This window comes from Aeromonas piscicola (assembly GCF_000820005.1).
GTDB classification, from domain to species: domain Bacteria; phylum Pseudomonadota; class Gammaproteobacteria; order Enterobacterales; family Aeromonadaceae; genus Aeromonas; species Aeromonas piscicola.
The window spans coordinates 55,821-113,491 of record NZ_CDBL01000090.1 but is presented as its reverse complement, the minus strand read 5'-3'; the positions used below and the strand labels follow the sequence as shown (position 1 = coordinate 113,491).

The 57,671-nt window shown below is 58.1% G+C and carries 46 protein-coding genes, 4 tRNA genes and 1 riboswitch (2 of these 51 cut by a window edge); of the genes, 29 read left to right on the top strand and 21 right to left on the bottom strand.

Annotation, left to right across the window (positions count from 1 at the left end; all coding sequences use genetic code 11):
* From BN1128_RS23890 to BN1128_RS23875, 4 genes are all read right to left on the bottom strand, one after another.
* On the bottom strand, positions 1-1,705 hold the 5' portion of the coding sequence (locus tag BN1128_RS23890; protein WP_042873618.1) for a TonB-dependent receptor domain-containing protein. It extends 131 nt beyond the left edge of the window; the window shows 1,705 of its 1,836 coding nt (coding positions 1-1,705); its start codon is at positions 1,703-1,705; the stop codon falls past the left edge of the window.
* 52 nt (positions 1,706-1,757) lie between these two features.
* A riboswitch (cobalamin riboswitch) is annotated at positions 1,758-1,935 on the bottom strand.
* A gap of 112 nt (positions 1,936-2,047) precedes the next feature.
* Positions 2,048-3,238 (bottom strand): L-lactate MFS transporter, encoded by a 1,191-nt coding sequence (locus BN1128_RS23885; RefSeq protein WP_042873615.1) that lies wholly within the window; start codon positions 3,236-3,238, stop codon positions 2,048-2,050.
* Between the two features lie 109 nt (positions 3,239-3,347).
* Positions 3,348-4,079 carry a LytR/AlgR family response regulator transcription factor gene (locus BN1128_RS23880; RefSeq protein WP_042873613.1) on the bottom strand — a complete coding sequence of 244 codons (732 nt, stop codon included), beginning with the start codon at positions 4,077-4,079 and terminating at the stop codon, positions 3,348-3,350.
* Positions 4,073-5,746 (bottom strand): sensor histidine kinase, encoded by a 1,674-nt coding sequence (locus BN1128_RS23875; RefSeq protein WP_005321693.1) that lies wholly within the window; start codon positions 5,744-5,746, stop codon positions 4,073-4,075. Before BN1128_RS23875 ends, BN1128_RS23880 begins: the two co-directional genes overlap by 7 nt.
* Positions 5,747-5,878: 132 nt before the next feature.
* On the opposite strand from BN1128_RS23875, the gene BN1128_RS23870 reads away from it, so the two are divergent.
* A complete protein-coding gene (locus BN1128_RS23870) occupies positions 5,879-6,289 on the top strand; it encodes a hypothetical protein (protein WP_042873611.1) in 411 nt (136 codons plus the stop codon).
* Positions 6,290-6,323: 34 nt separating this feature from the next.
* Here BN1128_RS23870 and BN1128_RS23865 read toward each other — a convergent pair whose 3' ends face one another.
* Both BN1128_RS23865 and BN1128_RS23860 read right to left on the bottom strand, forming a co-directional pair.
* Entirely contained in the window at positions 6,324-9,791 is a 3,468-nt protein-coding gene (locus BN1128_RS23865) for an ATP-binding protein (RefSeq protein ID WP_167335832.1), read from the bottom strand.
* 116 nt (positions 9,792-9,907) lie between these two features.
* Entirely contained in the window at positions 9,908-10,531 is a 624-nt protein-coding gene (locus BN1128_RS23860; RefSeq protein WP_042873606.1) for a response regulator transcription factor, read from the bottom strand.
* 570 nt (positions 10,532-11,101) lie between these two features.
* Here BN1128_RS23860 and ecpA point away from each other — a divergent pair.
* The 5 genes from ecpA to BN1128_RS23835 are packed head-to-tail and all read left to right on the top strand — an operon-like array spanning position 11,102 to position 17,198.
* Positions 11,102-11,674 carry a common pilus major fimbrillin subunit EcpA gene (ecpA, locus tag BN1128_RS23855; protein ID WP_042873604.1) on the top strand — a complete coding sequence of 191 codons (573 nt, stop codon included), beginning with the start codon at positions 11,102-11,104 and terminating at the stop codon, positions 11,672-11,674.
* 57 nt (positions 11,675-11,731) lie between these two features.
* Positions 11,732-12,391: an EcpB family pilus assembly chaperone gene (locus BN1128_RS23850; RefSeq protein WP_042873602.1), complete on the top strand. Its 660-nt coding sequence runs from the start codon at positions 11,732-11,734 to the stop codon at positions 12,389-12,391.
* Positions 12,392-12,427: 36 nt separating this feature from the next.
* Entirely contained in the window at positions 12,428-14,875 is a 2,448-nt protein-coding gene (locus tag BN1128_RS23845; protein ID WP_042873600.1) for a fimbrial biogenesis outer membrane usher protein, read from the top strand.
* Positions 14,876-14,896: 21 nt separating this feature from the next.
* Positions 14,897-16,516 (top strand): hypothetical protein, encoded by a 1,620-nt coding sequence (locus BN1128_RS23840; protein ID WP_156140685.1) that lies wholly within the window; start codon positions 14,897-14,899, stop codon positions 16,514-16,516.
* A 4-nt stretch (positions 16,517-16,520) separates the two neighbouring features.
* The gene (locus BN1128_RS23835; RefSeq protein ID WP_156140683.1) at positions 16,521-17,198 is read left to right on the top strand and encodes a fimbria/pilus periplasmic chaperone; all 678 of its coding nucleotides are present in this window, start codon (positions 16,521-16,523) and stop codon (positions 17,196-17,198) included.
* Positions 17,199-17,249: 51 nt separating this feature from the next.
* Here the strand turns inward: BN1128_RS23835 and BN1128_RS23830 are convergent, their stop codons facing one another.
* The 4 genes from BN1128_RS23830 to ftnA all read right to left on the bottom strand — a co-directional run bounded on the left by BN1128_RS23830 (position 17,250) and on the right by ftnA (position 20,581).
* Entirely contained in the window at positions 17,250-17,858 is a 609-nt protein-coding gene (locus BN1128_RS23830; protein WP_042873596.1) for a LysM peptidoglycan-binding domain-containing protein, read from the bottom strand.
* A gap of 129 nt (positions 17,859-17,987) precedes the next feature.
* Positions 17,988-18,626 carry a leucine efflux protein LeuE gene (leuE, locus tag BN1128_RS23825; protein ID WP_042873593.1) on the bottom strand — a complete coding sequence of 213 codons (639 nt, stop codon included), beginning with the start codon at positions 18,624-18,626 and terminating at the stop codon, positions 17,988-17,990.
* Between the two features lie 85 nt (positions 18,627-18,711).
* Positions 18,712-19,896: a BaiN/RdsA family NAD(P)/FAD-dependent oxidoreductase gene (locus BN1128_RS23820; RefSeq protein WP_042873635.1), complete on the bottom strand. Its 1,185-nt coding sequence runs from the start codon at positions 19,894-19,896 to the stop codon at positions 18,712-18,714.
* A gap of 160 nt (positions 19,897-20,056) precedes the next feature.
* Positions 20,057-20,581 carry a non-heme ferritin gene (gene ftnA / locus BN1128_RS23815; protein WP_042873592.1) on the bottom strand — a complete coding sequence of 175 codons (525 nt, stop codon included), beginning with the start codon at positions 20,579-20,581 and terminating at the stop codon, positions 20,057-20,059.
* Between the two features lie 209 nt (positions 20,582-20,790).
* Between ftnA and BN1128_RS23810 the strand changes: the two genes are divergently transcribed.
* Positions 20,791-22,572, top strand: a complete 1,782-nt coding sequence (locus BN1128_RS23810) for a diguanylate cyclase domain-containing protein (RefSeq protein ID WP_042873590.1) — start codon at positions 20,791-20,793, stop codon at positions 22,570-22,572.
* A 61-nt stretch (positions 22,573-22,633) separates the two neighbouring features.
* On the opposite strand, the gene fabV is transcribed toward BN1128_RS23810, so the two are convergent.
* Positions 22,634-23,821, bottom strand: a complete 1,188-nt coding sequence (gene fabV / locus BN1128_RS23805) for an enoyl-ACP reductase FabV (protein ID WP_042873588.1) — start codon at positions 23,819-23,821, stop codon at positions 22,634-22,636.
* 377 nt (positions 23,822-24,198) lie between these two features.
* Between fabV and BN1128_RS23800 the strand changes: the two genes are divergently transcribed.
* Both BN1128_RS23800 and trpS read left to right on the top strand, forming a co-directional pair.
* A complete protein-coding gene (locus tag BN1128_RS23800; RefSeq protein ID WP_042873586.1) occupies positions 24,199-24,633 on the top strand; it encodes a universal stress protein in 435 nt (144 codons plus the stop codon).
* A gap of 192 nt (positions 24,634-24,825) precedes the next feature.
* Entirely contained in the window at positions 24,826-25,839 is a 1,014-nt protein-coding gene (gene trpS, locus BN1128_RS23795; RefSeq protein ID WP_042873583.1) for a tryptophan--tRNA ligase, read from the top strand.
* On the opposite strand, the gene BN1128_RS23790 is transcribed toward trpS, so the two are convergent.
* On the bottom strand, positions 25,818-26,792 hold the full coding sequence (locus BN1128_RS23790) for a LysR family transcriptional regulator (RefSeq protein ID WP_042873581.1): 975 nt from the start codon (positions 26,790-26,792) through the stop codon (positions 25,818-25,820). The two genes, trpS and BN1128_RS23790, sit on opposite strands and share 22 nt — an antisense overlap.
* A gap of 91 nt (positions 26,793-26,883) precedes the next feature.
* Between BN1128_RS23790 and BN1128_RS23785 the strand changes: the two genes are divergently transcribed.
* Together BN1128_RS23785 and BN1128_RS25790 are read left to right on the top strand one after the other, a co-directional pair.
* Positions 26,884-27,783, top strand: a complete 900-nt coding sequence (locus tag BN1128_RS23785; protein WP_042873580.1) for a DMT family transporter — start codon at positions 26,884-26,886, stop codon at positions 27,781-27,783.
* On the top strand, positions 27,768-27,929 hold the full coding sequence (locus tag BN1128_RS25790) for a hypothetical protein (RefSeq protein WP_098981153.1): 162 nt from the start codon (positions 27,768-27,770) through the stop codon (positions 27,927-27,929). Before BN1128_RS23785 ends, BN1128_RS25790 begins: the two co-directional genes overlap by 16 nt.
* Positions 27,930-28,086: 157 nt before the next feature.
* Here BN1128_RS25790 and BN1128_RS23780 read toward each other — a convergent pair whose 3' ends face one another.
* Positions 28,087-28,545 carry a DUF6314 family protein gene (locus BN1128_RS23780; protein ID WP_042873633.1) on the bottom strand — a complete coding sequence of 153 codons (459 nt, stop codon included), beginning with the start codon at positions 28,543-28,545 and terminating at the stop codon, positions 28,087-28,089.
* A gap of 42 nt (positions 28,546-28,587) precedes the next feature.
* Here BN1128_RS23780 and BN1128_RS23775 point away from each other — a divergent pair, with 42 nt between their 5' ends.
* Complete coding sequence (locus BN1128_RS23775; protein ID WP_042873578.1) at positions 28,588-29,442, top strand: carboxylate/amino acid/amine transporter; 855 nt, start codon at positions 28,588-28,590, stop codon at positions 29,440-29,442.
* Here the strand turns inward: BN1128_RS23775 and BN1128_RS23770 are convergent.
* Both BN1128_RS23770 and BN1128_RS23765 read right to left on the bottom strand, forming a co-directional pair.
* Positions 29,439-30,302 carry a GGDEF domain-containing protein gene (locus BN1128_RS23770; protein WP_042873575.1) on the bottom strand — a complete coding sequence of 288 codons (864 nt, stop codon included), beginning with the start codon at positions 30,300-30,302 and terminating at the stop codon, positions 29,439-29,441. The genes BN1128_RS23775 and BN1128_RS23770 overlap by 4 nt on opposite strands.
* A 70-nt stretch (positions 30,303-30,372) precedes the next feature.
* Entirely contained in the window at positions 30,373-31,086 is a 714-nt protein-coding gene (locus tag BN1128_RS23765) for a 3-deoxy-D-manno-octulosonic acid kinase (RefSeq protein WP_042873573.1), read from the bottom strand.
* A gap of 173 nt (positions 31,087-31,259) precedes the next feature.
* Here BN1128_RS23765 and BN1128_RS23760 point away from each other — a divergent pair, with 173 nt between their 5' ends.
* From BN1128_RS23760 to BN1128_RS23730, 7 genes are all read left to right on the top strand, one after another.
* Positions 31,260-32,327 (top strand): glycosyltransferase family 9 protein, encoded by a 1,068-nt coding sequence (locus BN1128_RS23760; protein WP_209428618.1) that lies wholly within the window; start codon positions 31,260-31,262, stop codon positions 32,325-32,327.
* 299 nt (positions 32,328-32,626) lie between these two features.
* Positions 32,627-33,253 carry a guanylate kinase gene (gene gmk / locus BN1128_RS23755; RefSeq protein ID WP_042873572.1) on the top strand — a complete coding sequence of 209 codons (627 nt, stop codon included), beginning with the start codon at positions 32,627-32,629 and terminating at the stop codon, positions 33,251-33,253.
* 79 nt (positions 33,254-33,332) lie between these two features.
* On the top strand, positions 33,333-33,608 hold the full coding sequence (rpoZ, locus tag BN1128_RS23750; protein ID WP_005307060.1) for a DNA-directed RNA polymerase subunit omega: 276 nt from the start codon (positions 33,333-33,335) through the stop codon (positions 33,606-33,608).
* Between the two features lie 134 nt (positions 33,609-33,742).
* The gene (spoT, locus tag BN1128_RS23745) at positions 33,743-35,857 is read left to right on the top strand and encodes a bifunctional GTP diphosphokinase/guanosine-3',5'-bis pyrophosphate 3'-pyrophosphohydrolase (protein ID WP_042873570.1); all 2,115 of its coding nucleotides are present in this window, start codon (positions 33,743-33,745) and stop codon (positions 35,855-35,857) included.
* A gap of 268 nt (positions 35,858-36,125) precedes the next feature.
* Positions 36,126-36,869, top strand: a complete 744-nt coding sequence (gene trmH / locus BN1128_RS23740; RefSeq protein ID WP_042873568.1) for a tRNA (guanosine(18)-2'-O)-methyltransferase TrmH — start codon at positions 36,126-36,128, stop codon at positions 36,867-36,869.
* Positions 36,859-37,899: an alpha/beta fold hydrolase gene (locus BN1128_RS23735; protein ID WP_042873567.1), complete on the top strand. Its 1,041-nt coding sequence runs from the start codon at positions 36,859-36,861 to the stop codon at positions 37,897-37,899. The genes trmH and BN1128_RS23735 overlap by 11 nt, the downstream gene beginning before the upstream one ends.
* 90 nt (positions 37,900-37,989) lie before the next feature.
* Positions 37,990-38,802 carry a Cof-type HAD-IIB family hydrolase gene (locus BN1128_RS23730; protein WP_042873627.1) on the top strand — a complete coding sequence of 271 codons (813 nt, stop codon included), beginning with the start codon at positions 37,990-37,992 and terminating at the stop codon, positions 38,800-38,802.
* Positions 38,803-38,921: 119 nt separating this feature from the next.
* Here the strand turns inward: BN1128_RS23730 and BN1128_RS23725 are convergent, their stop codons facing one another.
* The 5 genes from BN1128_RS23725 to BN1128_RS23705 form a co-directional block, all read right to left on the bottom strand.
* A complete protein-coding gene (locus BN1128_RS23725; RefSeq protein ID WP_042873565.1) occupies positions 38,922-39,434 on the bottom strand; it encodes an RICIN domain-containing protein in 513 nt (170 codons plus the stop codon).
* A 186-nt stretch (positions 39,435-39,620) separates the two neighbouring features.
* Positions 39,621-39,697: transfer RNA gene (locus tag BN1128_RS23720), tRNA-Pro, on the bottom strand.
* 73 nt (positions 39,698-39,770) lie between these two features.
* A tRNA-Leu gene (locus BN1128_RS23715) sits at positions 39,771-39,856 on the bottom strand.
* A gap of 20 nt (positions 39,857-39,876) precedes the next feature.
* Positions 39,877-39,952: transfer RNA gene (locus BN1128_RS23710), tRNA-His, on the bottom strand.
* Between the two features lie 51 nt (positions 39,953-40,003).
* Positions 40,004-40,080, bottom strand: a tRNA-Arg gene (locus BN1128_RS23705).
* Positions 40,081-40,337: 257 nt separating this feature from the next.
* Here BN1128_RS23705 and BN1128_RS23700 point away from each other — a divergent pair.
* The 10 genes from BN1128_RS23700 (at position 40,338) to BN1128_RS23655 (ending at position 56,825) form a co-directional block, all read left to right on the top strand.
* Positions 40,338-40,928 (top strand): TetR/AcrR family transcriptional regulator, encoded by a 591-nt coding sequence (locus tag BN1128_RS23700; protein WP_042873563.1) that lies wholly within the window; start codon positions 40,338-40,340, stop codon positions 40,926-40,928.
* On the top strand, positions 40,925-42,031 hold the full coding sequence (locus BN1128_RS23695) for an efflux RND transporter periplasmic adaptor subunit (protein WP_042873561.1): 1,107 nt from the start codon (positions 40,925-40,927) through the stop codon (positions 42,029-42,031). The genes BN1128_RS23700 and BN1128_RS23695 overlap by 4 nt, the downstream gene beginning before the upstream one ends.
* 15 nt (positions 42,032-42,046) lie before the next feature.
* Positions 42,047-45,127: a multidrug efflux RND transporter permease subunit gene (locus BN1128_RS23690; RefSeq protein ID WP_042873558.1), complete on the top strand. Its 3,081-nt coding sequence runs from the start codon at positions 42,047-42,049 to the stop codon at positions 45,125-45,127.
* Positions 45,128-45,248: 121 nt separating this feature from the next.
* A complete protein-coding gene (locus BN1128_RS23685) occupies positions 45,249-47,216 on the top strand; it encodes an ATP-binding protein (protein WP_209428617.1) in 1,968 nt (655 codons plus the stop codon).
* Between the two features lie 76 nt (positions 47,217-47,292).
* A complete protein-coding gene (gene gorA / locus BN1128_RS23680) occupies positions 47,293-48,642 on the top strand; it encodes a glutathione-disulfide reductase (protein ID WP_042873553.1) in 1,350 nt (449 codons plus the stop codon).
* Between the two features lie 313 nt (positions 48,643-48,955).
* Positions 48,956-50,638 carry a potassium-transporting ATPase subunit KdpA gene (gene kdpA / locus BN1128_RS23675; protein WP_042873551.1) on the top strand — a complete coding sequence of 561 codons (1,683 nt, stop codon included), beginning with the start codon at positions 48,956-48,958 and terminating at the stop codon, positions 50,636-50,638.
* A gap of 67 nt (positions 50,639-50,705) precedes the next feature.
* Positions 50,706-52,763, top strand: a complete 2,058-nt coding sequence (gene kdpB / locus BN1128_RS23670) for a potassium-transporting ATPase subunit KdpB (RefSeq protein WP_042873548.1) — start codon at positions 50,706-50,708, stop codon at positions 52,761-52,763.
* 60 nt (positions 52,764-52,823) lie between these two features.
* Positions 52,824-53,339: a potassium-transporting ATPase subunit C gene (locus BN1128_RS23665; protein WP_042873546.1), complete on the top strand. Its 516-nt coding sequence runs from the start codon at positions 52,824-52,826 to the stop codon at positions 53,337-53,339.
* A gap of 127 nt (positions 53,340-53,466) precedes the next feature.
* Entirely contained in the window at positions 53,467-56,055 is a 2,589-nt protein-coding gene (locus BN1128_RS23660) for a sensor histidine kinase (protein WP_042873544.1), read from the top strand.
* An 86-nt stretch (positions 56,056-56,141) separates the two neighbouring features.
* Positions 56,142-56,825 carry a response regulator gene (locus BN1128_RS23655; protein WP_042873541.1) on the top strand — a complete coding sequence of 228 codons (684 nt, stop codon included), beginning with the start codon at positions 56,142-56,144 and terminating at the stop codon, positions 56,823-56,825.
* Between the two features lie 4 nt (positions 56,826-56,829).
* Here the strand turns inward: BN1128_RS23655 and BN1128_RS23650 are convergent, their stop codons facing one another.
* Positions 56,830-57,671 carry the 3' portion of a multidrug effflux MFS transporter gene (locus BN1128_RS23650; protein ID WP_042873540.1) on the bottom strand. The gene runs 286 nt beyond the window's last position, so only the last 842 of its 1,128 coding nucleotides appear in the window; its start codon lies beyond the right edge, outside the window — the gene reads right to left on this strand; it ends in the stop codon at positions 56,830-56,832.

Sequence of the window (57,671 nt, the reverse complement as noted above, 5' to 3'; positions counted from 1 at the left end):
TGGCCCCCAGATTGATCAGGGTGTAGGAACCCAGTTCCACCCGCTCTGCCGGGAAGCTGCTGAAGTTCTTGTCATCCCGCTTGCCCACATAGAGCAGTTCGGTTGAGAGATCGACCTGGCCCAACTGCACCTGGGTCAGCCAGCTGGCCTTCTGCTTGGCACGACGCAGCAGTTGCTGGTCACCATCGTTCTTGTCTTCGGTCTTGGTGTAATCGAAGCTCAGGTCATGATGGAGCGGTCCGGTTTCCAGACCCAGCGCCACTTCCACGCCGCGGATCTCGGCATCCGTGTTGTCCGGTTTGCAGGTGGAGAACGCACTCTGGCAGGCGATCAGGTTCTGGATCTGGTTGCGATACAGATTCAACGACCAGTCCCAACCGGTATAACGACCTGTGAAGCCCAGCTCCAGGTTCTTGCTCTCTTCCGGTTTCAGATCCGGATTCTCATAACCGGGATAGTAGAGGTCGAGGAAGGTCGGCGCCTTGAAGCCTGTGCCATAGCTCAACCGCACATTGTGGTTGTCATCTATGTCCAGCCCGCTGGCGGCGGACCAGGTGTTGTGACGGCCATACTGCTCGTTGTCATCGGTGCGACCCGAAAGCTCCCACAGCAGGGCCTGCCAGCGATAGCTGCCCACCGCGAACAGACCCGTGTTGTCGCGATCGGGGGCATTGAACGCCTGACCAGAGCTACGCGAGTCGGATTTCAACTGCTCCTGCTGCCAGTCGGCGCCACCGGTCAGGTTGAGCCCCTCGACGCCGCTCCAGCTGTTGATCCAGGAGAATCGGGTCAAGCCGGTGTGGATCGGCTGGGCGCTGGATTCTCCCTTGCTCTCCAGCCAGCTCTTCAACTTGTTCTCGCCATAGCTGGCTTCCAGTCGGCTGGTCAGCGTCTCGCTCTGGAACTTGAGACCGCCATCATACTGGAAGGCCTGTACCCGGCTCTGATCGGCCGACTGATAGGCATCATCCATCTCGGTCTGGTTGTCATAACCCTGGGCGTTGAAGTCCGCACTCCAGGCATCATTGAAGGCATGATTCAGCCCGATCTGGCCGTTCAGACTGTCGAAGCCATCCCGATCCGGCTGCTGGGCATTGGCCACCACATCGAAACCATCGGTGCGCTCGTAGCCGATCATCATATTCATGTCGGTCTGCTGACCCAGGGCCTGCACGGTACGCACCTGACCCTGGCCGTAACCATTGCTGCCCACACCACCCTTCAGATGGGTCTCGCTGCCATTCTTGGCGGAGGTTTTGGTGATGAGGTTGATGACGCCGCCGATGGCATCCGCGCCATAGACAGCAGCGCGCGGACCACGGATGTACTCGATGCGCTCTATGTTGCCCAGCGGAATTTGGCTGAGGTCTGGTGTGCCGGCCACCATGGCGGCGATGGGGCGCCCATTCATCAGCACCAGCGAATGGTTGGAGTTGGTACCGCGGATGAACAGGCTGCTCATGTGCCCTCGCCCACCCAGCGTGGTGATCTGCACACCTGGCAGCGTCTTCAACAATGCTGGCAGGCTCTGCACCTGACGGGATTCGATCTCGGCGCGATCGATCACCACAACGGGTGCCAGAACTGTGCTGATGGGTTGTTCCACCCGGTTGGCGGTGATCACCAGAGTAGGATTGACGGGGATGGTCGTCTGGGCGAAAGCCGCCGTTGGCAACAGGGCAGCCACCAATAATTTCTTGGACATGAGAGATCCTTAAGTTCGCGTAAGCATCTACTTCGTGGCCGGTTTCTCTCGGCCCGAAATACGAACTTTGGCAGGTCTTCGGGCTGGGGGGCTGATGGCCTACGGCGACGGCTTCCCACCTGACGGCAGTGCCCTGATGTCGCTTCGTTCCCCCTTACCGCTGCGCGCCAGCTCCGGATTTTCACCGGATTCCCTATTAAGCATGATGCGCCAAAGCGGGGGGATTATAGGAAAGGGCGGCACAAGAGTATAGATATTTAGCCATCTATACGTCTTTTGATGAAAGAAAAACCTGAGCCCACCGGGCTCAGGTTTCATGTCGTCATCGAGCGAGGAAAACCCTCAATCGGTGCAGAGCGGCTTGGGAGCCGGCAGACGTATGGTGAGGGAGAGCACCAGCGCCACCACCATCAGCACCAGGATCAGGTTGAAGGTCGCCATGAAGCCGCCAAACAGGGAGGCCACGATGGAGCCAATGATACTGCCCAGACCGAAGCCCAAGTAGATGACGCCGTAGTTCTTGGTCAGGTTGTTGAGACCGAAGAAGTCACTCACCAGCGAGGGGTAGACGGTGATGGTGCCACCGAAGCTGAAGGCCACACAGGCCACCGCCACGAAGAAGAGGTTGGCATTGAGCGGCACGAACAGCAGCAATCCCATGCCACCGAGCGTGATCAGCTGGGCTATGGTGATGACCCGGATGCGGGACATCTTGTCAGACAGAATACCCAATACCAGTCGACCACCCAGGTTGGCCATGGCGATGATGGCGACCGCATTAGCGGCAACCGCAGTCGACAGACCCACCATGTTCTCGCCTATATCCTTGGCCACGCCGATGACGTAGAGGCCGCTCATGCAGGCGGTGAGGAACATCAGCGCCAGCATCCAGTACTGCGGTTTGCGCATCGCCTCGGCCAGGGTGAAATCACGGCTCTCGGTCTGCTGCGCCGAAGCGGCCTGCTTGGGTGCATCCTTCATCAGCATGCCACCCACCAGCACCATGGACATGGCGATCAATCCCCACAGCTGGAAGGTCGCTTCCAGGCCGTTGTTGGAGAGCAGCAGCAGGTTGATGTACTTGAAGCCGAGGCTGCCCAGGCCATAGGCACCGATGGAGCAGGCGGAGATGAGCCCCTTTCGCTCCGGGAACCACTTCACGCAGTTGGAGAGCGTCATCAGGTAGCCGGTACCGTCGGCAAACCCCACCAGAATACCGGCGCAGAGGTAGAGCATGGCCAGATTGCTGGCGTGGGCGGTGAGGAAGAAGCCGATGCCGAGCAGCACGCCGGCGCCCAGGGTGACATTGCGCACCCCGAACCGCTCCTGCAGCTTGCCCGCCATGGAAGAGGCGACCGCCAGCGACAGGCTGAGCAGACCGAAGGCAAACGCCACCTGGCTGACCGGCTCGTCCAGCTTGTCGGAGAGCTGGGCGTTGAACAGGCTCCAGGTGTAGACGGAACCCAGCGCAAACTGGGTAATGATGGTACCTATCAGGGTCAGATAGCGGGTGCGATTCATCTCTTTGGTCATGATGCGTCTCGGTCGATGGCCTTAAGGAAATTGAGGCCACTATAGGCAAGACGCAACTCGTGCCAGCCGATTAAGGCATGAAATGCAGATCGGCAGGAATGAATGACAATCAGAGCCGCATCAGCTGACGGAACGCCTTGATGTTGCTGCGACTGACCGGCACCTCGAACGGCAGATCATGGAGCCGGATGAGATAGGTGCTGTTGAACCAGGGCACTATCTCGCGGATCTTGTTGATGTTGACGCAGTAGGATCTGTGGCAACGGAAGAAGCCCTCCGCAGGCAGCCGGCTGACAAACTCGCTGATGGTCATGGTCATCACGTAACGATCGGTGCGGGTGTAGACATAGGTCAGCTTTTCGTCCGCTTCCGCATAGTAAATCTGCTCGCAGGGGGTGACTATGATGCGCTCCCCCTTCACCAGATTGACGGTGCGATTCTGCGGGCTGCTCCCCTCGCCCCCCTGCACCGGCGGAGACTTGCCCGCCAGCTCGAGCTTTTGCAGCAGATTGATGATGCGCGGCTCGTTGTAGGGCTTGAGGATATAGTCGAACGCCTCCAGCTCGAACGCTTCCACCGCAAACTCCTTGTAGGCGGTGACGAAGACGATGTGGGGCGGATGGCTCGACTTGTGCAGGTTCTTGGCCAGCAGCAGGCCATCAATGGAGGGGATCTGGATATCCAGAAACACCACGTCCACCTCGTGATCCTGCAAGTATTTGAACGCCTCCAGTCCGTCCTCGAAACTCGCCACTATCTCGATCTGGCTATGCTGGCCCACCAGATAGGCCAACTCCTCCCGGGCCAGATATTCATCTTCGACAATAATGGCTTTCAACATGGCATCGCCTCCTGATCCGGCAGATAGAAACAGACTTCAGTACCCGGTTCCAGCCGCCTTAGCTGCAGGCCGTCACCGTACAACAGCTTGACCCGCTGATGAACGTTCATCAGGCCTATGCTGCGGCTCTCCACCCGACCGGCGGCCACGCCGTCGATCACAGCCTGACTGATGCCGTAACCTGTATCGCGCACAGCCACCCGAATCCCCCCCGCCAGCTGTTTCACCTCGATGGTGACCCGGCCCGGGGCGCTGCGGGGCTGGATGCCGTGCAGAATGGCGTTTTCCACCAGCGGCTGCAACAGCAGGCTCGGCACCTGGATGTGGACGTCATCCACCTCGAACACCACCTCCAGTTTGTCGCCGAAGCGGGCCTGCTCTATGGCGATGTAATCGCGCACCTGCTGCAGCTCCTCCTGAATGTCGATGAGCTCGTCCCCCTTGTTGAGGTTGTAGCGCAGATAGTCCGCCAGATTGGCAATGAGCTGGCGCGCCTGCTGGGGGCGTATGCGGATCAAGGATGAGATGGCGTTGAGGGCATTGAACAGGAAGTGCGGGTTGATCTTGCTCTGCAGGGCGGTGAACTCCGCCTTGCGGGTCATCTCTTTCAACTGCTCAATGCGCGACACCTCCATCTGGGTGGAGATGAGCTGGGAGAGGCCCACCGCCATCTCTCGCAGAGAACTGGTAATGCTGTGAGTGCGGCGATAGTAGATCTTGAGGGTGCCGCTGACGGCGCCGTTTTCCCGCAGCGGAATAATGATGACAGAGTGAAAATCGGAGAGGTGATACTGGCGCAGATCGTTGTTGATGATGATCTGGTCCAGCAACACGGCCCGCTGGGTCATGTCGCTGATGGCGTGGTGCTCGTCCAGCTCGTAGTAATCCTTGCCCACCCCCACATAGGCCAGTACGTCGCGGGTATCTGTGATGGCCACCGCATCGGCATGGATCTCGTTACAGATGACGCCGCACACCTGGCCAAGGGAGTGGCGATCGACCTTCTGGAAGAAGGGCAGCGTCTTGTTGGCGATATCCAGCGCCAGCTTGGCCTGCTTGGCGGCAATCAGCTCCTTCTCGTCATCCAGATCCTGCACCAGCTTGATGATGAGCCCGATGCAGAGCGCCCCGGCGATCATCGGATAGGCGATGTGGCTGACGATCTCCACCCCCACCTCATGAGGTTCGGTCAGCAGCCATATCAGCAACATGGTCAGCCCCTCGCACAACATGCCCGCCAGTATGCCGTAGAGCCAGAGTCGCGACTTGCGGCAGCGCAGGTGCAACCAGGTGGCGAGCAGACCGGCAATGATGCTGGCAATGAGACAGGGGATCGAGGTGTGACCATCCATGTCGATGAGGTAGCGGTGCAGGCCCGAGATGACCCCGGCCGGAATGCCGACCCAGGGGCCGAACAGGATACCGCCCGAGATGATGGCGATGATCCGCACGTTGATCAGCGCCCCCTCCACCGGAATGCCGGTATAGGTACTGAACACGGCGAACAGGCCGAAGATGGAGGCGACCAGCACCAGCTCGGCCGGGGTGTGATCACGCTTCTGGAACAACCGCTGGAACGGTCTTGTACGGGTCAGAAAGAACAAGGTCATCAGCATCAGCGCCGCCCGTTCAAACACCGCCAACAACATCATCTGATTTTCGAGCAACACCCGCACCTCTCTTGCATACAAAAAACCAAAGCTGTGCATTGTGCCACTCAAGGTCGGTCTAAGCTTTTTCTAATGCGCGCCGATAGAGAAATTGATCCCATTCGGGGCCCAAACAAGAGAGGGTAAATCATGAAAACACACATTTTTCTGCTTGTGCTTCCTGCACTACTCATCCCTGTCGCCCCCCATGCCCAGACGGTGGGCAAGACAGTGAGTTGGCAGGCGAGCGCCAGCAAATACAGCCAATCATCAGTCAGCTTGCAGCATCCGGGACAACAAGTAATCTCCACCGCCAATCCAGCAGAACAGGTATTGGCCGCCAAACTAACCGTATCGGATTCAGGGCTCATGCTGAAAGCCAGAGCGATTAACGTGGCAGCCGGAACCCCTGATGTCATCCTCAACGGCAAGACCCTAACTAGTCATTATCAAATGCTGCCAATCACTGAACACTATTACCTTGGCTATCACCAACATGCCCAACAAACAGAGAGCGTCATCGAAAGCGGGTACGAACTGATTACCTACTGGCGTTCATGACTTGAGCTGAATGGAGGGGGCGCAAATCCCCCCTTCACGTCATTTTCTCCCAATAGCGAATCCCCTCCTGAAGCTGTTGGTACATATGCTGCACCTGTCGAAGGGCACTTGGCATACACAGAGGTAATCGGGAAGATTGTTCCCAGGCAATGCAGCACGCGACCAATCCATCTGCACCTATGATACGGGCACCGCCCTTGAGACGGTGTAAATTGGCTAGAAAAGCCTGGTTGTCCCCTGTCTGGCTGGCCTTTGCGAGGGCGGCCAGGTCATCATCCGCAGCCCGCAGAAACTCCATCAACAAAGGCGCTGCGATTTCAGGCTTACCTGCCGTCAATGGCCCCAGTCTTTGATTGATATTATTAGCAATTTCAGCAGGTAGTGTATCAACATAGCCCGTTGTGTGGATCGAGATGCATTGCCTCAACTCATCCAGACTGACTGGCTTGAACAAGCAGTCGTCCATACCTGCCTCCATCGCCCTCTGGATCTGCTCCTGGCGGGCATCGGCCGTCAAACCGATGATAATGGCACGTTCACGGCGTTCATCATGCTCCTGTTGGCGATAACGGGTTGTGAATTCCAGCCCGTCAATATCAGGCATATTGAAGTCGGTGATGATGATATCTGTGCTCTGTGTCATTAAATGCTGCAGCGCCGCTCTACCTGAATCAACTGCCTGCACCTCATGTCCAAGAAAAGCCAGCTGTTGAGTGACCAATAGACGGTTGGTGGGATGATCATCGACAATTAAAACCTGATACCCCTGAACTTCAGATGGCTCTTCGCTCACATGCTTGCTCTCATTGCCGGACATTGGCAAGACATTCACAAATGGTAGCTTGAGGTGCACAGATACCGTTGTTCCTTGCCCAATTTCGCTGTCAATGTACAACTCCCCTCCCATCATCTGGCAAAGCGTTCGGCTGATCATCAACCCGAGGCCGGTGCCGGACTTCTGTATATCCGTGGGCTGACTTGCCTGGGTGAAGGGCTGAAAAAGCAGCTTCAGATCCTGTTTGCTAATACCGATACCACTGTCCGTTACCCTCACCCTCACATCGCACCATGAACCTGCTACGTCACACTCCACAGCCAGATCAACGCCTCCCTTTCGGGTAAATTTAATGGCGTTGCTAACCAGATTGGAAAGGATTTGCTTATACCGGATAGGATCCACCAACACTGTCACATCACCTTGACAGGTCAGGGTCAAGGTCAAACCTTTCTGGCGAGCAACTGCAGAAAAAACATTGATGACTGCTCTACCCAACTCACTAATTCGATGAGGGGATGGCGACAACTCAAGCTTGCCAGATTCTATTTTGGAGAGATCAAGAATATCACCAATTAGCCCCAACAAGTCATTGGACGATTGATAGACTACCTGAATAGCGCCCCTATCGTCGTCATTCAGTCCGCCTTTACGTAGGGTCAATTCAAGCAAACCGATAATGGCATTCATGGGAGTTCGAATCTCATGGCTCATTGTCGCCAAGAATGTCGACTTGGCACGACTGGCCTCAGCCAACTCGTGAAGCAGTGACATTCGCTCGCTAATGTCGATCCAACCACCGACAACACCCTGTATCTCTCCCGATAAATCACGGTATACCTGCAGCCAATGATATATATCAATCTCACCATGCGGCAAGGTCAATCGATAATCACCATCTCGTGGAAGCCCATAATCAAGTGTTTTTAAGAAGATATCGTTCAGTAATTTAATAGCAGGACAAATATCTTCAATGTCTGACAAGGTAGAACCCATCAAATCACTTTTGCTAATATTTAAGAAATTTGCGTAACTATCATTGCATAGAATTATTCTGCCATCCCGCCCTCTGGCATATATTGGATGAGGAGTACTTTCAACCAGCTCTTCAACAAATTTAAGCTGTGTTCCCAAAGCGACTTCCGCGGCCTGACGCTGCTTTACCTCACGACGCAGCAATAACCCCCAAAATAAGCCACCTAAGAAGATGACTATCACCACCAGAAAGATCACTCCATACTCACGAATTACTCCTTGCCACGTGATATTTTCATTTCTGGCATTGACACGCCACATTGTAGCCAACCCCTCCAACTCATCTGGCGGGATATGAGCCAATACCTTGTCTAGAACGGCCACCAATTCTGACTGTGAGGGTAGAGCTGCAAAGCTAGCTCCGATTGGTTTCGAATCGAACAACTCCCCTGCAATATGTAGTGAATCTGAAAACTGAGAATTAATGAAAAACTTGGCACCACGAAGTGGCAAGACGATGACATCACATCTTTTTCTTGCCACGCATGCCAAAGCATCATCAATTCTATCAAAAAAAACATCATCTCTCGCCTTAAGTTTTCGCCTGACCTCTATTGACGCAATGAATCCATTTACCCAAGCAACTCTGGATAATCTAAGTAATGCCTCAGGATCAACACCTTTATTATCCTCATGAGTAATATAGACCAATGGGTCCAGAGCAAAAGCACGAGTGAAAATGAATTTCTCTAAGCGTTCTACATTAGGTGTCATGATCATCAGGTCGGCATTTCCTGATTCAACCATGGCTACCTGCTCCAGTGTTGTCGACACCGGCAGTATATTTACTTGTATACCAAGCTTTGCTCTTATCACCTGTGATATATCTGCAACCACTCCGTGCAAATTACCCTTTTCATCCACAAAACTCAGTGGTGGTGTGCGAGTGTTCACAGCAATACTAATCCCATCTCTCTTATTGACCATTTGCCACTGTTCTTTGGTCAATGGTATCGCATCAGAATGGATAGATAAGCCACCACCACTCCAGCGCTTCAGGATGGAGCTTACATGCATGTCAGAAATAGATAACAGTGAAGTGTTTAATATTTTCTTTAAAACTTCATTACCTTGCCTAATACCAAAGGAAAAGCCTGATGTATCTGCATAAATTGGTCTAACCAATTGGATGCTATCTTGATGAAATTTATTTACAATAAAATTCCCTGAAATCATATCTATCAGAACGGCGTCAGCTTTCCCGTATGCAACCGACGCTACTGCCGCATACCTGGAAGAGTATAGGTCGACCTTGACCCCTGGTAGATACCTCAACAACTCAGAGAAAGGCAAATAAGATTCCGCAACAGCAACACGTTTTATCTCTTCATCACCAATACCAAACCGCTTATATATGGCTGGCTCGTCCATAATATAGGGTTTTGTTAAATCCAGTCTCTCGCCAGCCTCATAGCTGTTAGATGACCCAATAAAATCTGCGTCACCTGTTCTAACAGCCTCTATAGCAACATCTCGTGATGGATACAGTTTTGCAACTATATCCACCTTCAATACGCCAGATAATATTCCAATGATATCAGCAGTCACTCCTTCATATATCTTTGCTCGCTGAGTGATATCCATCGGTGGATTGTCAGGAATAGGTACGGCCAATATCAGTTTTTTTTTCTTGTTTAGCCACGTTGACTCTGATTCAGTTAAGGACACATTTAGCTTATGGTAATCTGGCAATGACTCCCTTGAGAATACTGACATTGTATCAGTGGAATAAGCAACATGAGTAGATAACAATGTCACTATGCAACACAAAAATAAAGGCCACGCTCTGCATGTCATTGCCTTTCCCCTCAAATAACCATGTATCGTTTCGCAAATTCGATAAGTTCTACCATATTATTTACTTGCAGTTTTCGCATAACGCGACTTTTATAGGTGCTGATTGTCTTTTCACTCAGCAACATATTGTTTGCAATTTCTTTGTTACTGCACCCCTTGCATAGGGAAAGAAAAACGCTCATCTCTCTGTCGGACAATGATAACAATGCATCATCACTGTTGACATTTGAAATTCGGTTACCTTCAGATGTTATTTCGTCAGGAAAGTAACGTTTCCCAACAAGACACGATCTGATCGCTGAACACAGCAGTGTTAAGTCATCCATCTTTGATATAAATCCATCAGCTCCCGCCTGGAAACAGCGAGACATGATGTGATTGCCATCTTGGGCGGATAATACAACAATGAGTGACTGACTATTACTCTTCTTGATTCTATTAATGACGTCGATCCCATCAAGCTTGGGAATCCCTATGTCCAGCACAACAATATCTGGCATTGAAGCCCTCACAACTTGAAGCGCGTCAATTCCATTGTCAACTTCACCGCATATATGAAAACCCTCTGCCAACAACAATATCTTGACAGCCATTCTTATAGCTGGATGATCATCAACAATTAGCACTGTTTTCATATAAACCACCTACTCACATACTGTTATATATAAATTTAAAATTCTCTTCTAGAGAAAGATAACATTTTAAAAAATACACGTTTTCCATTAATCACCACCATATGTCGACTCAGTAACGACCAATGTAAGGTGCCTACACTACCGCCCCCACACATACATGGAGAGCAGAACCTCATTACATATGCCCATAAACAGATAGTGAATGTAACGGTTACTCCTACACGGAAAAAATGTAGCTAAATTGTTGCAATCAAATTGATTGGCGTCATTTGCTGCCAGTGTTTGTACATAATCATCACCATTCCATGTGCATACATAATACAAAAAGCCACCAGCAAGTCTGAACTCTAACTATATCATCCTACAAGTTAAGAATTTTCTTACAGAGACTCTTATGGTCATCCTGATGCTCAAACTTTATGCTTAATAACGTTAGCTGCTTAACATCCTCAACGACAGCTAATCCATGCAAAGCACGAGGGTATGGGAAGGGATAGCACGTCATTTCTGGTAAATGGATGACCCTATATCCCTACTACATTCGATATATGTAATAGATCGGGTATAAAAATGAAAAAAGCACTTATCGCAGTGGTCCTCGCCAGTTCAGGGATCTCCTTCGCACACGCAGCCACTGTAGCTCCCACAGCTACCGCAACTTGGAAGGCAACAGCCAAGAAAGATACCACCTCAATGCTTGTGGTAACGCCACTCAGCAGTCTGGCATTCCAGTACGCAGAAGGCATCAAGGGGTTCAATACCGTTGATGGCCTGTTTGACGTCTCCATCAAGGGAGATGCCAGTGCCACCGACTTTACCCTGAAAGCCAAAAAGCTGAGCGGCACTCTCAACCACCTGAGCGGTGGATCGACAGTCGATGTGGGCGTCATGTGGCAGGGAGCACCAGTTGGCACCAGTGCCTACACCACCTTGATTGACAGCGCAGCCGGCATTACAGGAGGCAACCTCGCTCCGCTGGCGGCCGGTTTCAAGGATGACACCCAGAGTACCACTGCACAGGGTGCTTTCAGCTTCAATATCGAGAAAGCCACTGTGAATGGTGCTGATGCCGCTTTCGACATCCTGCCCGACGGTCAGTGGAATGGCGAAGTCAGCGTTGAATTCATCGCCAGCTGGTCCTGATCCAGCCTTGCTGCATAAAGGGGCCTTTGGGCCCCTTTTCTATCCAGGATGATGCACATGCTTACCAGAATGCTATTTATCCCGCTATTTATTTATCCTCTTGCAAGTCACGCAGTCAATGTAGGAAGCATCACCACCTTTATTGATGTCGGTGTGCAGGAAGTATCCAAAGAGATTGAAAACAATAGCGATCAGGCCCGCCTGGTCACCGTCTCCGTCTCCCGCATCTCCTCGCCTGAAGAGAACGGTGTAGCGGTTCCGATGGAGGATGGCGAACTGCTGCTCTCACCGGCACGCATGATGTTGCCCGCCAGAGCAAAAAATAACGGGCGCTTTTTCTATAAAGGACCGGCAGACGACAAGGAGCGCTACTACCGCATCACATGGCACGATACGGCCTTGTCCATGGATGAGCTGCGCAATGAACGTCGCCAGGCCGTTGCCACCACATCTGCCATCGTTGGCACCATTCTGGTGGTCACCCCACGTCGCAGCCATTTTGATTACGCATTACAGAACGGTGAGCTTATCAATCGGGGCAATGCCTCGTACCGGGTCGTCGCGTATGGCGTGTGCCGCGACAAACCAAGTGAGCAGTGCAAAGAGACCTATTACGACCTGCCGGGCAAACACCGGGCCTTCAAGCGTGTCAACATCCATCACGACAAGAGCCACCTTGGCCTCTGGCTCGGACCTGAATTCGTGGTCGTCAAGTAACGCTCATTCTTTTGAGCTTTGGATTGTGGAACCCATATGTCCCCTCCGATCGCCGCCTCCGGCCTGCTTGTGGTGCTCTGTTTTCTCGCAATGTCGGCTCGCGCCGACACTGCGACACCACTGCGCATTGCCAATGTTCTCATTCCTGCCAGCTTTGCCCAGGCACTGCAGGACGGTCTTGCTGTGCCCGTCCGCCTTCAATATGCAGATGCCGGCCATCAGATTGATACGCTGACCGATGAGGCCATCGGCAATGCCACCTTGCTGCTGCAGGGCGGCAAGCTGCATCTACTGAACATTGATTTCAGTGTCGGCCAACAACAGGCCCTGCTGAACGACAAGCTGACCGCCATGCTAGCCAGTGAGCAGATGCGCACCTTTTCTACGGACGGTACCTTGCTGATCGATGACAATGCCAGCATGCAGCTTGACCTGGTTGCCATGTTATTGACCATAAGAGTATCCCGATCAGCATTCGGCCGGGCACAGCAGCAAGACGATCGCATCACCTTGACTCCAACTGTCGATACGCTGACAGGGGTGCATCGCTACAACCTGGGTTACTCATTTGCCCGCAACAGGAACGGCGGCCACAGCGATTCCAACTTCCTGCAGCTGGACAGCATGGTCGGGGCAGGATCACATCACCTAGCCATGAATGCCTCGCTTTATAACCTCGGTGAACCAGAGCAGAGCGGGGATATCTATCGTGCCATGTATGAACGGGATTTCGATGATCGTCGCGTCGCAGCCGGCATGGTGTCGACGTGGGATTTGCAAACATTGGGCGTGGTGACAGGTTTGACCACTGGCCGTATTTATGGTGCCTCTTATGGTAACCAGGCCCAATCTCGCAAGCAGAACGCCAACCAGTCCACCACCCCGATACAAGTCTTTATGCCAGCCAACGGCGAAGTCCGTGTCTATCGGGATGGACGCCTGATTGGCCTGCAAAACTTAGCGATCGGCAACCAGAACATAGATACCTCATCCTTCCCCAGCGGGGTCTATAACGTTACCGTCGAGGTCTATGTAGACGGACGCCTGACCGACACCAGCACCCAGCGTGTCACCAAACTGGGCAGCAGGATGGGATTCACCCAGGAGTGGGGATGGCAATGGTGGGGGGGGGTGATGGAAGACTCTCATGACGGTGGCGATTCTCCCCTGCTTGGCCTCTCGCTGGCCCGCACACTGGAGACGCTCGAACTGGCCACCACCGCCTATGGCTTCAAGGACGCAGCCGTCGGAGAGGCCAGTACAAGCTGGCAGGCAACCGATCGAATCACTGCCCAGCTGCAAAGCATGCTGGCCACCGATCATTCATGGCGCCTTGCTTCCAGCCTCTCGCTACAAGCCCATGACAACGCCTCGCTCTGGGTCAGCCAGGAGAAACTGAAAACTGGCAACGCCTTGACGGTCGGCGAGAGCGAGCTTTATTCCGCAGGCATCACGCTCAACCTGGGGGGATGGGTCACTGGCTTGGGTCAGCTGACATTCAATACCACTCACGACAGTCAGATGAGCCGTGATCGCAGTTATATGGATTACTACCAGCACCTCTATGCGGGTCGGTTCGGCAATTTGTCGCTGCGTGCCAGTCTGCAAAGCGACGGCAGCCTGTTCAATGACTTCAATAACAAGAGCATCACGCTGGACTACTCGATCCCGTTCGACAACCTGTTCAGCTTGGGCATGAGCAGCAATGAGCAAGGTCAGACGACGGCAAACCTCAACTACCAAAAACGTATGGATGGCGTCATCAACTTGGCATCGTTTAACGCATCGAGAATGATGCATGGCAGCGATGACCGCGATATGGCGCTCTCTGGCACATTGGGTTTCGAGCACAGAGTGATAGGCGGCACCATGACCTTGGGGCGTGGAGAGAGCGGTGATGTCAACGGCAACCTCATTGCTCGTGGTGCACTGATCACTGCGGATGGATCGCTCCTCGCCTCCCATCAAAGTACCGCAGGTTCAGGCATCGTCGTCCAGACCGGGCTCGGCCAAGACGGGCAGATGCTGGCCAAAGTCAATGGCCAGGATTACCCCTTACTGGGGGAACAGACCTTTCTGGCCCTGCAGCCCTATCAGGAGTATGAAATCGAACTCCTTAACAGCAAGACGGGCAGAGACAGCTATGACATCAATACCGGCAAACAGCGTTACGTCCTGTTTCCCGGCAATGTGGCCACCCTGGATGCAAGCAGCACCATCAAAGAGATGGTCACCGTTTTTGGCGTAATGCGGGCCGAGGATGGCAGCCCGCTGGCCAACGCTCGCATCGACAACCATATCGGCACCGCCATGACGAATGCCGCCGGTGAATTTTCTTTGGATGTTGATAAAAATCATCCAACACTAACGTTTAAACATGGCGATAAATTTTGCGAAGCGGATATGGATCTTTCAAGTCACACAGGAGCAGCCTGGGTGGGTGATGTTCTGTGCAAAGGGCTGGAAAGTTACGTAATGAGATGATTACTTTACACAGGTATCAAGATGACAATAAAGCGACCAAGCCTATTTCTTTTTTTTATATTTTTAATCTCGCCGACTGTGCATGCGGTCAATGTCACTATTCTGCCACCTGCGCAAAGCAAATTTATTACCGTGGAGGATAGAGATAATATTTATATTGGTGCACTATCAAATGGAGCTAGAATCACAGGTTCAAGTAACTTTACAACTCATCCTGATCACGGGGGCCTGTCATATCTTTCTGATGGTGAAGATAGAACCATCCCGGGTGCACCATGGGGTTTTATGTACAACATAGAGGTATGGGAAGACAACCCTGTGGTGAATTCCCCTTACTTAGGCTTGCATTGCTGGAAATATCAGAGCAGCTGCCAGTCATCTATCTTTGAGGCAGGCAACACCTTAATTAGAACGGACGGATTCCGTCTAAACACAAAGGATAGGGATGCGCGCCTGATAAACCCAAGAATAAGCCAAGGGTACATGAACTACCTTAATAAAATGCCAGTAGGGAATAAATTCACCACCAATATAAATTACTGTTGGGCAGTGACTTTCTTAAGCGGCGCCAACTGCACAACAGTCAGTAATATTGAAGCCAACAACAACCGCTGGCATAAAAAAAGCGTCACCTTTATTAAGGAAGGTCATCTTCGTCTGTATAACAGCATGGTGTCCGTTGACATCATGATTTCAAATAGCGGTGAATTTTATGTTTTACCCGGTTCCCGTGACTGTGAATCATCGGTGATCGCGGGTAACCAAGGTGTTGCATGCCGCTTCCTGACCCATGAACTGACTCTGGCCTCAGCTATAAATATCGATATGCTGTCGCTCACACCCAGTATTAAAGACAGTAGATTGGCCTCTCTCTCACAGAGTGACTTTCAAATAAGCACCGATAAGAACACTTGGTATAAGCAGGGCTCCAAGATGCCTTTTAGCCAATTAAACAAGTCAAATGCTGTTTATATCTTCATGTCAAAGAATGTGATAAAAGAGATTTCTAAGATCCCCCCCCCTCGACGCCTGGTCAACATGTTCAGCTTGATTGTAAGCAATGAGCTTCATCCGGGCAGCGGCTTCTATGAGATAAAAGGCTCCACCGATGTCAATTTTACCAGCAGACAGATGTCAGTAGCCATCAGAGAAAAAAATGGGCTAACCCACCCGGTTAAAAGCGGCACAGTGGGCCGCGACAAACTCGAATTCGAATATCTGATCACTGAGTCAGCCAGTGTTCCCTCTGAATCACTGGAAGTATCTGTTAGGCAAGATATGGGCTCACCATTCAATAAAAACTGTACTTTCTATCCACCCAACAATGTCACTCAGAGCATGGCTGTTGAAGTTCCGGCTAAAATACAATTCACTGACCGAATTGGCTCATTCAAGAATATTTTTGCTCAAGTTTATTGTGATGGCACACCATTGGACCTAAGGAAATTAGGCATAGTTGAAACTCGCTCATCCATCCCATGGGCAGAATCCGATAGTGTTGCGGGGGCTATCCGCTTCTATGACATCAGTCTGCTATTTGACCTCAGACCCAAGAGTGTCACTCAGACTGTTGGGGGGGAGCAGTGGGAAGGGGAAGTGTATCAGAGTGGTACCATCAGTGTGAAAAGCGTATGGAAGTGAAAATATGATGCGAAAACTACTCAACGCGCTGATACTAATAGCTTTTTCTTGGCCAACTTTTGCCATAGATATAGGGTCTGCCACCACCATAATGGAACCCTCAATTGACTTTTTGACCAAGACAGTCACCAACAACAATGAGACAACGAAGATATATGAAGTACAGGTTAAAAAAATTACCAATCCAACGGTAAATGGTCTGCCGATAGACATGCCGGCAGGGGAGCTTTTATATTCACCAAAGCGGTTTGTGCTACGAGACGGACAGCAGCAGAATGTCAAAGTCTTCTACAAAGGAGAGCCAGACCATCAGGAGCGATATTATTGGCTGACCTTCATTGAATCACCCGCAGCACAGTTGGCGACGAAGGAAGAAACTGCAGCCACTGGGACCCAAGAGATGAAACTGGCCCTACAGTCCATTCTGGTGGTTCGCCCACGCCAGGTCCATTTTCAATACCAGCTCAATCAGACAGAAGGGAATATCATCAACACCGGCAATACCTACTTCGAGTTTATGGTCAAACAAGGCTGTGAGCAGTCTGACATTGAAGCCGACAGCAAGTACCTGCTGCCCGGCGAGACCTATCGCAACACCAAGATCAGCCAGTCTGGCAACCAGAAGCTGATCGTCTATCAGTCACGCTTCATCGCAGTTGGCAAGGACTGCTGGCCAGATTAACCCTTGCTCTCGACTAAAGAACTGCGGTCAAGAGAACACCTTCTCCCGTACCTACCTGACCGTCTCTTTGAATATCCGGCTGGCATGCTCTGGCTCTATATGGGCAACAAGTGCGGGATCGGGGCAATAGAGTCTGCGACTGCGCAAGCGGTGGATATCCTCGCCGGCAAAAGCCCGTTTATTGGTAACAAAAATGGCGTAAACGTTCTGGTAGATACTGGCTCGATTGCGTTTGGCAAGCTCGGTTGCCACTCGCCACAAGGTATTCCCACCTGTGTCGATCAGACATTTACCCTGCTTTTCATATACCAGAACCGGTGGGAGTGGCGGTGGCGCCGAAGGTGCAGTCACGCAGGACTGGGCAGGAATGGTTGCACTGAGCAGCGGTCGACCCGGTAAAGACCAATAGAGAATGCTGCCGTCTGTCAGCCATTGGCAGGGCAGCGCCACCCGCAAAGTGAAAAGCCGTTCCAGTACTATGTTGTTCAGAGGCTCAAACTGTTCACCACGGCGCAGCAGCAATTCCCCATCCAGACTCGGACTTATCAATGTCATGCGCAGTACGCCCTGCTGGTAACTCTGGAACGAGAAGGTTTCAGTGGCCACTGAAAAGGGAGTCGTGGTCAACATGACCAGCAGCAGTAGAGATTGACGCACCATGGGTGAAACGGGATCCAAAAACCCCTATTGGATCAGGTCGTCAGTCCCCTAACAAGGGTGGCCAGCCAGTTTCAGAATGGCCTTACGCGGCGGGTCCCCGGCATCATCAGGTAGAGCTATCGAAAAAGCTCAGGACGACAGGGTCGCCAGCCTCACCGCAAATCCCATGAAGAAGAGGCCGATGAGGCCATTGCCGAGGCGGGCAGCGGTTTGTCTCTGGCGGAAGAAGCGGGCCATCAGGGTGCCACCGAAGATCAGCAGGGTCAGATAGACGAAGCTCATGGCCTCCAGCATGCCCGCCAGCACCAGATAGGAGAGCCAGGTGTGGGCATAGTTGAAATCGATGAACTGCACGAAGAAAGAGACGTAAAACAGGATCGCCTTGGGATTGGTGAGGCTCAGGGTCAGCGCCTTGGTGAAGTAACGCTCGCCGTGCTCGACCACAGACGCCTGTCCTTCCCGCCTGGCGATGAAGTTGGCGTGGAGGATCTTCACCCCCAGATAGAGCAAGTAGAGGGCACCCAGGTAGCGCACCAGGGTAAACAGCAAGGGGGTGGTGCGGATGAGGGAGGCGATGCCCAGATAGGCGCAGAAGATCAGGATGGCGTCGCCGACGAAAACCCCGAGGGCCGCCTTGTAGCCGGGGCCGACGCCGCGGCTCGCCCCGGTGCGCAGCACATAAATCGAGTTGGGCCCCGGCGCTATGATGATGAAGAAAAGCCCGACCAGATAGGTCCAGACGTTGATGACTCCGAGACTTTCGAACATGTTCCCTCCATGGCGGGTGCTGACCCGGTTAGCGCTGCGGCAAGATTTCCATACTAATCCGCCGCCCGCCAAGTACAAGCTCCTATCAGCAGTATTGCCCCGCCACCCAACCCGATGACCAGGCCCACTGGAAGTTGTAGCCACCAAGCCAGCCGGTCACGTCCACCACCTCGCCGATGAAGTAGAGGCCAGGCACCTTGCGCGCCTCCATGGTTTTGGAGGAGAGCTCGTTGGTATCCACGCCCCCCAGCGTCACCTCGGCGGTGCGATAGCCTTCGGTACCATTCGGCAGGATCTGCCAATCTCCCAGCAGGGTGGCGATGGCCTCCAGCTCCCGCTCGTTGTACTGACGCATGGGCTTGTTGATGAGCTGACCCAGCTCTACCAGCTTGTCGACGAAGCGCTTGGGCAGCTCGCGTCCCAACACCGTCTTCAGCTCCTGCGCGGGATGGGCCTGCACCCATGCCTTGAGGGCCGCAGGAATATCCAGCTCGGGCAGCAGGTTGAGGTGGATCTTCTCCCCCGCCAGCCAAAACGAAGAGATCTGCAGTATCGCGGGGCCCGAGAGGCCGCGGTGGGTGAACAGCATGGCCTCCTTGAAGCGGGTGCCATCCTCGGCGGTCACGGCCACCGGCAGGCTGACCCCCGCCAGATCGGCAAAGGCCTCCTTGTCGGCCTGATGCAGGGTGAAGGGCACCAGACCGGCGCGGGTGGGCAGCACAGCAAGGCCGAACTGCTCCGCCAGCTTGAAGCCGTAGGGGGTGGCGCCAAGCTTGGGCATGGAGAGGCCGCCGGTGGCTACCACCAGCGAGTGGCAGCTTATCTCCCCCTTGCTGGTCGCGAGCATAAAGCCGTCATCAGACTTGCTGACACTAAGGATCTCGGTCTGGAACTGCAGGGTGACACCAGCCCAGTCGCACTCGGTGAGCAGCACATCGACTATCTCCTTGGCGCTCTCGTCACAGAACAGCTGGCCCAGGGTCTTCTCGTGGTAGTTGACCCCGTGCCGGTCCACCAGATCGATGAAATCCTGCTGGGTGTAGCGCGCCAGCGCCGACTTGCAGAAATGGGGATTGCCCGAGAGAAAGGCGTGCGGCCCGGTCTGATGGTTGGTGAAGTTGCAACGACCGCCACCGCTGATGAGGATCTTGCGGCCCGGCTTCTTGGCGTTGTCGAGCAACAACACGGATCGGCCCCGATAGCCCGCCTGCTGGGCACACATCAAACCGGCCGCACCGGCCCCGATCACCACCACATCAACCTGCTTCATCATCGCTCACTCATCCAAAGAAAAACGGCACCTTTATACGAAAGACCGTCATTGTACCCAGCAGAAACCACCGCAGTGGTTTCATGGCAGCATCAATAGAAAACGGCCCCTATACGAGGGGCCGTTATTGTACTGGCTGAACACTAAGTGTCCACGACTATCAGGCGTTGCCATCCATGACGCTGGCAGGGGCGCCCTTGGCCAGCTCGGCCAGCTCCTTGTCGATGAAGTAGAGACCCTTGCCATCCTCGCCCACCAGCGACAGACGGTCGACGATGCTCTTGAACAGCTTCTCCTCTTCATGCTGCTCGGCCACGTACCACTGCAGGAAGTTGAAGGTGGAGTAGTCCTGGGTGGTGAACGCCACATGGGCCAGACCGTTGATGCACTTGGTGATGTGGTACTCGTGCTCCAGGGTGGTGCGGAAGATGTCACCCAGCGAGTTGAACTCGTGGGGAGGCGCATCTATGGCACCCAGCATCGGCATGGCGCCGGTCTCGCTCACGTAGGTGAACAGGCGCTCCATATGCTGGCGCTCCTCGACCGCGTGCTGGCGCAGGAAGGTGGCGGCCCCTTCGAAGCCCTTGTCCTCGCACCAGGCGCTCATCTGCAGGTAGAGATTGGAGGAATAGAATTCAAGATTAATCTGCTCGTTCAACTTCTCGATCATGGCTTTGGCCAACATGCTGATTCTCCACTGTGATTTGGTCACGATTGTCGCCACTGTTTCATCATGAATCAACCAGATACGGTGGCCCCAGCTCTCAGTTGTGACAGCTTTTCACCTCATCCTATCCCCCATACGGTTATAGAGAAGCAAAGAAACATGGTGTAGGTGGATTCAGCCATTATGATGGCCCCAGTGGTCGGGGAAAGGATTCAATGAGATTCATAATGGCACTGGCACTGCTCTGGATAACCCAGCTGCAGGCCACTCCCTCCTTGCTGGAAGAGGCTGAATTGCAGGCGGCGCGCGATCCCGTCGGCTATCTGCGGCGCCTCGATGCCCACCCGCAGCAGGATATGGAGCTGTTTCATGCCAGAGCCCTGGCCCAGGCAGCGCTGGGGCGCTATCCACAAGCCCTGCTCGACAACGCCCGGGCGCGCGGGCTGGCCAGCGCCCAGCAGGAAACCCTGCGCCTGCTCGACTTCAGGTTGCAGCAGATAGCCCTCACTCTGGATACGGAGGCGCCGGATCAGGCCCTCGCCCTGCTGGCACAGCTCAAGCCAGCCGTCGCCGACCACCCTGTGCAGGAATCCGAGTGGCATGCCCTGAACGGGCTCGCTCTCTATCGCACCCAGCAGTTGAAAGAGGCGATCGCCGAACTCAAGACCGCCTTCCAGCTCAAGCGAGCCGCCCCGGACAACCCCATTTCCAGCCTGCAGTGCGCCCGCCTGCTGATGACCCTCGGCAACCTCTATGCCGACCTGAGCCTGGCCAAGGAGGCTGAAACCTATTATCAGGAAGCCTTGCAACTGATGGTGAAGCTGGACGAGCCCAACAGCCAGACCATCATCCGGGCCAACATGGCGCGGCTCTACATAGATACGGATCGCCCCGCCCAGGCGCGGCAACTGCTCGACGGCCTGCTGGCCACCCCGGATCTGGCTCCGGACTATCGCGCCATCATGCTCGGCTATCAGGCCATGGCGTTCAATGCAGAGGGCAACTGGGCGGGTGCCCTGCGCAGTCTGGACGAGGCGCAGGCACTCTATCAGCAGCTGGGTTACCCGGAGGCGGGGGTGCGGCTGCTCGAGACCCGGGCCTTGGCGCTGCAAGGCCGCGGCGAGAAGCAGCTCGCGCTGCAGCTGCTGACGTCCCAGGGGCAAGTCAGTGTCAGCAGCAAGGCGCTGCAAGCCAGCCTGCTGGCTGATCAGGGCCGCTATCCCGAGGCCTATCAGGCGCTGACCGACTACATGAGCGACTACAAGCAGCACTTCAACCAGACCCTGAGCCAGCATGCCACCGCCTTCCAGGCCGAGATGGATCTGGCCCGCAGCGAAGCCAGCAACCGGGCGCTGCAACAGGAGAACGAGCGCAAGCGTCAGCAGTTGCTGCATCAACAGAGTGCCCGCAATTATCAGCTGGTGCTGGTCGGCCTGCTGGCCGGTGCCCTGCTGCTGCTGGGGATCACCACCCACAGGCTGCACCGCAGTTCACGCCACCTCTACAAGCTCGCCACCTTCGATCAGCTGACCGAGCTGCCAAACCGCCGCGCCCTGCTGGAACGGCTGGCAATCCAGTGGCAGCAGGAGGGCCCGCTCACCCTGCTCATCATCGACATAGATCACTTCAAGCAGATCAACGACCGCCATGGTCATCAGGCGGGGGACAGGGCGATCCAGCGGCTGGCGCGGGAGCTGAGATCCTGGGTGCCCGACCTGCAACTGGTCGGACGCTGGGGAGGTGAGGAGTTTCTGGTGGCGGTGCCGCTGCCGGCGGAGGATTGCTGGCATCTGGCCGAGCGGCTGCGCCAGCGGATTGCCCAGCTGGACAACCCCCGCATGACCATCAGCATCGGTGTCGCAGGGCGCTCGCTGGCCGACGAGGGGCTGGGCCAGCTCATTCACCGGGCCGACATGGCCATGTATCAGGCCAAGCGCCAGGGCCGCAACCAGACCATATTGGCAACGACCCCTTCGGCGCAGGATGAACTGGCCAGCAGCGTGGCCTGATGATCAGCCCAGCCACAGGCTCTGAATAAATGGGAGGGATGGAGCAACAGCCCAATCTGGCTCAGGGCAGCAGTTCGGTCAACGAGGCCAGATCCACAGGTGCCCCGTAATCCACACCCGGCAGCTCGAAGCCGTTGAGCTGCATGAAATCCTGCCGCAGCCCGGCGAAATCCCCCAGGGCATGGAAGTTGTCCGGTGTCACCTTGGACCAGAGGGTTGAGACCGCAGCCTGAACGGCCGGATCCAGCTCGTGGTCATCCATCCGGATCAACCGGTTGCCATCGGCCACCACCCCTTGCGGGCCGTACATCTTGGCGGCAAACAGTCGCTGCATCTGCTCGATGCAGCCTTCGTGCACGCCGCGCTCCTTCATCACCCCCATCAGCAAGCCCAGGTAAACCGGCAGCACAGGAATATAGGCGCTCGCCTTGGTCACCAGCGCCTTGCAGACCGACACCCAGGCGTGGCCGCCGATGTCGGCCAGCTGCAGGTTGATGGTTTCGGCGGTGGCATGCAGATGCTCCTTGGCGTAGCCGATGGTGCCATCCCGATAGAGGGGATAGGTGGATTCGGGGCCGATATAGGAGTAGGCCACAGTCCGGGCGCCAGGAGCGAGGCAATCCGCCTGCTGCAACGCCTGCAGCCAGAGCTGCCAATCCTCGCCGCCCATCACAGTGACGGTATCGCGGATCTCCTCCGGGGTGGCTGGCGCCAGCGACTGCTGCACCAGGGTATCCTGCTCCAGATCCAGCCCCCAGCCGCTGAATGGCTGGCCGGTGGTCTTGAGCACGGAGCGCACCTGAGTGCCGTCGGGCAGCACCCGAATGCCGCTCGCCAGCGAGTAGATCACCAGATCCACCTGCCCCAACTGCTGGCGGATGGTGTCGATGGCCTGCTGGCGCATCCCGTCGGAGAAGGCATCACCGATCAGGTTGACGGCGATGCGCCCCTCCTGCTCTGCCGCCTGCCGAAACCAGATATTGTTGTACCAGCCCGCGCTGCCGAGCCCCTTCTCGGACGGGCCTCGCTCGAACGAGACACCGACGGTATCGGCACCAGCCCCGAAGGTGAGCGCGATGCGCGATGCCAGCCCGAATCCGGAGGAGGCACCCAGTACCAGCACCCGCTTGGGCCCGTTGAAGGGGCCCGCAGCTTTGACGCTGGATATCTGCTGCAACACGGCGGCCCGGCAGCCGATGGGGTGACAGTTGCGGGCGACACAACCCTGGATCTGCGGGTGAATGATCATGAAGGGATCTCCAAAGGAACTGGCTACAGCATAACCAAGAAGTCGCGGATTACCTTGATGTCGGGCGGGATATCGGCAGTAAGGAGGTAGAAAAACAAGAGGGAGCGCGAGGCTCCCCAAAGCGGTATTCAGATGCTTTTTGTTGTTTTGTGTTCATTGCGAAGCACGGGCACATCCTATGCCCGTCACCCCTTGCGGGCAAGCCAGCGGGTGTGACCTGCTTCAAATTCCTGTTCGATTTATAGCCGATTTTTCACCTGCGGCCGAAAGATAGCCTCATAAGAAACTCGTTTAAATCCTAAAACTGTGCCGGATACACCATTTTAGTTTCATCAGACATTGGTATAGTGGACTCAGGATCAGTGAGGAGAACTCCCATGAATGGAACCTATTACAAACACATACTGGCCGCGATCGACCTGTCGGAGGACAACCGCAAGGTGATCGAGAAGGCGGTCGACCGGGCCCGCTCCAACGGCGCCAAGCTGTCGGTGATCCATGTGGACGTGGACCTCAAGGATCTCTACACCGAGATGATCGATATCGACATCGACAACGTGCAGGATCAGGTGATCGCCGAAGCGAAAGAGAAGCTGGAGACCTTCCTGGCCTCGGTGGACTACCCCATCGAGAAGAAGCTGGTGATCTGCGGCGATCTGAGCGAGCGGGTCAACCAGGCGGTCAAGGATTACCAGATCGATCTGCTGGTGTGCGGTCATCGCCAGAGCTTCTGGAGCCTGCTTACCTCCAGCGCCCGCCAGCTGATGAATACCGTACCCTGCGATCTGCTGGTGGTGCCCTTGCAGAAGTGATCAAACAGGCGTAGCTTGATTTGCCATGAATATGACCATCTTCAATCACAACTACTGGTGGTGCTGCTTATAAACAGGCGGCACTGCTTTTCTATGTAAAATTTTCCAAAGAAAACACCGTGACCGCCGAGAGGCGGTCATTGTTTTTATCCCTTTGTCGCCTCCCGGCCCACCCCAACTGGAGAGAGCGACATGCACAACCCCATCATACTGACCGGCGACCGTCCCACCGGCAAACTGCACATAGGCCACTACGTCGGTTCCCTGCGCCAGCGCGTCGAGGCCCAGCACCATTACCGCCAGTTCGTGATGATCGCCGATCTGCAGGCGCTGACCGACAACGGCCACAACCCGGCCAAGGTGACCGACAACGTGCTGGAGGTGATGGCCGACTATCTGGCGGTCGGCCTCGACCCGGCCAAGACCACCTTCTGCCTGCAGAGTGCCCTGCCCGCCCTCGCCGAGCTCACCACCTATTACCTCAATCTGGTCAGCGTCGCCCGGCTGGAGCGCAACCCCACCGTCAAGGCGGAGATCCAGCAGAAAGGGTTCGAGCGCAGCCTGCCGGCGGGTTTTTTGGTCTACCCGGTCAGCCAGGCCGCCGACATCACCGCCTTTCGCGCCACCCATGTGCCGGTAGGCGAGGATCAGCTGCCCATGCTGGAGCAGACCAACGAGATAGTGCGCCGCTTCAACGCTCTGGTGGGCAAGGAAGTGCTGACCGAGTGCCAGCCGATCCTGAGCGACACCGGCCGCCTGCCCGGCATAGACGGCAAGGCCAAGATGTCCAAGTCCCTCGGCAACACCATAGAACTCGGTATGTCAGCGGAAGAGGTAAAACAGGCGGTGTTCGCCATGTACACAGACCCCAATCACCTCAAGGTGAGCGATCCGGGTCAGGTGGAGGGCAATACTGTGTTCGCCTATCTGGATGCCTTCCACCCGGACAAGGCGCTGGTGGCCGAGATGAAGGCCCATTACCAACGCGGCGGGCTGGGCGACATGCGTTGCAAGCAGGTATTGAATGACTGCCTGCAGACCCTGCTCGCCCCCATGCGGGAGCGGCGTCAGGCGGCGATTGCCGACAAGCGTCAGCTGCTGCAGCTGTTGCAGCAAGGCACGCTGCAGGCCCGTGCGCTCACCGACGAGGTGCTGGCGGAGGTAAAAAGCGCCATGGGACTGGATTACTTCGCCGCACTGACCTGATCCGCCCCGCGCTGCGCCGGGCTGCCGAGCGCATCCGCACCGTAGCGCTCGAAGGCAAGCCGGTGCAAGAGCCCCTTGAACCAGCCAATGGCCTCGTCATGGGCGGTGAGCGGGTGGCCCGCCATCAGGTATACGATGGGGATGTCAGGATCCAGCTGATGCAGCCGCAGCGGGTAGTAGCGGCAGAAGTGGCGGCCGATCATCTCGGGCACCACCACCAGATAGCGGCCTGTTGCCATCAGGGGCGGCACCGCCATAAAGCTCGGCAACCGCACCCCCAGCTCACGCTCGACCCCGAAACGGGCCAGCCAGAGATCCACCATGGCCTGGCTGTGGCCCCAGCTGGAGGTGTGGATATGGGGGCGGCTGACCAGCTCGGCCGGCCCCAGCACGTCCGGCAGCTCGCTGCCGAGGGGGGACAAGCAGACCAGCGGGTTGTTGAACCAGGGCTCGCGCCACAACCGAGGCGAGAGGTGGTTGGCATCGGCGAACCCGATCACCAGATCCAGCTCCCCCTTCTCCAGCTCCCGCTCATAGTCGCTGTCCGCCAGCTCGCACACCTCCAATCGGCAGTGAGGCGCCTGCCGGTGCAGCCGCTCCACCAGCACCGGCACCAGGCCATGTTCCACCGAGCCAGGGGTGGCGATGCGGAAGATCCGTCGTGCACTGGCGGGATCGAACCCCTTCGCCTGCCGCAGCCCCTGCTCCAGCATGGCTAGCGCCTGACGCACCGGCCCGGCCAGCGCCTTGGCCCGCTCGGTCGGCATCATCTCGCGCCGGCTCATGACGAACAAGGGATCATCCAGCGCCTGCCGCAACCGCCCCAGCGCATGACTGACGGTGGACTGGGAGAGGTGCAGACGCTCGGCGGCACGGGTGACGTTGCGCTCCTGCATCAGCATGTCGAACACGGTCAGCAGGTTGAGGTCGAGGCGGGAAAGAGGGAGTTCCATCGATAATGGCCATAGTTGAATGACGACAATTCATTTTTGGCATAGTAGCAGATTGCATAGAATGCGCTGGCGAATTACATCGGAGATTAAAATGCGTAGCTATCTGTTGTTGCTGGCGATTGGCCTGTTGTGGGGATCCCAGTTCATTTTCATGCATCAGGCAGTGACTGAATTGCCCCCCATCATGGTGGCAGCCGGTCGTGCCTTGTGTGGCAGCCTGACCCTGGGTCTGCTCTGCCTGTTCATGCGTCTCAAGAGCGAGCACACCCCCTGGCGTACCTACATGCTGATCGCCCTGCTCGATGCCACCCTGCCCTTCATCATGGTGGCCTGGGGTCAACAGTATGTGGATAGCGCCATCGCCGCCGTGGTAATGGGTTGTATCCCCTTTGTGACCATTCTGGCTGCGCCCCTGTTTATTTCTGGTGAAAGAATCACCAAGGGCGGGCTGATCTCGGTGATCATAGGCTTCGTCGGCGTGCTGGTGCTGTTCTGGCCGAAACTGGCCAGCGGCATGAACGCCGGTCTGCTCGGTGCCATGGCGATCCTGTTCGGCGCCAGCTGCTTTGCCATCGGTCTGCTGATGATCAAGCGCTTTGCCAAGGACCACCCTGTGGTGGTGGCGCGCAACATACTGATCTCGTCCGCCATCCAGCTGATGCTGGCCGCCCCCTTCGTCACCGATCTGAGTGCCCTCACCATGCCGAGCCAGCAGGTCATAGGCGCAGTGGCCGTGCTGGGCGTCTTCTGTACCGGTCTGGTCTACTTCCTCTACATGGCGCTGATCCAGAAGGCGGGTCCGACCTTTGCCTCCTTCAGCAACTACCTGGTGCCGCTGTTTGGCGTCATGCTGGGTGCCATGTTCCTCGGTGAACAGATCCAGTCCACCACGGGTCTGGCGCTGGCCCTGATCCTGGGCTCGGTCGCCCTGAACCAGTGGGCACAGCAACGCCGCGCCCAGCGGGAGGCCACCCTATGTCAGGCATCCTGACCACCCTCTGTGGCGGCCTGGTGCTGATTGCCGGCTGGCAATACCGCCAGCGGCTGGCCGGCGTGCTCGGCCTGCTGATGGTGCTGCTGCCCTGGTTCTTCGACAGCAAGCTGCAGGCCATGTTGAGCTATGCGTTGAGTGCCTGAAGTCCATCTCTGAATGTGTGACGAGAGTGTATCTCTCCTGTTTTTGGGACCGTTTTTTAAAAAACCTCCGATTTGTCCCCTCTACCGGCGCACTGCGCCGGTTTTTTTATGGCTGCCTTTCGCTGCCAGCACCGACGACGCCAAGCTCCCTTGCACATCATTCCCGGTAGCGATAGCTGAGCCGCTCGTTCTTGCGCGGCCCCGTGATCTGCCAGCCGAGCAGAAAGCCGCTCGTGGTCTGCGTCAGCTCGGCACTGTAGTGATCCTGGCCACACAGGTGGGGCTCTGCGGTCAGCCAGCGGCCATCTCCTTGCGGCAGCAACTCGAACAACTCGACCGGCTGTTCGTAACGCAGGTGAGAAAGCAGGATCCCCCGCACACTGCGCCGCCACCAGAATCGGTTGTGCATGGTGAGCACCCGGCCATGGGGCGTGGTATAGCGCCCCTGCTCCGTAAAGAGCCAGCCACCCTGATGATCGGTCACCAGCACGTCACCCTCACCACGCCCGCACCAGTCGGTCGCGGACCCTTCCCCATTGCTCGCCTCGAAGGCAAATGCTCCGATCTGTGGCAACTGCTCCCATAAACGCTGGATCGCGCTTTCCAACTCGGCCATCATAGCGCCCTCCAAATTGACAACTGACGACAATTCAATCACATGAACTACTTGATAGGGGTAACCCTGCTCTGGTCATTCTCCTTCAGCCTGATCGGGGTCTATCTCGCTGGCCAGGTGGATGCATACTTCTCCGTGCTGACCCGCATCGTCCTCGCCAGCCTGGTGTTCCTGCCCTTTCTCCGGCGCCGCTGGCTGCGGCCCGATCTGGTGCTCAAGCTGATGAGCCTGGGCGCCATCCAGCTCGGCATCATGTATCTGTTCTACTACCAGTCTTTCCTGCTGCTGACGGTGCCGGAAGTGCTGGTGTTCACCATCTTCACCCCCATCTACGTCACCCTGATCCACGATCTGCTGGAGCGGCGCTTCAAACCCGTTTATCTGTGGGGTGCCCTGCTGGCTGTGCTGGGAGCGGCCGTCATCCGCTTCGACGGGCTGACCGAGAGCTATATGCTGGGATTCCTGGTGGTGCAGGGTGCCAACCTCTGCTTCGCCCTGGGCCAGGTCGGTTACAAGGTGTTGCTGGCACGGGAGGCGCAGCAGCCACCGCAACTGGCGGTGTTTGGCTGCTTCTATCTCGGGGCCCTGGCTGTCGCCCTGCCCGCCTGGTGGCTGCTGGGCAAGCCGCAATACCCGACCAGCAGTTTGCAATGGGGCATTCTGCTGTGGCTGGGGATAGGCGCTTCCGGGCTGGGTTACTTCCTGTGGAACAAGGGTGCCACCAAGGTCAGCAGCGGTGTGCTGGCCATCATGAACAACGCCCTGATCCCGGCGGGGTTGCTGGTCAACCTGCTGCTATGGGGACGGGAAACCGACCTGGTTCGCCTCGCGCTCGGCGGCTTGCTGATGCTGGCCTCCCTCTGGATTTGCCAGCGCGCCAACGTGAGCAAGCATTAACCAACGACGGTATTGTGCTCCCGTCTGGCCTGACCGTGACAGGTGGCCAGACGAGCCAGCAGGTGATCGATATGTTCGCCGCTCTGGCTCTGCACCAGCCCTATGCTGACGGTTACCGGCCGCTGCGGCAGCAGGCTGGCATCGGCGATCTCCAGGCGCAACCGCTCGGCAATCTCCAGGCTGCTCAGCCGATCGGTCTGGGAGAGCATCAGGATGAAGCCATCCTGGTCCCAGCGGGCGAAGGGATCCTCCCGCCGCAGTTCGTGGCGCACTATGCGCGCCAGCTTGGCCAGCATGGCATCACAGGCCGCTTCACCAAACAGCTGCAATATTTTGGCACTGTGGTCCACGGTGAACTGCAGCAGGCTGAAACTGCCGCTCTCGGTCGCCAGCCGCTCGTCGAGCAGCTGCTCGAAGTGGCCGCGGCTCTCCAGTCCGGTGAGGGGATCCATGCCGTGGCGCTCCTCCACGATCACGGCCAGCGGGTCGAGCTGGCGCACCACCCCCAGCACCTGGCCATGCACATCACGCCGGGCCCGCTCTTCCAGCCGCACGTAGTGACCATCGTGATGCAGGATGCGGTATTCGAGCCGGATCTGGGCCACTCGCCCGCTCTGGCAGGCAGCGAGCGCATCCTGCAGGGCGGCCACATCGTCGGGATGTACCCGCTCCAGCCAGCCGAGATCGTCCAGCCCAGTCTCATCCAATCCCAGCAGGCGCAGGCAGGAGAGATCCCGCTGCACCCCCTGTTGCGGGCTCCAGCTCCAGAGTCCCGCCGCCAGCAGAGCCATGGCATCCGCCATCAGCGCCAGATCAAACCGGGTGATTGCTTCCCTCAGGGGAGCCTTGAGCATGTCCATCGAGCGCCTCGAAACCGAATCTGAATACCTGCTCAATAAGTAACATTGGCTCTCGCGGCGAGCAACAGGGTCAGCTCGCTTTTCCTTGATAGCCGTTCATCAGGGCGTGCCAGTTCTCCGGCACGAAGTGGAAACTGGTATGCAATTGGGACTCTTTGGTGAAGGAGCGCAGCAGTCGCTCCAGGTTGGCCTGCTGCCAGCTGCCGGGGGAGCGGATGGCCCCCTTGTCGAAATCGATCACCCACACCTTGCCCTCCTTGTCGAGCAGCAGGTTGTGGCTGTTGAGATCCGCATGATAGACACCGGCATCGTGCAGCTGGCGCACCGTCTGGCCAACCTTGTGCCACACCTCGCCGGCGATCGGCCCCTGCTTGAGCAGCGCCACCAGATCCTTGGCGCCGCGAATGCGCTCGATCAGGATATCGGCCCGATAGAAGGGGCCCTGCTTGGCCATGCGGGCCGCAAACGGGCGCGGCACCGGCAGACCCTGCTCGCTCAGCTTGGCCAGCAGGCTGTACTCGGCCATTGCCCGGCTGCTCTCTACCCCCTCGAACCAGAAGCGATCCCGCACCACCTTGCCCACCATGCCCCCGCGATAGTAATGGCGCAGCACCAGATGGCGGGATTCATCCTTCACGAACCAGGTCACCCCGCGACCGATGGAGGAACCCACTACCTGGCGATGGGTCTGCCACCAGGCCGGATCAAACAGCTCGGGGGAAGGGTCATGAAAAATCCCTTCGGCGTACCAGCAGATCTGGTTGTGTTCGGTCTGAATTCGCATCTTGGTGATTCCGGTCGGTCAGTAATCGCAATGGTTCGATTCACGATAAGGCGGCCTGTCGGCACGGACCCGAGCTCCTTGTGAGGATCAGAGTCAGTACCGGCTGCCAGTTGCGCGCAATTTTACAATCCACAGGGGAGTTTGCATAATGCCATCCATCCATTTTGCCACCATTGCGCCACATCATGCCGCTGTTCCAAACGCCGCCCTCTTCCATCTGTATCCTGCGGCTCTCCGCCATCGGGGATTGCTGCCACGCGCTGGCGCTGGTGCGCGTCATCCAGCGGGAGTGGCCAGAGACCCGCATCACCTGGATCACCGGCAAGATAGAGGCGACACTTTTCGCCGATCTGCCCGGGGTCGAGGTCATCGCCTTTGACAAGAGCAAGGGGTGGCGCGGCTATCGTGACCTCTGGCAGACCCTCAAGGGACGCAGGTTCGATGCCCTGCTCCATCTGCAGGCGGCCATGCGCGCCAGCATTGCCACCCTCGGCATCCGGGCGAACATCAAACTCGGTTTCGACAAGGCGCGCGCCAACGACGGTCAGTGGCTGTTCACCAATCACAGGGTGCCATCCCCCGCCTCCCCTCACGTGCTGGACGGTTTCCTCGCTTTCGCCAAAGAGCTGGGCATCCAGGATCTGACCCCCGACTGGCAACTGCCCATCAGCGCCGAACATAAAACCTGGGCCCGGGAGAAGATTGGCGGCAAACCGACCCTGCTCATCTGCGCCGCCGCCAGCAAGGCGTTCAAGAACTGGACCGCCGCGGGTTATGCCGCGCTGGCAGATCACGCGGCCAACAAGGGCTTTCAGGTCTATCTGTGCGGCGGCCCGGCCAAGCTGGAACGGGATCTGGCCGCCGACATACAGCGGCTGAGCCAGAGCAAACCGGTGGATCTGGTAGGCCAGACCAACCTCAAGCAGCTGCTGGCGCTGATCGCCGAAGCCAGCCTGGTGCTGGCACCGGATACGGGCCCCACCCACATGGCAACCCTGGTCGGCACGCCGGTGATCGGCCTCTACGCCCATCACAATCCGGCCCGCACCGGCCCCTATCTGTGCCGCGACTACGCGGTCAGCGTCTATCAGGAACTGATCGAACAGGAGACCGGCAAACCGCTGGCCGAGCTGAGCTGGCGCACCCGCCTCAAGGATCCGGATGCCATGAGCAAGATCACGAGTGAACGGGTCATCGCCACCTTTGACCGGCTCTGCGCCGATCGCCATCTGCCAGGCTGAGAGGCAACTCGGAAATTCCGAGCCCTGAGGCAGGGATAACCTGATGGCCCCTGCCCCGCCCACCGGGCAGAATAGCGGCCGATGTGGGTTACGCTCCCGCAGCAAGCTACGAATACTTTGATCGGCTGGAATATGATTCCGGCCGTTTTTTTATCCGCCGCCTTCTGTTAAAATTCGCCGCCTTTACATCCCCCTGATCCAAGAATTTTCCGCGTTTTGCGTTTGGCTGTCTCCCTTTCGGGCACAAGACGGCGGCCTCTGCTACAACCAAAACACGGGTTTCGATTAAAGGTAATGACATGGCGCAACAAGGCACTCTCTATATCATCTCCTCCCCGAGCGGGGCGGGTAAATCCAGCCTGCTCAATGCCTTGCTGACCAAACACAACGCAGCAGGCAAGATGCAACTGTCGGTCTCCCACACGACTCGTGCCATGCGCCCGGGCGAAGAGAACGGGGTGCATTACCACTTCGTGCCGGTGGAGACATTCAAGGCGCTGATTGCACGCGGTGATTTTCTGGAGTGGGCCGAAGTGTTTGGCAACTACTACGGCACCTCACGCGCCGCCATCGAGGTCTGTCTGGCCAAGGGGATCGACGTCTTCCTCGACATCGACTGGCAGGGCGCCCGCCAAATCCGCGAGCAGATGCCGACCAAGTCCATCTTCATCCTGCCCCCCAGCCGTGCCGAGCTGGAACAGCGCCTGATCGGGCGCGGTCAGGACAGCAGCGACGTGATCGCCGGCCGGATGGCGAAAGCCATTGCCGAAATGGTGCACTACGACGAGTATGACTATGTCATTATCAACGAAGACTTTGAGCTGGCGCTGTTCCAACTCAGGGCCATTATTGAGTGCCAACGGCTGGAAATGCGTCAGCAACAGCAGGCACAACAAAACTTGCTGCAACAGCTACTGGCAGAATAGGCCAAAAACAAGTAAACTTTTGCGTCATTTTTAAACACCGCTTTTCTAAACACAGAAAGCCCAAACACTGGAGTCCTGCATGGCACGCGTTACTGTAGAAGATGCTGTAAAACAGGTAGGTAACCGTTTTGACCTGGTGCTGGTCGCCGCCCGCCGCGCCCGCCAAATCGCGGTTCAAGGCAAAGATCCCCTGGTTGACGAAGAGAACGACAAGCCGACCGTGATCGCCCTGCGCGAGATCGAGCTGGGTCTGGTGAACAACCAGGTGATGGACACCCAGGACCGCTACGAGCAGCAAGAACAGGAAGCTGCCGAGCTGGCTGCCGTTGCTGCCATCGCCGAAGGTCGCGGTTAAGTCAGTTATTTCTCATAGTCGGCGCCCGCCCGGGTGCCGACTGTTCTTCCCATTTACAACCGCTCGAAAACCTCGCAAACTCAGGACTATTCCTCAATTCCACGGATTGCCGTTTCACCGCTGCGGGGACTGTCTTGTATTTATTTGAAAATCTTAAAGAAATAGCCAGTTCCTACCTGCCGCCAGAGCAGGTTGAGAAGCTCAGGCAAGCCTATGTGGTGGCCCGTGATGCCCATCAGGGACAGATGCGTTCCAGTGGCGAGCCCTACATCACCCACCCGGTTGCCGTTGCCCGCATTCTCGGCGACATGCGACTCGATCACGAAACCCTGATGGCCGCCGTGCTGCACGACGTCATCGAAGATACCCCAGTCACCAAGGCCGATCTGGCCGAACTGTTTGGCGATGCCGTCGCCGAGCTGGTAGCGGGCGTCTCCAAGCTCGACAAGCTGAAATTCCGCGATCGCAAAGAGGCCCAGGCCGAAAACTTCCGCAAGATGGTGATGGCCATGACCCAGGATATCCGGGTCATCCTGATCAAGCTGGCCGACCGCACCCACAACATGCGCACGCTGGGTTCACTACGGCCGGACAAGCGCCGCCGCATCGCCCGTGAAACCCTCGAAATCTTCGCCCCCATCGCCAACCGCCTCGGTATTCATACCATGAAGAACGAGCTGGAAGAGCTGGGCTTCGAGGCGCTCTACCCCATGCGCTCCCGCGTGTTGCGCGAGTCGGTGCGCCGCGCCCGTGGCAACCGCCGCGAAATCATCGACTCCATCCAGAGCGAGATCGAGGGCCGTCTGCGGGATGCAGGCATCGACTCCCAGGTGAGCGGCCGCGAGAAGAACCTGTTCTCTATCTACAACAAGATGGAGAAAAAAGAGCTGCAATTTCATGAGGTAATGGATATCTACGCCTTTCGCGTCAGAGTGAAGGACATAGATACCTGTTACCGGGTGCTGGGGCAGATGCACAGCCTCTACAAGCCGCGCCCCGGCCGCTTCAAGGATTACATCGCAATCCCCAAGACCAACGGCTACCAGTCGCTGCACACCTCGCTGGTGGGGCCGCACGGGGTGCCGGTCGAGGTACAGATCCGCACAGAGTTCATGGATCAGATGGCCGACAAGGGGGTTGCCGCCCACTGGGCCTACAAGCAGGATGGCGACAGCTCGGGCACCACGGCCCAGATCCGTGCCCAGCGCTGGATGCAGAGCCTGCTGGAGCTGCAACAGAGCGCCGGCAGCTCGTTTGAATTCATCGAAGGGGTCAAGACCGACCTGTTCCCGGACGAGATCTACGTGTTCACTCCAGAAGGCCGCATCATGGAGCTGCCCACGGGCGCCACGCCGGTGGACTTTGCCTACACGGTGCACACCGACATCGGCCATGCCTGCGTCGGCTCACGGGTCGATCGCCACCCCTATCCGCTGAGCAGCCCGCTGCATTCGGGTCAGACGGTGGAGATCATCACGGCGCCGGGCGCCCGTCCCAACGCGGCCTGGCTCAATTTCGTAGTGACCACCAAGGCCAGATCCAAGATCCGCCAGTTCCTCAAGAACCTGCGCACCGAAGAGTCGGTGGTGCTGGGTCGTCGCCTGCTCAACCATGCGCTCGGCGCCAAGAACATCGAAGACATTCCGGAACCGCGCATCAAGCAGGTGCTGGCTGACACCAAGCACGAAAACCTGCAGGGTCTGCTGGCCGATGTGGGCCTGGGCAACGCCATGAGCGTCATGGTGGCGCGCCGCATGCTGGGCGAACTGCCGCCGGAAGAGCAGCCCAAATCCAGCAGCAAGAAGATGCCGATCAAGGGTGCCGACGGCATGCTGGTCACCTTCGCCAACTGCTGCCGTCCGATCCCTGGGGATGCCATCATTGCCCACATCAGCCCCGGCAAAGGGCTGGTTATCCACCAGGAAGCCTGCCGCAACATCAAGGGCTACAGCCGCGAACCGGACAAATACCTGCCGGTACAGTGGGAGGTGGACAAGGATCAGGAGCAGGAATTCCGCACCGGCATCAGCATAGAGATAGTCAACCATCAGGGTGCGCTGGCCGAGCTGGCCAACGTGATTGCCGCCACCGGCGCCAACATTCACGCCATCAGCACCGAAGAGAAGGATGGCCGTGTCTATCTGGTCACCCTGCTCATCACCACAAAGAGCCGTATCCATCTGGCCAACATCATGCGCAAGATCCGCGTGATGCCCAACGTGCTCAAGGTGAGCCGACAAAAGAACTGAATACAGGCGGCGCAAGCCGCCTGCTGCTTTTATAGAGATACGCCATGAGCCCCGAACACCTCGAGCAAATCCGCACCATACTGACCCAGCGTCAGCCCGACTCGACCCGCTTGCTGCGCACTCTTGGCACACCCGCCTCACCCGATAGAAACTGATATGACGCCTGAACGATTTAAACGGATTTCTGACATGCTGGCCCAGCGCCAGCTCGACTTGACCGTCTGTATGCACAAGAAGAGTGCACAAGCCTCACCCGATAGAAACTGATATGACTCCTGAGCGATTTAAACGGATTTCTGACATGCTGGCCCAGCGTCAGCTCGACTTGACCGTCTGTATGGAAGAGGTCCACAAGCCTCACAATCTGGCTGCAATAGTGCGCACCGCCGATGCTATCGGCATCCACAGGGTGCATGCCGTCTGGCCCAAGAGCTGGATCCACAAGCGCAAGGGTACGGCCCGCGGCAGCCAGAACTGGGTGGACGTTAAACTGCACCCGGATATAGGCACCGCCGTGGCCGAACTGAAAGCCGCCGGCATGCAGATCCTGGCGACACACCTTTCCGACAGCTCGGTGGACTTTCGCACCATAGACTACACCAAACCCACCGCCATCCTGGTGGGCCAGGAGAAGCACGGCATAGGGGAAGAGGCACTGGCGCTGGCCGATCACCATATCGTCATCCCCATGGTGGGCATGGTGCAGTCCCTCAACGTCTCCGTGGCTGCCGCCGCCATCCTGTATGAAGCCCAGCGCCAGCGCGAGCTGGCAGGCTGCTATCAGCGCGGCTGCCCGCTCGACCTGGAGGAGCAGAACAGCATATTGTTCGAGGGGGGTTACCCCATCTATGCCCAGCTCTGCAAAGAGAAAGAGATGCCCTATCCCCAGTTGGGCCCAGCCGGCGAAATCCTGGCGGACGAAGCTTGGTGGCAACAGATGCAACTGACCCGCAAGGGCTGGGCCGCACAGCAGTCGGACGACACCTCAGAAGAGTACATCGATGAAGCCTAACTATTTGCCCCTGTTGGCCCTGACCCTGCTTTCTGCCGGAGCCCTTGCCGTGACCAATCCCTATCCACTGACATCCGAAACCGAGGTTGCCACCCTTCATCAGCAGACCCTGCCCGACTTCTGGCGCGAGCACGCAGTTGAAGGGGAGTTCAAGGGCACGGACGGGGTGACCATCCGCTATGCCGCCCTGCGCCAAGCCAAGGTCGATCGTGCCATTCTCATCGTCAACGGCCGGGTCGAGAGCTATCTCAAGTATCAGGAGCTGGCCTGGGATCTGTGGCGTCAGGGCTACAGCCTCTATCTCATCGATCACCGTGGTCAGGGGCTGTCCGATCGCCTGCTGGACGACCAGGAGAAAGGATATGTCGACCAGTTCGACGATTATGTGCTGGATCTGAAGCAGTTTCACGACCAGGTCATAGTGGCAGACCAGCCCGCCAAGCTGTTCCTGCTGGCCCACTCCATGGGGGGCGCCATCTCGGCGCTCTATCTGGAGCGCTGGCCGGATGACATCAAGGCCGCCGTGCTCTCCTCCCCCATGATGGGCATCAACCTCGGTGGCCTGCCCAAGTGGCTGGCACAGGGGCTGGCGGCCAGCATAGACACGGTCGGCAGCTGGCTGGGCGAACCGCCCTATGGCCCGGGTCAGGACAGCTACCAGTCCCACGAATTTGCCGAGAATGGCCTGAGCCACAGCAAGCCGCGCTATCAAGCGTTTCGCCAGCTCTACGAACAGCGCCCGCAGATCAAGCTGGGCGGGGTGACGGCCCACTGGATCCGCGAGGGAATAGCCGCTGGAGACAGCGCCATCGCCGCCGCCGATCGTATCAAGACACCGCTGCTGCTGCTGCAGGCGGGGGAAGACAGCGTGGTGGACAATGCCGCGCAGGATGCCTTCTGCGCCCGGGCTCGGTGTGAAGGGGGCAAGCCGCTGCGGGTAGAGGGAGCCTGGCACGAGCTGTTCATGGAAAGCGATCCCCAGCGTCAGACGGCGCTGAATGCCACCCTGGCCTTCTTCGATCGCTTCTGACACTGGTTATTTTTTGGATCCCTAAATAAATGGGGTGACGCAAAACGCTGGGGTACACTGCCCCGGCGTTCAATTGATGCCGAGGTAATGATGTTCAAGGTAGTTGTATCCGATCTCGATGGCACCCTGCTCAACAAGCAGCACCAGATCTCCCCCCGCACCCGTGACACCCTGCACCGTCTGGTGGAACAGGGGATCAAGTTCGTGGTGGCCACAGGCCGGCACCATGTGGACGTGCGCAGCATTCGCGACACGCTCGGGCTGGACATCTACCTCATCACCTCCAACGGTGCCGTGGTGCACGACAAGCAGGATCAACTCATCTTCAATCAGGCGCTGCCAGCCGCCGTGGCCGCCGAGCTGATCGCGCTGGAGCGCGACCCCTCCATTCACCTCAATGTTTACTATGGCGACGAGTGGCTGGTGGAAGAGGAACTACCCTGGTTGCTGCAATTCCATGACGAATCTGGATTCACCTACCGCCTGACCGACCTCGCCACCCATCCGATGGACAAGATCAACAAGGTGTTTTACATCGGTGACCACGAGAAGCTGCTGCAGATCGAGGCCCAGCTCAACCAGCATTATGGTGATCGACTCAACGTCACCTTCTCCCTGCCGGACTGTCTCGAGGTGATGCACGCCGGGGTGCACAAGGGCAATGCCGTGCGCGCAGTGCTGGAGCAGCACGGGCTGGAGATGTCCCAGGCCGTTGCCTTCGGGGATGGCATGAATGACTTCGAGATGCTGAACATGGTGGGCCGCGGCGTGGTGATGGGCAACGCCCACGATCGCCTCAAGCTGGCCCTGGCAGACCACGAACAGACCCTGAGTTCGGATGAAGATGGCGTTGCCGTCTATCTGGAACAGCTGTTCGCCATCAGTACCGCAGGCGCGGCCTGATCCCTGCCGTCATGGATACCGCCCGTGCGTGGTATCCATGATGCTCCGGCCGACATCTCAAACCGAGACGCAGGGAGCGTTGCGCATCCCAACTGCGATCTCTACCCATCTCAAAAGCCTCACCAGATGAGGCTCTTCAGGTTCAGCTGGTCCAGCACGTTCGTTTCACTCTTCCACTCGAAGCTCTGGTTGGCGCCGCCGTAGCAATCCGTCAGCCGCAGCGGTGTACCGGGCTTGTGACGGCTCCCGGCGACATCCAGGCAGAGCTCGACCTTGCGGTTGAACAGGCGATCCTCCTGCCACTGCCATTGACGACTTTCCTCCTGACACTCCGTCATGGTGAGCTCACTCCCTCCCTTGGCCACCAGACAACGCTGCTGGAGCTGCAAGGCACCGGCATCCCAGCTGAACTGCTGACGGGCAGTCTGGTCGCAAGGCTGGGTGATCAGCTGATCCTGGGCATTCAATGCCACGCAGAAACCAGCGCTGGTCACCAGAGTGGCGGGAGTATCGGCGGCCTGCCTGGGCGCGGCGCCCATCAGGATCTCATCCGGCTTGGGTTTGAACGAACAGCCACTGAGGGCCACGACAACAAGCGCCAGCGTGCTGACACGAACGATATTAGGGTGCATATGACATGTTGGCCTGAAATGTGTTCAATGATGCCCACTTGCTGTGGGTCTGTGGCCCAGCATACCCGAAGCCGTGGCGAGAAAGTGCCAACAGAAGTGTAAACAGACGTGACAAGGTGTGACGACAGGAGAGATGGCAAACGCCAGAAAGCGAAAAACCTCGCCGAAGCGAGGTTTTTCTGAATATGGTCGGTGATAAAGGATTCGAACCTTTGACCCTCTGGTCCCAAACCAGATGCGCTACCGGGCTGCGCTAATCACCGAGACAATTTTCTTTCTAAAGTACTCTAAAGCACAAAGACGACCCAATCGGTCATCCTCGTCATACAGCAAGTATGGTGCGAAGAGAGGGACTCGAACCCTCACACCCGGGGGGCACTAACACCTGAAGCTAGCGCGTCTACCAATTCCGCCACCTTCGCATACCTGACAAGCTGTAAAATGGGGTGGCTGATGGGGCTCGAACCCACGACAACCGGAATCACAATCCGGGACTCTACCAACTGAGCTACAGCCACCACAGCTGTTTTCGTTCCACAACAACGCCCGTTTAACTGGCGCACGTTTGATGGTGCGCCCGACAGGATTCGAACCTGTGACCTCTGCCTCCGGAGGGCAGCGCTCTATCCAGCTGAGCTACGGGCGCTACGCTGTCGAACGGGGCGCATTATTGATGATGGGAGCATGCTTGTCTACACTTTTTTGCCTGCGTTGAATCAACCGCTTGTTTTTCCATCGCTTATGGCTATTTTATGCCATTTTTCCTTCATTCAGGCTGGATCCAGTCCTCCCCCGTTACTTTGTCCCCCCACTATGGTGGCCAAGCGCGCAGCAGAACTTGACTTGCCTCAAGGCCCCCCTAAAATGAATGAACGTTCATTCAGCCGTTGTGATAATCGAGTCATGAACAAGAAAGAACGCATTTTCAATGCGGCGCATGAAGTACTCGGCGAGCAGGGTTTCCACGGCCTATCCATTGCCGTAGTGGCCAAGAAAGCCAAGGTCGCGGCGGGCACCATCTATCGCTACTTCAGCGACAAAGATGATCTGATCCGCCAGCTCTATCAACACACCATACTCCAGTGTCATCCCCTGGTCATGGAAGGGGTGCAGATAGAGGAGGTCTCGTTTCAGCAATTTCGGCGCTTGTGGCTCAACATCCACGCCATTTTTGCCGACGAGCCCAACGCGCTCAAATGCAAGTTGCAGTATGAGAGCTCTCCGCTGGGAGCCGAGCTGGAGAAAGACCCGGTCATCATGGCCGCTTGGGCACCTCTGGATCGCTTCTTCGAACGGGGACGTGAACAAGGTCTGTTTATCGATCTACCCGTCCGGGCACTGCAGGTGCTGAGCCTGGATTGCGTGGGAAGTCTGGCGTTGCAACGCCAGGTTCACCACTTTGAACTGACGCAAGAACAGCTGGAAGCCGTGATCCGGGCCAGCTGGAATGCCATTTTAAACCCCAACTTTTCCACCTCAGGAGCCTGTTCATGAAAAAGTGGATGGCCATCATGTTGCTGATAGCGCTTGCCCTGTTCGGCAGCGTCATCGGCTTCAATATGTTCAAGCAGAAGAAGATTGCAGAGTTCATGGCCAACCGGCCTGAACCCGAGTTCCCGGTGACCGCCATGGTGACCAAGGCGCAGGACTGGGTACCGACCATAGAAGCGATCGGCTTCATCGAACCGAACCAGGGGGTGACGCTGTCCACCGAACTGGCAGGCACCATCGATGCCATCACCTTCGAATCCGGCAAGCCGGTCAAGGCGGAGCAGCTGCTGCTGAGCCTGGACTCCAGTGTGGAGCGAGCCAATCTGCGAGCGTCCCAAGCCAAGCTGCCAGCCGCGCGTGCCAAATTCGAGCGATTCCAGAACCTCTACAAGAAGAGCTCCATCTCCAAGGATCAGCTGGATGATGCCGAAGCCAGCTACCGTTCGCTGGAGGCCGACATCGAGAGCCTGAAGGCGACCATAGCCCGTCGTGAAGTCCGCGCCCCCTTCGGCGGTGTTGTCGGCTTGCGCAACGTCTTCCTCGGCCAGTACCTGCAACCGGGTACCGATATAGTGCGGCTGGAAGACACCAGCGTGATGCGCCTGCGCTTCACCGTGCCCCAGACCGACATCTCGAAAATCACCCTGGGCCAGATCATCAAGATCAACGTGGATGCCTATCCCCAGACCCAGTTTGACGGCCACATCACCGCCATCGAACCGGCCGTCAACTACCAGAGCGGCCTGATCCAAGTACAGGCTGACATCCCGAACAACGAGGGTCAGCTCCGTTCCGGCATGTTCGCCCGCGCCAGCATCATACTGCCCACGGTGAAAGAGCAGATGGTGATCCCGCAATCGGCCATCTCCTTCACCCTGTATGGCGAAAACGTCTATGTCATCCACGAGGTGGACGGCATGAAGCGGGCCAAGCAGGTCGTGGTCAAGGCGGGCGAACGTCGCGGCAATGACGTACATGTGCTGTCCGGTATCAAGGCCGGGGACGAGATTGTGCTGTCGGGCCAGGTTCGCCTGAGCAACGACACCAAGGTGCGCGTGGTCGAAAACGATGCCCTGGCCGTTCCGGCACAAACCCCGATGCTGTAAGCGCGGAGATCTGCAATGCGATTTACTGACATATTCATAAAACGGCCTGTGCTGGCGATCTCGCTCAGCTTCCTGATCGCCCTGCTGGGCTTTCAGGCCATCTTCAAGATGCAGGTACGGGAGTACCCCGAGGTCACCAATACGGTGATCACGGTCAGCACCAGCTACTACGGTGCCAGTGCCGACCTGATCCAGGGCTTCATCACCCAGCCGCTGGAGCAGGCGGTGGCGCAAGCCGACAACATCGACTTCATGACCTCCTCCAGCCAGCTGGGCAGCTCCACCGTGACGGCCTTCATGAAGCTGAACACCGACCCGAACGCCGCGCTGTCTGACATACTGGCCAAGGTCAACTCGGTGCGATCCCAACTGCCGAAAGAGGCGGAAGACCCCTCGGTCACCTCCTCCACCGGCTCCACCACGGCGGTGCTCTACCTCGGCTTTACCAGCCCGGAGCTGAACTCCAGCCAGATCACCGACTATCTGGAGCGGGTTATCAAGCCGCAGCTGTTTACCGTGGGCGGCGTGTCCAAGGTTGACCTCTACGGCGGTGTCGAGTTTGCCCTGCGGGTATGGCTGGATCCGGCCAAGATGGCGGCCTTCAATCTGACCTCAAGCGACGTGATGACTGTGCTCAACAGCAACAACTATCAGTCGGCGACAGGTCAGGCGACCGGTTACTTCACCCTGTTCAACGGCAATGCCGAGACTCAGGTCAAGGATGTCGACGAGCTGAAGCGTCTGGTGGTGGCGACCCGTGACGGCAAGGTGATCCGCCTCTCCGACATCGCCAAGGTGACGCTGGAGAAGAGCCACGACATCTACCGCGCCAGTGCCAACGGCCGCGAAGCCGTGGTCATGGCGGTCAACGCGGCCCCGACCGCCAACCCCATCAACATTGCCCACGATGTACTGGAGTTGCTGCCGAGCCTGAAGAGCAACATGCCGAGCACCATGCAGGCCAACGTGCTGTATGACTCCACCATCGCCATCAACGAGTCCATCCACGAAGTCATCAAGACCATACTGGAGGCGGCCGCCATCGTACTGGTGGTGATCACCCTGTTCCTCGGCTCGTTCCGCGCGGTCATCATCCCGATTATCACAATACCGCTCAGTCTGATTGGCGTGGTGATGATGATGGATCTGTTCGGCTTCTCGATAAACCTGATGACACTGCTGGCCATGGTGCTGGCGATCGGTCTGGTGGTGGATGACGCCATAGTGGTGCTGGAGAACGTCGACCGCCACATCAAGCAGGGGGAGGAGCCCTTCCGGGCCGCCATCATAGGGACCCGCGAGATAGCCGTGCCGGTTATCGCCATGACGGTCACCCTGGCCGCCGTGTATGCGCCGATCGCCCTGATGGGGGGCATCACCGGTTCCCTGTTCAAGGAGTTCGCGCTGACTCTGGCGGGGGCGGTCTTCGTCTCCGGCATCATAGCGCTGACCCTGTCACCCATGATGTGCGCCAAAATGCTCAAGGCCAACGAGCAGCCAGGCAAGTTCGAGAGCACAGTGCATCACCTGCTGGATCGGATGACTGAACGCTACGACCGCATGCTGCACGCCGTGATGCAGAAGCGCATCGTGGTCGTGGTGTTCGCCGTCATTGTATTCGGCAGCCTGCCGCTGCTGTTCAAGTTCATCCCGAGCGAGCTGGCACCGTCGGAAGACAAAGGCGTCATGGCGGTACTGGGCACCGCGCCCTCCAACGCCAACCTGGACTACATCGAAAACACCATGGCGGACGTGAACAAGATCCTGGATGAGCAGCCGGAAATCGCCTACTCCCAGGTCTTCTCCGGGGTATTCAACGCCAATCAGGCGTTTGGTATCGCCTCCATGGTGCCCTGGAGCCAGCGTGAAGCGAGCCAGAAAGAGGTGCTGGATCGGGTCGCCGGACTGGTGAAGGACATCCCAGGGATGGCCATCACCACCTTCCAGTTCCCTGAACTGCCGGGTGCATCGAGCGGCTTGCCGATCCAGTTCGTCATCACCACCCCGAACAGCTTCGAGAGTCTGTTCCTGATCGCCAGCGAGATGCTGACGGCCGCCCAGGCCAATGGCCAGTTCGTCTATTCGGATCTCGATCTGAACTACGACTCCGCCACCATGAAGATCAAGATCGACAAGGACAAGGCGGGTGCCTACGGCATCACCATGCAGGACATAGGCATCACCATGGGCACCATGATGGCGGACGGTTACGTCAACCGCATCGACCTGGATGGCCGCTCCTACGAGGTGATCCCCCAGGTCGAGCGCAAATACCGCATGAACCCGGAATCCATGAAGGGTTACTACGTGCGGGCGGCCGACGGCAAATCCATCCCGCTGGGCAGCCTGATCAACATCGAAGTCGTGGGTGAACCCCGTGCCCTGCCCCACTTCAACCAGCTGAACTCCGCCACCATAGGCGCAGTACCGGCACCGGGTGTGGCCATGGGAGACGCGATCAACTGGTTCAAGACCACAGCCGAAGAGAAGCTGCCGCAAGGCTATCGCTACGACTTCATGGGTGAGGCTCGCCAGTTCGTGACCGAAGGCAACGCCCTCTATGCCACCTTCGCGCTGGCGCTGGCCATCATCTTCTTGGTGCTGGCCATCCAGTTCGAATCGGTACGTGACCCGCTGGTGATCATGGTGTCGGTCCCGCTCGCCATCAGTGGTGCCTTGATTGCACTGGCGTGGGGCATGGCCACCATGAACATCTACTCCCAGGTGGGGCTGATCACGCTTGTGGGCTTGATTACCAAGCACGGGATCCTGATCTGCGAAGTGGCGAAGGAGGAGCAGCTGCTGCACGGTCTGAACCGGACCCAGGCTGTGATGCAGGCGGCCAAGGTGCGGCTGCGCCCCATCCTGATGACCACGGCGGCCATGATCGCGGGTCTGATCCCGCTGCTGTACGCGGCTGGCGCCGGTGCGGCCCAGCGCTTCAGCATCGGCATAGTGATAGTGGCCGGTCTGGCGATCGGCACCATCTTCACCCTGTTCGTGCTGCCGGTGATTTACACCTACCTGGCCTCCGAGCACAAACCCTTGCCCGTGTTTGATGAATCCATTCCGCCCAAGGCGAAAGGGAGTCATTGATTACCGACTTGAATGCAAAAGGCCCCGATTCGGGGCCTTTTTTTATCCCGCTAACGAAACACGACATAAGTGCATGAAGCAGTTAAACTAAATGGCAATATATCCAGACCGCAAGGACGCCATGTCAGGACTCTTCTCCAAGACCGCGAGGGCCGTCGGCCGTAACGGGCTCTCATACCGCCTGCTCTCCTACATTCTGGTGTGCAGTACCGTATTGGCGATGATCATTACGGTGTTGCAACTTGCCTGGGATTACCGCAAGGATGTCGCCGTCATCGAGGACAGCATCGGCCAGATCGAGGCCTCCTTCCTGCAACCCATCGCCGCCAGCCTGTGGAACCTCGATGAGGAGCAGGTCAAGGTACAGATAGAAGGCATCATGAACCTGCCCAACATGCAGTTCGTGATGGTCAAGGAGATGCTCGGCAACTCGGAAGTGCCGCTGCTGACCCAGGGGGTGGAGCGTGAAAGCTACGACATCTCCCGCGAGTTCAATCTCACCTATCAGGGTGAAGTGGTCGGCAAGCTGTTCGTCGCCGCCTCCCTCGAACAGATCTACCAGCGCCTTATCGAAAAATCCGTGCTCATCATGGTCAGCCAGACCATCAAGACCTTGGTGGTCTCATTCTGCATCCTGATCATCATTTACTATCTGGTGGTTCGTCACCTCAACCGCATCGCCACCTATGCCCAGAAATTCAATCTGGATCGGCTGGCCATAGAACTGACGCTGGAGGGGCGCCCTCTACCCCGCAAGAAACCCGATGAGCTGGATACCCTGGTCGCCACCCTCAACCAGATGCGAACACGGCTGAACGACGAATTTGCGGCGCGCCATCAGGCGGCGGAACAGCTGCAACAGGAGCGGGACTTCTCCGCCACCCTGATCAACTCGGCCAACATGCTCATCTGCTGCATGGAACCCAATCTCACCATCGCCAGCATCAACCCGGCCGCCATACTGCTGACCGGCTACCACCAGCAGGAGATCTTGCAGCACAGCTGGCTGGATCTGTTCGTCAGCAAGGAACAGCGTGAAGAGCTGGCGCTGATCCTGGCCGATCACGGTTCCATCGAGGACAAAGAGGTCATCATGCATGACCAGCAGGGCCATGAACTGGTGCTGCAGTGGACCTTTGCCCCCTTCTACGAGGGCATCAACCTCAAGTATCTGATCGGGTTCGGCTATGACATCACCCGCCTCAAGAAGGTGGAGCGGGAGATCATCTCCCTCAACGAACAGCTGGAAGGCAAGGTGGTGGAGCGAACCCGCAGCCTGAGCGACGCCAACGATCAGCTGGGCAAGGCCTACGACGACCTGAAACAGGCGCAGCAGACTCTGGTGGAATCGGAGAAGATGGCCTCCCTCGGCTCGCTGGTGGCCGGCGTGGCGCACGAGATCAACACCCCCATCGGCATCAGCGTGACCGCCTCCTCCTATCTGCAGGAACGGGTGGCCGACTTCAAGCTGCACATCGACTCCAAGCAGCTATCGCGATCCTATCTCAACGAATTCACCGTCAACCTCGACGAGTCCATGCAACTACTGCAGGGCAACCTGAGACGCGCCTCGGAGCTGATTGCCAGCTTCAAGCAGGTGGCGGTCGATCAGTCGTCCGAGGCACGTTACAACTTCAGCCTCGCCGACAACCTGCATCAGGTGGTGGTCTCCCTCGGCCACAAGCTGAAGAAGGCCCAGTGCGAGGTGGATATCCAGTGCGATCCCAAGCTGTCGATCTTCTCCTTCCCCGGCAGCTTCACCCAGATCTATTCCAACCTGATCCTCAACTCCATCAACCATGGCTTCGACAACTGGGACAAGCCGAAGAAGATCACCATCAAGGTGGAGCAGCTGGGTGAGGAGCTGATGATCGACTACAGCGACAACGGCCGCGGTATCCCGCCCGAGATACTGCCGCGCATCTTCGACCCCTTCGTCACCTCCAAGCGGGGCCAGGGCGGCAGCGGACTCGGCACCCACATCATCTACAACCTGGTGGTGCAACTGCTGCGTGGCCGTATCAACTGCGTCAGCGAGCCGGGCAACGGCGCCCAGTTCCATATTCGCCTGCCGATCCAACATAACTGAGCGCTGGCTCTTGTGAGCCAGCCGCTTTATCCCCATCATGCTGTGATTGCATTCTTAATGAGCGGAGAACCTCGCAATGGCACAGCATTTTGACTATATCGCCATCGGTGGCGGCAGCGGCGGCATCGCCTCGGCCAACCGGGCTGCCATGTACGGCAAGAAAGTCGCCCTGATTGAAGCCAAAGAGTTGGGTGGAACCTGCGTCAACGTCGGCTGCGTGCCGAAGAAGGCCATGTGGTATGCGGGCCAGATCGCCGATGCCCTGAAATATGGCGCCGACTACGGCTTCGATACCACACTCAACCACTTCAGCTGGGCCAAGCTGGTCGAGTCCCGCCAGGCCTATATAGGCCGCATCCACCAGTCCTATCAGAACGTGCTGGGCAAGAACCAGATCACCGTCGTCAAAGGATTCGCCCGCTTCGTCAATAGCAACACGATCGAGGTCAATGGCGAGCAATACACCGCCGATCATATCCTGATCGCCACCGGTGGCCGTCCCGAAGTACCTGCCATTCCGGGCGCCGAGCTGGGTATAGATTCCGATGGTTTCTTCGATCTGCAGGCGCAGCCCAAGCGCGTTGCCGTGGTCGGAGCCGGCTACATAGCCGTGGAGATTGCCGGCGTGATGCAGGCGCTTGGCTCCGAGACCCATCTGGTGGTGCGCAAGCACGCGCCGCTGCGCAACTTCGACCCCATGATCCACGAAACGCTGGTGGAAATCATGGCGCAGGAAGGACCCAAGCTGCACACCCATGCCATCCCCAAGGCTGTGCTCAAGAACGCCGATGACAGCCTGACTCTGCAACTGGAAGATGGTCGCCATCTGACCGTCGATTGCCTGATCTGGGCCATAGGCCGCGTGCCGGCCACCGACAACCTCAACCTGGCCGCAGCAGGTATCGAGCTGGACGAGAAGGGCTTCATCCCGACCGACAAGTTCCAGAACACTGCTGTTGCCAACCTCTATGCCGTCGGTGACAACACGGGCCGCATCCAGCTCACCCCGGTGGCCGTCGCGGCGGGCCGTCGCCTCTCGGAGAGGCTGTTCAACAACAAGCCGAACGAGCACCTCAACTACGATCTGGTGCCGACAGTGGTGTTCAGCCACCCGCCCATCGGCACCATAGGGCTGACCGAACCGGAAGCCATCGCCGAGTATGGCGAGAGCCAGGTGAAGGTCTACCGCAGCCAGTTCACCGCCATGTATTCGGCCCTGACCCAGCATCGCCAGCCAACCCGCATGAAGCTGGTGTGCGTCGGGCCGGAAGAAAAAGTGGTCGGCCTGCACGGCATCGGCTTTGCCATGGACGAGATACTGCTGGGCTTCGGCGTCGCCATGAAGATGGGGGCCACCAAGGCCGACTTCGACAACTGCGTAGCCATCCATCCCACCAGCGCGGAAGAGTTCGTGACGATGCGCTAAGCCTCTCGCCCTTTTCCTATCAACCCGGTCCAGGCCGGGTTTTTTCATATCTGCCCTTCGCCAGCCCGACAAATCTGCGCTTTTTACGCCGATTTTACGCCCGCCCCATGCTGCTTTATGGCGCCTTTACGCCTGTTTTACATACCCTTTCAGTGTCAACTACACCAACGGAGTCGATGCTGTTTTACATCGACTCTTGCAGCTAATTATTTCAATGGAGTCGATATGAATTGGCTATATCTGCTGCTGGTCCTTGCCCTTATGGGTTATCTGTTGCGCGCGTTAACGCGCAGCCACGAGTGAGGGATCTGATATGTGGCAAGAAGTGATCTATCCGGTAGCCTTTGTGCTGCTGGTCCTGCTGCCAGCCCCCCTGCTTGGCAGCTATATATATCGGGTGTTTGAAGGCAAGAGCCGCTGGCTGTCGCCGATCGAGCGCGCCACCCTGGCCTGCTGCGGCACGGACGGACGGGAGCAGGATTGGAAGTCCTACGCCCTCAGCCTGCTGGCCTTCAACGGTGCCGGTTTCGGTCTGCTGTTCCTGATCCTGATGGCACAAGGCCTGCTTCCCCTCAACCCGCAGCAATTGCCAGGGCTGAGCTGGGAACTGGCCTTCAACACAGCGGTCAGCTTCATGACCAATACCAACTGGCAAGCCTATTCCGGTGAGGCCAGCCTCTCCTACTTCAGCCAGATGGTGGGGCTTACCACCCAGAACTTCGTCTCCGCCGGTACTGGTGCAGCCGTTGCCGTCGCCCTGTTTCGTGGTATCTCCCGCCAGCAGACCATTCATCTAGGCAACTTCTGGCAAGACCTGGTGCGCTTCTGCCTCTATGTGCTGCTGCCACTGGCGCTGATCATGGCGCTGCTGCTGGTGTGGCAAGGTGTGCCCCAGAGTCTGTCTGCCTATCTGCCGTTCCACAGTCTGGAAGGTCAGGAGCAACTGCTGCCGCTCGGCCCAGCAGCTTCTCAAATCGCCATCAAGCAGCTCGGTTCCAACGGTGGTGGCTTCTTCGGTGTCAACTCGGCGCATCCGTTCGAGAACCCAACAGCCCTCTCCAACTGGCTGGAGATGGTCACCCTGCTGACCATTCCCGCCGCGCTGGTCTGCACCCTGGGTCGCTATGTGAAGGACACGGGCCACGGCCGTGCCATCCTCACCGCCATGGCCTTGCTGTTCGTGCTGGGGCTCTGCCTCTCCCTCCCCCAGGAGATGAAACTGGATCCCAATCTGGCCGATATCACCAGCCAGGCGGGCAACTGGGAAGGCAAGGAGAGCCGCTTCGGCCCCGTGCTTTCCAGTATTTGGGAAGTTGCTACCACTGCTGCCTCCAACGGTGCAGTCAACGCCATGCATGACAGTTTCACCCCGCTCGGCGGCATGGTCGGCATGATCAACATGCTGCTTGGCGAGGTCATTTTCGGCGGCGTGGGCTCGGGTATCTACGGCATGATGCTGTTCGTACTGCTGACCGTGTTCCTCTGCGGCTTGATGGTGGGACGCACCCCGACCTATCTGGGCAAGCGCCTCGGTATCACGGAGATGAAATGGGTTGTCGCCAGCATGCTGGTAATGCCGGTCGGGGTATTGGTGTTAGGCGGGGTCACTCTGCTGATGCCGGATGCCAGCACCATCATAGGTCATGAAGGCCCCCACGGGTTGTCACGGCTGATCTATGCCTATGCCTCGGCTGCCGGCAACAACGGTTCAGCCTTTGGGGGCTTTGCTGCAGCAGATAGCTGGCAGTGCATCGCCATCGGCCTGGCTATGCTGCTCGGTCGCTTCGGTTACATCATACCTGTGCTTGCCATCGCAGGTCAGCTCGCCCGCGCACCGCGCCAAGAGACGGGTGAGGGTGACTTCCCGATCCGCGGCCCGCTGTTCATTACCTTGCTGATTATCACAGTGTTGCTGATAGGTGGGCTCTCCTTCCTGCCTGTACTGGCACTGGGCCCGGTAGCCGAGCATCTGAGCCTGATGCAGGGAGCGTTCTGATGAACGACGCCAGCGCGATCACATCACAGATGCCAATGGTCAACTATTTGATACTGGGAGCTTTTCAATGAGCAAGTCCATATCCATCACAACCCATGCCGACAAGGTGAAGGGTAAAAAGCAACGCTCGCAAATCGTGCAGGCCATGGCCGAAGCGCTTTACCGCTTCAATCCCAAGGCACTGTTTGGCAGTCCTATTCTGTTCACGCTCTGGCTGGCTGCCGTCATGGCAACCGTGGAGTCCCTGCTGGGGCAGCCCTTGTCTGGGGTCGCCCCCAGTCTGGCGTGGCAGCTGACCGCCTGGCTCTGGTTAACCCTCTGGTTTGCCAACTTCGCCGAGACCCTGGCCGAAGGTCGTGGCAAGGCGAGAGCCGACAGTCTGAAGGCGGGCATGAGCCAGCTCAAGGCTCGTCGGGTGACCGATGCCAAAGATGGTCAGGGCGAATGGGTGCCTGCCACCAGCCTGCTGAAAGGCGATCTGGTGCTGGTACGCAGCGGCGAGATGATCCCGGCCGATGGTGAAGTGGTCGCCGGTATCGCCTCGGTCAACGAAGCCGCCATCACGGGGGAATCTGCCCCCGTCATCCGCGAATCCGGCACCGACCGCAGTGGCGTGACTGGCAACACCACTGTGGTCTCTGACGAGATCTGGGTACGCGTCAGCAACAATCCGGGTGAAAGCACGCTGGATCGGATGATAGCCCTGGTCGAAGGAGCCAAGCGTCAGAAGACCCCGAACGAGATGGCGCTCGACGCCCTGCTGGTGGGTCTGACCCTGATCTTCCTGCTGGTGGTGGCGACCCTGCCCTGGTTCCTCAACTACAACGGCACCCAGGTACCCAGGCTCTATCTGATCGCCCTCTTCATCACCCTGATACCGACCACCATAGGCGGTCTGCTCTCCGCCATCGGGATCGCCGGTATGGACCGGCTGGTGAAGCTGAACGTGATAGCCAAATCAGGCCGTGCCGTGGAGGCCGCCGGTGACGTGCGCACCCTGTTGCTGGACAAGACAGGCACCATCACCTTCGGTAACCGCATGGCCGACGAGCTGATCCCGGCACCAGGGGTGGATCCCTCCCTGCTTGCCCAGGCGGCCATGCTGGCCTCCCTTGGCGACAATACGCCGGAGGGCAAGTCCATCCTGACCCTGGCGGGCAAGAGCATGGCCAAGCCGAGCCAGCTCGAGAGCGACAAGGTGATCCCCTTCAGTGCCGAGACCCGCCTGAGCGGCCTGGATCGCAACGGTCACCAATATCGCAAAGGGGCTGTGGATGCGGTGCTCAACTACCTCTCTCTCGACCGCAAGGCAGTGCCAGAGGTAATCCTCAAGTCGGTGGATCACATAGCTCGCCAGGGCGGCACGCCGCTGCTGGTCTGCACCCACGAGAAGCTGCTGGGGGTCGTGTTCCTCAAGGACATCATCAAGCCAGGCATCAAGGCCCGCTTCCAGATCCTGCGTCACATGGGGATCCGCACCGTGATGATCACAGGTGACAACCCGCTGACCGCCGCCGCCATCGCGGCCGAAGCCGGGGTGGATGACTTTATCGCAGAAGCAACGCCGGAGAAGAAGCTGGCTTATATTCGCCAGGAGCAGGCGGACGGACGTCTGGTCGCCATGTGTGGTGACGGTGCCAACGATGCGCCCGCGCTGGCACAGGCTGACGTGGGTCTGGCCATGAACGAGGGTACCCAGGCAGCCAAGGAGGCTGGCAACCTGGTGGATCTGGACTCCAACCCCACCAAGCTGCTGGACGTGGTACTGGTCGGCAAGCAGTTGCTGGTGACCCGGGGAGCATTGACCACCTTCTCCATCGCCAACGACGTGGCCAAGTACTTTGCCATACTGCCGGCCCTGTTCATCGCCGCCTATCCGCAACTGGGTGCGCTGAACCTGATGCAGCTGGGTAGCCCCGAAAGCGCCATCTTGTCGGCCATCATCTTCAACGCCTTGATCATAGTGGCGCTGGTACCGCTGGCCCTGCGCGGTGTCAGTCTGAAGGGAACGGCTGCCAGCCTGCTGCGCCGCAACCTGATGATCTACGGTGTCGGTGGTCTGCTGGTGCCCTTTATCGGCATCAAGCTGATCGACCTGGTTATCACAGGCCTGGGTCTGGTGTAACGACATAGCGGGATGCAAGCCGGGCTTGCATCCCATCAACCTGTTTGGAGCAAGAAAATCATGATCGCAATCAGAACCCTGCTGACCCTGACCCTGTTGCTGGGCGTCGGCTATCCCCTGGCAGTGACAGGTGTGGCCCAGTTGCTGTTTCCCTGGCAGGCCAATGGCAGCCAGTTGACCAACAAGAAGCAAGAGTTTGTCGGTAGCGCCCTGCTGGCGCAGAAATTCGAGCGGGCTGAGTACTTTCATTCCCGTCCTTCCGCCAGTGACTTCGCCACCATTGGCAGCGGCGCCAGCAACCTGGGCGTCAGCTCACCATTGCGTAGCGAGTTCGCCAAGGCACAGGGTGATGTCCAGTCTCCCGCCATGCTGACCCGCTCCGGCTCTGGCCTCGACCCCCATTTGCCGGTGGATGCCGTGCTGGCTCAGGTGAACAGAGTGGCCAAGCAGCGAGGGCTGGATCCCGCCTTGCTGACGGAGCAGGTCAAGTCGGCGACACAAGCTGGTATCCTTGGCCCGCAAGTGGTCAATATCCTTCAGCTAAATCTGTTGCTCGATCAGGGCAAGGATGCCTGATGGAGGCAAAGTCCGGCACATATGGGCTGGCGATGACCCACATTTTCGAACTGAGCCAGCGGTTGCTCGATAAGGACAATAATGCGTGATGAGGTAAAGGCGGCAAGTCTGGAGCGGGAGCACTGGGATGCGTGATGAGGCAAGGGCCGACGCCTTACTGGCGAGCCTGGAGCAAGAACACAAGGGCAAGCTGAAGGTATTTCTCGGTGCCGCACCCGGCGTAGGCAAGACCTACGCCATGCTGCAGGCAGTGCGTGAGCAGGCAAGAGAGGGGGTCGATATCCTGATCGGCGTGGTGGAAACCCACGGCCGTCAGGAGACTCTGGCCCTGCTCGACAAGCTTGCCATCCAGCCACGCAAACTCCATCTCCACCGCCAGCAACGTCTGGAGGAGATGGATCTGGATGCGCTGCTTGAACGCAAACCCGCCATAGTGGTGGTGGATGAGCTGGCCCACAGCAACGCCCCCGGCAGCCGCCACGAGAAGCGCTGGCAGGATGTTGAGGAGCTGCTCGGTGCCGGCATCGACGTCTACTCCACCCTCAACGTGCAACACCTCGAGAGCCTCAACGATCTGGTGTGGCAACTGACCGGTGTCAGGGTCAAGGAGACCCTGCCCGACCAGGTGCTGCTGGAGGCCGACAGCATAGTGCTGATCGACCTGCCCCCCAAGGAGTTGCTCGGCCGGCTCAAGGAGGGCAAGGTCTATGTGCCCCATCAGGCCAAGGCCGCCCTGCAGTCCTTCTTCTCCCTCAACAACCTGACCGCCCTGCGCGAGCTGGCGATGCAGACCGCCGCCAGCCACGTGGAGGGGGATCTGCAACTGCAGTGGCAGGCTGCGGGCAAGACTACGCTGCCGCTGCGGGGCAAGCTGATGGTCTGCCTCGGCGATCAGCATGGCTCAGCGCTGGTACGCTACGGCCACCGCTTCGCCCAGCGCCGCCAGCTGCCCTGGCTGGTGGTCCACATCGACAGCAAGGGGCAACGCTCCGCCGAGCTGGAGCAGGCACTGGCTCTGGCCTCCCACCTTGGTGCCAAAGTGCTGACGCTCTCCAGCCCGGCGGTAGCCAGTACTCTGCTGGAAACAGCCGAGCAGCAACAGGTCTCACAACTGCTGCTCGGCAAACCCCACAAGGCCCCCTGGCGCCGCTCCCTGGTGCAACACCTGCTCAAGCAGGCACAAGGGCTCGAAATCACGCTGGTGGATACCGAGAAGCGCAAACCCGGCATAGGATTGCAGCCGCTTCACCCCAAGGACATTCGCCAGAGTCTGCTGGCAGTGACCATAATGGGGCTGACATCGGCTGCCGCCTGGGGACTCTCTCACTGGCTGCCCCCTGCCTCCCTACCACTGCTGTTCGTGCTGGGGGTGCTGGCGACGGCACTCACCACCAGCCTGATGCCCGCCATTCTGGCGGCCGTGCTGGGCTTTGTCGCTCACAATCTGCTGTTCACCGCTCCCTACTTCTCCCTCAGCGTGGCCAGTCACAGTGATCTACTCACCCTGTTCGTGCTGCTCATCGTCGGCATGACGGCGGGGCGGCTCGCCTCCCGCCAGCGGCAACAGCTGATCGGCCTGCGCGAAACCCAGCAGCTCGGCAACGCCCTGCTGTCGCTGAGCCAGGGGCTGGCCACCGCCAGCAGCCCGGAAGAGGTGCTCAGGCAAGGTACCCAGGCCATCTCGCTGGCCCTGGTCCAACCTGTCTTCGCCCTCGATCAGGACTATCAACACAGAGCGGGCTCAGCCCAACACAATCCGGGCCAGACCGACAAGGCGGCCATCGACTGGTGTCTGGCCCAGAAGCAGAGCGCCGGTGCCCACACCGCCACCCTCAATGCAGCCGAAGCCCAATATCACCATCTTACCGATGAGCTGATCCTCGGAATTCGACTGTCCAACCCGCTCGCCTCTTCGGCCGAACATCAGCTGCAAGCCCTGCTCACCGACATCCGCGCGGCCCTGGCACGAATCGATCTCAACGAACGGTTGGCCGACAGCCAGTTGCAAGCAGAGACGGATCGGATGCGCGCCGCCCTGCTCTCGTCTGTCTCTCACGACCTGAAAACCCCGCTCGCCACCATCATGGGGGCTGGCAGCACCCTGCTGGAGTACGGTGGCAGGATCAGCCCGGAGGATCGCAGCGAGCTGCTCCATTCGGTCCAGGATGAGGCCCGCCGCCTGCACAGCTATGTGCAGAACCTGCTGGACATGACCCGTATCGGTTCACCCGACTTCCAGCTGAAACGCGACTGGGTCGACCTGGCGGATCTGGTAGAGAGTGCCCGCAAGCGGCTGGAATCTTCCTGGCGTCAGCACAAGCTGCTGGTGCACTTCGATCAGCAGATCCCCCAGCTTTATGTGCACGGCGCCCTTATCGAGCAGGTGCTGGTCAATATCCTCGACAACGCCTCTCGCTACTCACCGGCCGGCACCCCCATAGAGTTCAAGGTGATGCTGGCGGATCCGGACCTCATCCTCGACATCATAGATATCGGGGTCGGCATCGCCGAGTCGGACCGGGACAAGATCTTCAATCTGTTCTACACCCAGCCTGTCGGCGATTGCGGCAGTCGTGGCACAGGGCTTGGCCTCGCCATTTCTCGCGCTATGATAGAGGCCCATGGCGGCCGTATCTGGGCATTCTCCGGTCCCAATGGCAACGGCACCTGCATGCGCATCTCGCTGCCGCTTGCCCTCAACGCACCTGAGGTATAATGGCCCGCATATGGCTTACAGCGATGGCAGAGAGTGCTATTTCCCCTCGCCTCAGCCCTCTCCCACTGTTCGCCTCTGGAGGCTAGATGGCTCACATATTGGTCATAGATGATGAAGCGGCGATTCGCCGCTTTCTGCGTATCAGCCTGATTGCCGAAGGGCATCAGGTCAGCGAGGCGGTAGGGGTCAACGAAGGGCTGGAGCTGTATCGCCATCTCAATCCCGATCTGGTGATCCTGGATCTCGGCCTGCCGGATGGGGATGGCATTCAGATACTGCAAGCCATTCGCGAGCACCACCAGAATCCGGTACTGGTACTGTCGGCGCGGGATTCTGAACAGGAGAAGGTGCGACTGCTGGATGCCGGTGCCAACGACTATATGAGCAAGCCGTTCGGCATTGGGGAGATGATGGCCCGCATCCGGGTATTGCTGCGCCAGCGAGCCGGGGTCAGCAGCGGCGAATGCCGCCACTTCCCGCAATGCGGCCTGACCCTGGACGCCAGCAGCCACAAAGTGACCATGAAGGATGAAGAGATCCCCCTGTCTCGCAAGGAGTTTGCCCTGCTGCAAGCGCTGGTGTGCCATCCCGGCAAGCTGGTGATGCAGACCCAGCTGCTCAACGACATCTGGGGACCGAGCCACAAGGAAGATACCCACTACCTGCGTATCGTCATCGCCAGCCTGCGCAAGAAGCTGGGGGATAATCCCCAGCAACCCCACCTGATCGAGACCGAATCCGGCATCGGCTACCGTTTTATCGGCAGCTGATGTTTCACGTGGAACGCCGGCTGCTGCACAGTACGGCCAAGAGGCCACAGCCAAAGAGCAGCAGACCCAGATCCTGCAAAGCGGCAGCCAGCGCCAATCCCAGGCTGAGCAGCAGGTAGTAGGCCAGTCCGAACAGGGCACCAGCGCTGCCTGCTACTTCCCGATAGGCCAGCAAAGCCTGACTCAACACATTGGGGATGGCGATGCCAAAGGCCACCACGACTCCCATCATGGGCAGCAGGAACCAGAGCGAATCCTGGCTCGCCCACACGGCAACCCCAGCCCCCAGCGCCAGCACCGAGGCCAGCCGGATCAGAGCTGATGGCAACCAGCCCATGCCCAGAAAGCGCCGGTTCAGCAGGCTGCCGATCAGGGTTGCCAGCGCCAACACCAGGCCGGAATAGCCAAACTCGCTGGCATTCAATCCCAATCCGGCAAACAGAAACGGCGCCAGGCTGTAGTAACCAAACAGCATGGTATTGAACAGAGCGACCAGCAGGGCGCTGCGCCAGAGTCCGCCATCCCGCACCATGCGGCATGCCAATGGCCAGAGGGCAACCCGAGTGGTCATCACGGGACGGGTTTCCGGCAGCCGCCAGCCGGCGATCCCCCCCAGCATCAGGGCCAGCACCAGCAAGCCGCTGAAGACCCCGAGATAGCCAAACTGCTCGGCCAGCAAGCCGCCGCTCACCAGCCCCAGCACGGGGCTGAGGGAGAGTGCGACTCCCATTACCGAGAAGGCGCGGGCCAGATCGCTGCCCTGGTAGCTGTCGCGCAGCATGGTCTGGGTCACCACAGATCCCACGGCGGCGCCAAAGGCCGAGATGACCCTGGCCAGCAGCAACA

Bases quoted from the DNA above. Each gene is read 5' to 3' on its own strand.
- BN1128_RS23885 (WP_042873615.1), bottom strand. From the start codon at position 3,238: ATGACCAAAGAGATGAATCGCACCCGCTATCTGACCCTGATAGGTACC.
- BN1128_RS23880 (WP_042873613.1), bottom strand. From the start codon at position 4,079: ATGTTGAAAGCCATTATTGTCGAAGATGAATATCTGGCCCGGGAGGAG.
- BN1128_RS23870 (WP_042873611.1), top strand. From the start codon at position 5,879: ATGAAAACACACATTTTTCTGCTTGTGCTTCCTGCACTACTCATCCCT.
- BN1128_RS23860 (WP_042873606.1), bottom strand. From the start codon at position 10,531: ATGAAAACAGTGCTAATTGTTGATGATCATCCAGCTATAAGAATGGCT.
- ecpA (WP_042873604.1), top strand. From the start codon at position 11,102: ATGAAAAAAGCACTTATCGCAGTGGTCCTCGCCAGTTCAGGGATCTCC.
- BN1128_RS23850 (WP_042873602.1), top strand. From the start codon at position 11,732: ATGCTTACCAGAATGCTATTTATCCCGCTATTTATTTATCCTCTTGCA.
- BN1128_RS23845 (WP_042873600.1), top strand. From the start codon at position 12,428: ATGTCCCCTCCGATCGCCGCCTCCGGCCTGCTTGTGGTGCTCTGTTTT.
- BN1128_RS23840 (WP_156140685.1), top strand. From the start codon at position 14,897: ATGACAATAAAGCGACCAAGCCTATTTCTTTTTTTTATATTTTTAATC.
- BN1128_RS23835 (WP_156140683.1), top strand. From the start codon at position 16,521: ATGATGCGAAAACTACTCAACGCGCTGATACTAATAGCTTTTTCTTGG.
- BN1128_RS23830 (WP_042873596.1), bottom strand. From the start codon at position 17,858: ATGGTGCGTCAATCTCTACTGCTGCTGGTCATGTTGACCACGACTCCC.
- leuE (WP_042873593.1), bottom strand. From the start codon at position 18,626: ATGTTCGAAAGTCTCGGAGTCATCAACGTCTGGACCTATCTGGTCGGG.
- BN1128_RS23820 (WP_042873635.1), bottom strand. From the start codon at position 19,896: ATGAAGCAGGTTGATGTGGTGGTGATCGGGGCCGGTGCGGCCGGTTTG.
- ftnA (WP_042873592.1), bottom strand. From the start codon at position 20,581: ATGTTGGCCAAAGCCATGATCGAGAAGTTGAACGAGCAGATTAATCTT.
- BN1128_RS23810 (WP_042873590.1), top strand. From the start codon at position 20,791: ATGGCACTGGCACTGCTCTGGATAACCCAGCTGCAGGCCACTCCCTCC.
- fabV (WP_042873588.1), bottom strand. From the start codon at position 23,821: ATGATCATTCACCCGCAGATCCAGGGTTGTGTCGCCCGCAACTGTCAC.
- BN1128_RS23800 (WP_042873586.1), top strand. From the start codon at position 24,199: ATGAATGGAACCTATTACAAACACATACTGGCCGCGATCGACCTGTCG.
- trpS (WP_042873583.1), top strand. From the start codon at position 24,826: ATGCACAACCCCATCATACTGACCGGCGACCGTCCCACCGGCAAACTG.
- BN1128_RS23790 (WP_042873581.1), bottom strand. From the start codon at position 26,792: ATGGAACTCCCTCTTTCCCGCCTCGACCTCAACCTGCTGACCGTGTTC.
- BN1128_RS23785 (WP_042873580.1), top strand. From the start codon at position 26,884: ATGCGTAGCTATCTGTTGTTGCTGGCGATTGGCCTGTTGTGGGGATCC.
- BN1128_RS25790 (WP_098981153.1), top strand. From the start codon at position 27,768: ATGTCAGGCATCCTGACCACCCTCTGTGGCGGCCTGGTGCTGATTGCC.
- BN1128_RS23780 (WP_042873633.1), bottom strand. From the start codon at position 28,545: ATGGCCGAGTTGGAAAGCGCGATCCAGCGTTTATGGGAGCAGTTGCCA.
- BN1128_RS23775 (WP_042873578.1), top strand. From the start codon at position 28,588: ATGAACTACTTGATAGGGGTAACCCTGCTCTGGTCATTCTCCTTCAGC.
- BN1128_RS23770 (WP_042873575.1), bottom strand. From the start codon at position 30,302: ATGGACATGCTCAAGGCTCCCCTGAGGGAAGCAATCACCCGGTTTGAT.
- BN1128_RS23765 (WP_042873573.1), bottom strand. From the start codon at position 31,086: ATGCGAATTCAGACCGAACACAACCAGATCTGCTGGTACGCCGAAGGG.
- gmk (WP_042873572.1), top strand. From the start codon at position 32,627: ATGGCGCAACAAGGCACTCTCTATATCATCTCCTCCCCGAGCGGGGCG.
- rpoZ (WP_005307060.1), top strand. From the start codon at position 33,333: ATGGCACGCGTTACTGTAGAAGATGCTGTAAAACAGGTAGGTAACCGT.
- trmH (WP_042873568.1), top strand. From the start codon at position 36,126: ATGACTCCTGAGCGATTTAAACGGATTTCTGACATGCTGGCCCAGCGT.
- BN1128_RS23735 (WP_042873567.1), top strand. From the start codon at position 36,859: ATGAAGCCTAACTATTTGCCCCTGTTGGCCCTGACCCTGCTTTCTGCC.
- BN1128_RS23730 (WP_042873627.1), top strand. From the start codon at position 37,990: ATGTTCAAGGTAGTTGTATCCGATCTCGATGGCACCCTGCTCAACAAG.
- BN1128_RS23725 (WP_042873565.1), bottom strand. From the start codon at position 39,434: ATGCACCCTAATATCGTTCGTGTCAGCACGCTGGCGCTTGTTGTCGTG.
- BN1128_RS23700 (WP_042873563.1), top strand. From the start codon at position 40,338: ATGAACAAGAAAGAACGCATTTTCAATGCGGCGCATGAAGTACTCGGC.
- BN1128_RS23695 (WP_042873561.1), top strand. From the start codon at position 40,925: ATGAAAAAGTGGATGGCCATCATGTTGCTGATAGCGCTTGCCCTGTTC.
- BN1128_RS23690 (WP_042873558.1), top strand. From the start codon at position 42,047: ATGCGATTTACTGACATATTCATAAAACGGCCTGTGCTGGCGATCTCG.
- BN1128_RS23685 (WP_209428617.1), top strand. From the start codon at position 45,249: ATGTCAGGACTCTTCTCCAAGACCGCGAGGGCCGTCGGCCGTAACGGG.
- gorA (WP_042873553.1), top strand. From the start codon at position 47,293: ATGGCACAGCATTTTGACTATATCGCCATCGGTGGCGGCAGCGGCGGC.
- kdpA (WP_042873551.1), top strand. From the start codon at position 48,956: ATGTGGCAAGAAGTGATCTATCCGGTAGCCTTTGTGCTGCTGGTCCTG.
- kdpB (WP_042873548.1), top strand. From the start codon at position 50,706: ATGAGCAAGTCCATATCCATCACAACCCATGCCGACAAGGTGAAGGGT.
- BN1128_RS23665 (WP_042873546.1), top strand. From the start codon at position 52,824: ATGATCGCAATCAGAACCCTGCTGACCCTGACCCTGTTGCTGGGCGTC.
- BN1128_RS23660 (WP_042873544.1), top strand. From the start codon at position 53,467: ATGCGTGATGAGGCAAGGGCCGACGCCTTACTGGCGAGCCTGGAGCAA.
- BN1128_RS23655 (WP_042873541.1), top strand. From the start codon at position 56,142: ATGGCTCACATATTGGTCATAGATGATGAAGCGGCGATTCGCCGCTTT.